This is a genomic window from Pseudomonas sp. D5(2026), assembly GCF_057766845.1.
Genome location: NZ_CM173421.1, coordinates 1,879,989 through 1,936,245 on the forward strand (window position 1 = coordinate 1,879,989; position 56,257 = coordinate 1,936,245).

Genomic DNA, 56,257 nt, shown 5'->3' on the forward strand with positions numbered 1-56,257 from the left:
TGCCTTCGTAGTGGATGCTGCCGTTGGGGTGGCGGGCCAGGGGGTAGGGCAGCAGGCGCAAAATCGAGTGTGCGGTGACCGATTTACCCGAGCCACTTTCGCCCACCAGAGCCAGTGTCTCGCCTTTGCGAATATCGAAGCTGACGCCGCCCACCACCCGGTTGACCTGGTCCCCGGTCACGAACTCCACGGCCAGGTCCCGCACTTCGATCAGGTTCTGTTCACTCATGTCACTTCCTCGGGTCGAAGGCATCGCGGGCGGATTCGCCGATGAACACCAGCAGGCTCAGCATCAGCGCCAGCACGGCAAAGGCGCTGATACCCAGCCACGGGGCCTGCAGGTTGGACTTGCCCTGCGCCACCAGCTCGCCCAAGGAAGGCGAACCGGCAGGCAGGCCGAAGCCGAGGAAGTCCAGGGCGGTGAGGGTGCCGATGGCGCCGGTGAGAATGAACGGCATGAAGGTCATGGTCGAGATCATGGCATTAGGCAGGATGTGCCGGTACATGATCGCCCCGTTGCGCATGCCCAGCGCGCGAGCGGCGCGCACGTATTCCAGGTTGCGTCCGCGCAGGAACTCGGCGCGTACCACGTCCACCAGGCTCATCCACGAGAACAGCAACATGATGCCCAGCAGCCACCAGAAGTTGGGCTGCACGAAGCTGGCCAGGATGATCAGCAGGTACAGCACAGGCAGGCCGGACCAGATTTCCAGAAAGCGTTGCCCGGTCAGGTCGACCCAGCCACCGTAGAACCCCTGCAAGGCGCCGGCGATGACGCCGATAATGGAGCTGGCCACGGTCAAGGTGAGAGCAAACAGAACCGAAATGCGGAAGCCGTAGATCACCCGTGCCAGCACGTCGCGGCCCTGGTCGTCGGTGCCCAGCCAGTTGTCCGCCGAAGGTGGGGCAGGGGCGGGGACACGCAGGTCATAGTTGATGCTCTGGTAGCTGAACGGGATGGGCGCCCACAGCACGAAGCTGTCTTTCTTCGCCAGCAGTTCGCGGATGTAGGGGCTCTTGTAGTTGGCTTCCAGCGGGAATTCGCCGCCGAAGGTGGTTTCTGGGTAGCGCTTGAACGCCGGGAAGTACCATTCGCCGTCGTAACGGACGGCGATCGGTTTGTCGTTGGCGATCAGCTCGGCGCCCAGGCTCAGCCCGAACAGAATCAGGAACAGCCACAGTGACCACCAGCCACGGCGGTTGGCCTTGAAACGCTCGAAGCGCCGGCGGTTGAGGGGGGACAAGGCCATGTCAGTGCTCCCGGCTGGCAAAGTCGATGCGTGGATCGACCAGGGTGTAGGTCAGGTCGCCGATCAGTTTCACCACCAGCCCTAACAGGGTGAAGATGAACAGGGTACCGAAGACCACCGGGTAGTCGCGGTTGATGGCCGCTTCAAAACTCATCAGGCCCAGGCCGTCGAGGCTGAAGATCACCTCGATCAGCAAGGAGCCGGTGAAGAAGATGCCGATGAACGCCGAAGGGAAGCCGGCGATCACCAGCAGCATGGCGTTGCGGAACACGTGGCCGTACAGCACCCGTGATCGGCTCAGGCCCTTGGCCTTGGCGGTGACCACGTACTGTTTGTTGATCTCGTCGAGGAAGCTGTTCTTGGTCAGCAGGGTCATGGTGGCGAAGTTACCGATGACCAGTGCGGTGATCGGCAGTACCAGGTGCCAGAAGTAGTCCAGCACCTTGCCGGTGGTGCTCAGTTCGTCGAAGTTGTTGGAGGTGAGGCCACGCAGGGGGAACCAGTCGAAGTAGCTGCCACCGGCGAACAGCACGATCAGCAGGATGGCGAACAGGAACGCCGGGATGGCGTAGCCGACGATGATCGCCGAGCTGGTCCACACGTCGAAGTGGCTGCCGTGGCGCACGGCCTTGGCGATCCCCAGCGGGATCGACACCAGGTACATGATCAGCGTGCTCCACAGCCCCAGCGAGATCGAAACCGGCATCTTCTCGGCGATCAGGTCGATCACCTTGGCATCGCGGAAGAAACTGTCGCCGAAGTCCAGCCGGGCGTAGTTCTTGATCATGATCCACAAGCGTTCGGGTGGCGACTTGTCGAAGCCGTACATGCGCTCGATTTCAGCGATCAGCGCCGGGTCCAGGCCCTGGGCGCCGCGGTAGTTGGAGCCGGCTACGGAAACCTCGGCGCCGCCACCTGCAATGCGGCTGGTGGCGCCTTCGAAGCCTTCGAGCTTGGCGATCATCTGCTCGACCGGGCCACCGGGGGCGGCCTGGACGATGATGAAGTTGATGATGAGGATGCCGAACAGGGTCGGAATGATCAGCAGCAGGCGGCGCAGGATGTAGGCCAGCATCTCAGTTGGCCTCGTCCACAGGGTCTTCGCTGACCGCCGGAGTTACCTCGGGCTTGATCCACCAGGTGTCGATGCCGATGTCGTACTTGGGCGACACGTTCGGGTGGCCGATGTGGTTCCAGTAGGCCACACGCCAGGTCTTGATGTGCCAGTTGGGGATCACGTAGTAGCCCCACAGCAACACGCGGTCGAGGGCGCGGCAGTGGTCGACCAGGCTCTGGCGCGAGTCGGCGTTGATCAGCTGTTCCACCAACTGGTCAATGGCCGGGTCGCGCAGGCCGATGAAGTTGCGGCTGCCGGGGTTGTCGGCGGCGGCACTGGACCAGAACTCGCGCTGTTCGTTGCCCGGCGAGTTGGACTGCGGATAACCGCCGACGATCATGTCGTAGTCCCGAGAACGCAGGCGGGTGATGTATTGCGAAACGTCGACCCGGCGGATGTTCAGCTCGATACCGAGGTCGGCAAGGTTGCGTTTGAAGGGCAGCAGGATGCGCTCGAACTCGGTCTGCGCCAGCAGGAATTCGATGCTTACCGGCTTGCCTTGGGCGTCGACCATCTTGTCGTCGACGATTTTCCAGCCCGCGTCCTGCAACAACTTGTAGGCCTGGCGCTGTTGCTCGCGGATCATGCCGCTGCCGTCACTGACCGGGTTGTGGAAGACCTCGGTAAACACTTGCTCGGGCACTTTGCCGCGCAGTGGTTCGAGGATTTTGAGCTCGTTGGGGCTGGGCAGTCCGTGGGCGGCCATTTCCGAGTTGTCGAAGTAGCTGCTGGTGCGGGTATAGGCGCCGTTGAACAGCTGTTTGTTGGTCCACTCGTAGTCCAGCAGCAGGCTCAGTGCCTGGCGCACGCGAACATCCTGGAACACCGGGCGGCGGATGTTGAAGATGAAACCCTGCATGCCGGTGGGGTTGCCGTTGGGCAGCTCCTCCTTGATCAGGCGACCCTCGCGCACGGCGGGCACGTCGTAGGCGGTGGCCCAGTTCTTTGCGCTGACTTCCAGGGCATAGTCGAACGCCCCGGCCTTGAGTGCTTGAAGGGCGACGGTGGTGTCGCGGTAGGAGTCGAAGGTCATGACATCGAAGTTGTAGAAGCCCCGGTTGATCGGCAGGTCCTTGGCCCAGTAGTCCTTGACCCGCTCGTAGCGCACCGAGCGCCCGGCCTTGACCTTGGCGACCTTGTACGGGCCGCTGCCCAGCGGGATCTCCAGGTTGCCGCGGTTGAATTCGCGGTTTTCGTACCAGTGCTTGGGCAATACCGGCAACTGGCCGAGAATCAGCGGCAGTTCGCGGTTGTTGGTGTGCTTGAACTTGAACAGCACCTTCAGCGGGTCTTCGGCAACCACTTCGGCAACGTCGGCGTAGTACTGGCGGTACAGCGGGGCGCCGTCCTTGATCAGGGCGTTGAACGTGAACACCACGTCGTCGGCGCGCATGGGGTGGCCGTCATGAAAACGCGCTTCAGGGCGCAGGTAGAAGCGCACCCAGCTGTTGTCCGGGGCCTTTTCGATCTTGCCGGCCACCAGGCCATATTCGGTGAACGGTTCATCCTGGCTCTGGCGCATCAGGGTGTCGTAGATAATGCCGATGTTCTCGGCCGCCACGCCTTTGTTGATGAACGGGTTGAGGCTGTCGAAGCCGCCGAAGCTGGACTGGCGGAAGGTGCCCCCCTTGGGCGCATCCGGGTTGACGTAGTCGAAGTGCTTGAAGTCGGCGGGGTACTTGGGTGGCTCATCGTAAAGGGTGAGCGCGTGCTGCGGTGCGGCCAGCGCGGGAAGGCTCAGGCAGGCGAGCAACAGGCTGCCTGCCAGCCGGCGCAGACGGTGCGTTGGCGTCATTGGGCTTTCTCCGAAGTCTTGATCCACCAGCTGTTCAGCCCAAGGGTGTAGGGCGGCGTGGTGACGAAGGCGAACCGGTTGCGGTAGGCCAGGCGATGGTTGTCGAGGTACCAGTTGGGGATCATGTAGTAGTGCCATGAAAGCACGCGGTCCAGGGCGCGGGCAGCGGCGACCTGGTCATCGCGGGTACGGGCGGCGAGCAGGGTGTCGAGCAGGTGGTCGACTACCGGGTCCTTGACCCCAGCATAGTTCTTGCTGCCCTTTGTCGTGGCTTGGCTGGAATGGAAGTACAGCCACTGTTCGAGGCCGGGGCTCAGGGTCTGGTTCAGTGTCATCAGAATCATGTCGAAATCGAACTGGTCCAGGCGTTGTTTGTACTGGGCGCGGTCCACGGTACGCAAGCGCGCATCGATGCCGATGCTGGACAGGTTTTCGACATAAGGTTGCAGGATGCGTTCAAGGTTGGGGTTTACCAGCAGTAGTTCCATGCGTAATTGCTGGCCCTTGCTGTTGACCAGGCGCTGGCCGTGCAGTTTCCAGCCGGCCTCGGCGAGCAGGCCCAGGGCCTGGCGCAGGGTCTGGCGGCTGATACCCCGGCCATCGGTGTGGCTGACCTTGTAGGGTTCGCTGAACAGCTTGGCGGGCAACTGGTCACGGAACGGCGCCAGCAGCAGCCACTCCTTGCCGGTGGGCAGGCCGCTGGCGGCGAACTCGCTGTTGGGGTAGTAGCTGGTCGAGCGGCGGTAGGCGCTGCTGAACAGCGCGCGGTTGGTCCACTCGAAGTCCAGCATCAGCCCCAGTGCCTGGCGTACCCGCGGGTCGCTGAACGCGGCCCGGCGGCTGTTCATGAACAGGCCCTGTGTTTGCGTGGGGATACTGTGCGGGATTTGTGCCTTGATCACTTCACCCCGGCGCACGGCAGGGAAGTTGTAACCGTTGGCCCAGTTTTTTGCCTGGTGCTCGATATAGATGTCGAACTCGCCGGCCTTGAATGCTTCGAAGGCCACCGTGGCGTCGCGATAGAACTCGTATTCCACCCGATTGAAATTGTACTTGCCACGGTTGACCGCCAGGTCTTTGCCCCAGTAGTTCTTCACCCGTTCGAACACCAGGCGTCGCCCGGGTTGTACCTGGGTGATGCGGTAGGGGCCGCTGCCCAACGGGGGCTCGAAGGTGGTGGCCTTGAAGTCGCGCTTCTGCCAGTAGTGTTTAGGCAGCACAGGCATTTCGCCCAGACGCAGAATCAGCAGCGGGTTGCCGGCGCGTTTGAACACGAAGCGGATGCGTAGCGGGCCGAGGATATCTACCCGCTGCACTTCCTGCAGGTTGGTGCGGTAGATCGGGTGGCCATCCTTGAGCAGCGTGCGGTAGGAGAAGGCCACGTCAGCCGAGGTGATCGGCTGGCCGTCATGCCAGCGGGCCTCCGGGCGCAGGTTGAACACCACCCAGCTGCGGTCCTCGCTGTATTCCACCGAGCGGGCGATCAGGCCGTAGCTGGAGGTCGGCTCGTCACCAGACGGGTCGTATTGGCCGGTGCCTACCATCAGTGGCTCGTTCAGCTCGCTGATGCCGTACTGCTGGAAGTTGGGCGTGGTAATCGGGCTCGACCCCTTGAAGGTGTAGGGGTTGAGTGTGTCGAAGGTGCCAAAAGCCATGGCCCGCAATGTGCCGCCCTTGGGCGCTTGCGGGTTGACCCAGTCGAAGTGGGTGAAGGTGGCTGGGTACTTGAGCGTGCCGAACTGCGCGTATCCGTGGCTTTCGCTCACCATCGCGGCTGCGGGAAAGCTCAAGGCCAGGCTGAGTGACAGCAGGAGGGGACGTATCAAGTCGGCATCCGATCCAGAGGCGTTGGGCTTTGATCGAGTACAGTAACAGCTTGGTGGGATTGGAAAAAGAGAGGGGCTGGGGTTTTCCAGTGGCTGGGTTTTCAGGCCCATTCGCGGGCACGCCCGCTCCCACAGGTACGGCACTGGCTTTCAGGGCTGTGAAAAACCTGTGGGAGCGGGCGTGCCCGCGAATGGCTGCAAAGCAGCCCCTGTAACGACTCAATGCCCGACGTAGACGGTCAGTGTCTGGCCTGGCTTGAGGGCGTGGCCGCTGCGTGGGTTCCAGCGCTTGAGGTGCTTCATTTCCACATTGAAGCGCTTGGCCACCAGGTACAGGGAGTCGCCCTTGCGCACCTTGTATTTGGTGGAGCGCTTTCCGGATGCTGCGACCCGGTTGCCGGCGGCGCTCGGAGCACTGCCACCACGCAGGGCCAGAACCTGGCCAGCGCGCAGACTGTTGCCGGACAAGCGGTTCCAGCGCTTGATGTCCTTGACCGATACGCGGTTGGCCCTGGCGATGACGCTCAGGTTATCGCCACGCTTGACCCGGTAGCTGCGTGCCGCCACCGGTGCCTTGGCTTCAGCCACAGCTCGGGCAAACGCTGCTTTCGGTGGTTGCAGGCTGACCAGCTGCTCGGGGTTGAGGTTGGACAGGCTGGCACTGAGCAACTGCGCCTTGGCGGTGGGCACCAGCAGCTGTTTCGGGCCATCGACAGTCATGCGCTTCTTGAATGCCGGGTTGAGCTGGATCAGCTCGTCCTCGTCGATGTTGGCGAAGGCCGCGACCCGGGTAAGGTCCAGGCGATCTTTGATCGCCACCGCTTCGAAGTACGGTTCGTTGGCGATCGGGGTGAGATTGATGCCATAGGCTTCTGGCGTGGACACCACCTGCGACAGCGCCAGCAACTTGGGCACGTAGTCGCGGGTTTCCTGTGGCAGCGGCAGGTTCCAGTAGTCGGTCGGCAGGCCGAGCTTTTCGTTGCGCTCGATGGCTCGGCTGACGGTGCCTTCGCCGGCATTGTAGGCCGCCAGGGCCAACAGCCAGTCGCCGTTGAACATGTCGTGCAGGCGGGTCAGGTAATCCAGCGCGGCGTTGGTCGACGCGGTGACATCGCGGCGGCCGTCATAGAAATTGGTCTGGCGCAGGTTGAAGTGACGACCGGTAGCCGGCATGAACTGCCACATGCCGGCAGCGCTGGCGCGTGAGTAGGCCATGGGGTTGTAGGCGCTTTCGATGGCGGGCAGCAGTGCCAGCTCCAGCGGCATGTCGCGTTCTTCAAGGCGCTCGACAATGTAGTGCAGGTAGAGGCTGCCACGTTCCCCGGCGCTTTCTATGAAGGACGGGTTGCTGGCGAACCACAAACGCTGCTGCTCGATGCGTGGGTTGACATCGATGCTGTCCTGCAGGGCGAAGCCCTGGCGCATGCGCTCCCAGACATCCTGCGGTGCCTGCTCGGCCGGTTTGACCAGCAGCGGGGAAGGTTTGTGTTTGATCCGCGCCTGGTAGTTGTGCGCGCGAACGCTATCGGATTCGTCGAGCTGACGGGTGCTCTGGCAGCCCACCAGCGTGGCTGCCAAGGCCAGCGCACTGATTTGGGCCAGGCGCGTCAGGGCGACGGAATGAGAGGTTCTGCGGCTACGGGAAGACATCGGCTGACACAGGTATCCGGGCGAAAAATTTCGGCGATTCTAGAAACCGCTCCGGCCCCGGTCAACCTTTGACCCTCCCTTGCGATATATCTTGCGGTTATCAGAAGCTGTCCTTCCAAGACCTCAAGGCAGCAAAAACAGCGACATGCGAGGTGTTTGAATGTCCCTTCCATTCGTCTGCTTTTTGTTTAACTAATGTTTCAGAGGTGCGCAGAAAGGGGTTGGTCAGGCGCTCCAGGCCAATCGTTGAGGGCAGGCTGATGCGATTTTCGGCGCGTAAACGGGTAACGTCCGCAAACCGTTGCTGAACGTGCGGATTGCTCGGCTCTACAGCTTTGGCGAAGCGCAGGTTGCTGAGGGTGTATTCGTGGGCGCAGTACACTTCTGTCTGCGCTGGCAGGGCCGCCAGGCGGGCGAGGGCGGGCTGCATCTGTTCGGGTGTACCCTCGAACATGCGTCCGCAACCGGCGGCGAACAGGGTGTCGCCACTGAACAGGACGGGCGTTGCTGGCTGGTCGCTGAAGAAGGCGATATGCCCCAGGGTGTGGCCGGGTACTGCCAGGACCTGGAATGTCACACCCAGCACGTCGACCCTGTCGCCTTCGTCCAGTGCCAGGTCGCGGCCGGGAATGCGCTCGTTGGCCGGGCCACAGACCCGTGCACCGGTCAATTGCCTGAGCCGTTCCACCCCGCCGACGTGATCATTGTGGTGGTGGGTGACGAGGATGTCGCTCAGCACCCACTCGGGGTTGGCAGCCAGCCAGCGCTCCACCGGGCCGGCATCGCCCGGGTCGACCACCGCACAACGGCGTTTGGCAGTATCCTGTAACAACCAGATGTAGTTGTCGGAGAAAGCGGGGAGAGCATCGATCTGTATCATGGTGCGGATCCGATTCGCCTAGCGTGGCACATGAGGGCATCTTAGCCGCGATGGCGCGGTGGGAGAACCTTCGAGGGAGAGCGCAATGACCGACCAAGCCTTTGCTCAGGCCGACCCGGACTGGGTCGAGCTGATCAGCCTGGCCCGTGAGTGGTTCAATGGCCCACTCGGCCAACTGATGCTCATGGAGGAGGACAAACTGCTGGAAGAAGAGCTCGGGCGCTTCTTTGGCGGTTATCTCGTACATTACGGGCCTTGCGCCGAGCCACCGCCCAGAGCCCCCCAGGTGCAGCGTAACGTGCGCCTTGGTGCGCCGTTGCCGGGGGTGGAGATTGTCTGCGAAGAGCAGGCCTGGCCGTTGAGCGAGCACGCTGCCGATGTGGTGGTGCTGCAGCATGGGCTGGACTTCTGTCTGTCGCCCCATGGCCTGCTGCGCGAGGCCGCCAGTGCCGTGCGCCCGGGCGGGCACCTGCTGATCGTGGGGATCAACCCGTGGAGCAGCTGGGGCATGCGCCATTTCTTCAGTCACGATGCTCTGCGCAAGGCGCGCTGCATCTCGCCGTCACGGGTGGGCGACTGGCTCAACCTGCTGGGCTTCGCGCTGGAGAAACGCCGCTTCGGGTGCTATCGTCCGCCGCTTGCCTCACCGGCCTGGCAGCAACGCCTTGAAGGCTGGGAACGACTGGCCGGCGGCTGGCAGGGCTTCGGTGGCGGGGTGTACCTGCTGGTGGCGCGCAAGATGGTGGTGGGCCTGCGGCCATTGCGGCCGGAACGCCGCGAGCCAATGGGCAAGCTGCTGCCGCTGCCACTGGCGAAAGTCAACCGCACCGCAGCCAACCCCGAAACTGACAAGCACTGAATTCAAGAGTGGTACATGAGCGATAGCGTCGAGATGTTTACTGATGGTGCCTGCAAGGGCAACCCTGGCCCGGGTGGCTGGGGCGTGCTGATGATCTACAAGGGCGTCGAGAAGGAACTATGGGGCGGCGAGCGTGAGACCACCAACAACCGCATGGAGCTGATGGCCGCGATCCAGGGCCTGATGTCGCTCAAGCGTGAATGCGAGGTGGTACTGACCACCGACTCGCAGTACGTGATGAAGGGCATCAACGAGTGGATGGTCAACTGGAAGAAGCGCGGCTGGAAGACGGCGGCCAAAGAGCCGGTGAAGAATGCCGACCTGTGGCAGCAGCTCGATGAGCAGGTCAACCGCCACAAGGTGACCTGGAAGTGGGTGCGCGGCCATATCGGCCACCCCGGCAACGAACGCGCCGACCAGCTGGCCAACCGTGGGGTCGATGAGGTGCGCGCCCAGCGTTGAGCTGGGGTACAATCGCGGCCTTTGTAACGGATGCAAGTTGGAGCGCCCGCGTGGAGCAGCAGCAAGATAAACGGTTCGTCATTCTCGATACCGAAACCACGGGTATGCCGGTTGGCGAAGGCCACCGGATCATCGAGATCGGCTGTGTCGAGGTCATCGGCCGGCGCCTGACCGGGCGGCACTTCCACGTCTACCTGCAGCCCGACCGCGAGAGTGACGAGGGCGCGATCAACGTTCACGGCATCACGGATGCCTTCCTGGTTGGCAAGCCACGCTTTGGCGATGTTGCCGAAGAGTTCTTCGACTTCATCCAGGGCGCCACGCTGGTCATCCACAACGCGGCGTTCGACGTTGGCTTCATCAACAACGAATTCGCCTTGCTGGGCCAGCAGGACCGCGCTGACATTTCGCAGCACTGCACTATTCTGGATACCCTGCTGCTGGCACGTTCGCGCCACCCAGGGCAGCGCAACAGCCTGGATGCGCTGTGCAAACGCTACGACATCGATAACTCGGGCCGTGAGCTGCACGGCGCACTGCTCGACTCGGAACTGCTGGCAGACGTTTACCTGGCCATGACCGGTGGCCAGACCAGTTTGTCGCTGGCAGGCCATGGCGCAGATGCCGATGATGACGGGCAGGGGGCTGGCGGCAGCGAGATTCGCCGGATTGTCGGGCGTACCCCGGGGCGGGTGATCATGGCCAGCGCCGAGGAGCTGGAGGCGCATGCCGAGCGTCTGGCAGCGGTTGCCAAATCGGCAGGTGGGCCTTCGCTGTGGCAGGCCCTGACCGAGATACCTGCGGGTTGAGGCGCTGGGCTTGCCGTGGGTTGTGGGGTGTTGCTGAGATCGAGCGCCGCCCGCGCGGCGCATCGCGAGCTGCGCTCGCTCCTACGTTTGTTTCGGGCCAGTAACGCCTGTGACAGGCGCGCGCGACCGCCTTGCTCGTACGACGCGATATCGAGCCATGCACCAGGGCGTTCGCGCGAATATCCCATAGGAATAATTGGCCAGAAACGCCTGTGACAGGCGTGCGCGACCGCCTTGCTCGTACGACGCGATATCGAGCCATGCACCAGGGCGTTCGCGCGAATATCCAATAGGAATAATTGGCCAGAAACGCCAGTGACAGGCGCGCGCGACCGCCTTGCTCGTACGACGCGATATCGAGCCATGCACCAGGGCGTTCGCGCGAATATCCCATAGGAATAATTGGCCAGTAACGCCTGTGCAGGCGCGCGCGACCGCCTTGCTCGTACGACGCGATATCGAGCCATGCACCAGGGCGTTCGCGCGAATATCCCATAGGAATAATTGGCCAGTAACGCCTGTGACAGGCGCGCGCGACCGCCTTGCTCGTACGACGCGATATCGAGCCATGCACCAGGGCGTTCGCGCGCAAATCCCCCAGGAATAATTGGCCCGAAACAAACGTAGGAGCGAGCGCAGCTCGCGATGCGCCGCGCGGGCGGCGCTCGATCTCAGCAACACCCAACACTCAAGGCAGGCACGTCAACTACCCTGAAATGGACGCCATGTCCTTCGGAGGTAGCCGCCTGATGTACAAGGACCTCAAGTTCCCGATCCTCATCGTCCACCGCGCCATCAAGGCCGACAGTGTTGCCGGCGAGCGCGTGCGGGGTATCGCCGAGGAACTGCGCCAGGATGGCTTTGCCATTCTCGCCGCAGCTGACCACGCCGAAGCACGCCTGGTCGCCGCCACCCACCACGGCCTGGCCTGCATGCTGATTGCTGCCGAGGGCGTTGGCGAGAACACCCATTTGTTGCAGAACATGGCCGAGCTGATCCGCCTGGCCCGTCTGCGCGCCCCCAACCTGCCGATCTTTGCCCTGGGCGAGCAGGTGACCTTGGAAAATGCCCCCGCCGAAGCCATGAGCGAACTCAACCAGTTGCGTGGCATCCTTTACCTGTTCGAAGACACCGTGCCGTTTCTCGCCCGCCAGGTGGCGCGTGCTGCACACACCTACCTCGATGGCCTGCTACCGCCGTTCTTCAAGGCACTGGTGCAGCACACCGCGCAGTCCAACTATTCCTGGCACACCCCGGGCCATGGTGGCGGTGTGGCCTATCATAAAAGCCCGGTAGGCCAAGCCTTTCACCAGTTCTTCGGGGAAAACACCCTGCGCTCGGACCTGTCCGTTTCCGTACCGGAGCTGGGTTCGCTGCTCGACCACACAGGCCCACTGGCCGAAGCCGAGGCCAGGGCGGCGCGCAACTTCGGTGCCGACCATACCTTCTTCGTCATCAATGGCACCTCCACGGCCAACAAGATTGTCTGGCACGCCATGGTCGGCCGTGACGACCTGGTACTGGTGGATCGCAATTGTCACAAGTCGGTAGTGCACGCGATCATCATGACGGGGGCCATCCCGCTGTACCTGTGCCCGGAGCGCAACGAACTGGGCATCATCGGGCCGATCCCGCTCAGCGAGTTCAGCCCCGAGGCGATCGCTGCGAAGATCCAGGCCAACCCCCTTGCCCGTGATCGTGGGCAGCGCATCAAGCTGGCGGTCGTGACCAACTCCACCTACGACGGGCTGTGTTACCACGCCGGGCTGATCAAGCAGGCCCTGGGTACCAGTGTCGAGGTGCTGCACTTCGACGAGGCCTGGTTTGCCTATGCCGCATTCCACGACTTCTTCACCGGGCGCTACGCCATGGGCACCGCGTGCGCGGCAGACAGCCCGCTGGTGTTCAGCACCCATTCCACCCACAAGCTGCTGGCGGCGTTCAGCCAGGCCTCGATGATTCATGTGCAGGACGGCGCCAGGCGGCAGCTGGACCGGGACCGTTTCAACGAAGCGTTCATGATGCACATCTCTACCTCGCCGCAATACAGCATTCTCGCCTCGCTGGATGTGGCTTCGACCATGATGGAAGGGCCGGCCGGACGCTCGCTGCTGCAGGAGATGTTCGACGAAGCGTTGAGTTTTCGTCGTGCCCTGGCCAACCTGCGTGAGCACATTGCCGCAGAGGACTGGTGGTTCAGCATCTGGCAGCCGCCAAGCGCCGAGGGCATCCCCCGTCTGGCTGCGCAGGACTGGTTGCTGCAGCCCGGCGCGCAATGGCATGGGTTTGCTGAAGTGGCGGCCGATTATGTGCTGCTCGACCCGTTGAAAGTGACCTTGGTAATGCCGGGGCTGAGCGCAGACGGTGTGCTGGGCGCGCGCGGCATCCCGGCGGCGGTAGTCAGCAAGTTTCTCTGGGAACGCGGGCTGGTGGTGGAAAAAACGGGCCTGTACAGTTTCCTGGTACTGTTTTCCATGGGCATCACCAAGGGCAAGTGGAGCACCCTGCTCACCGAGCTGCTGGAGTTCAAGCGCCACTATGACGGCAACACCCCGCTCAGCAGTTGCCTGCCGAGCGTGGGGGCTGCCGACGCCTTACGCTACCAGGGCATGGGCCTGCGCGACCTGTGCGACCAGTTACATGACTGCTATCGCGCCAATGCCACGGCCAAACAGCTGAAGCGGCTGTTCACCCATTTGCCGGAAGTGGCGGTAAGCCCGGCCCAGGCCTATGACAAAATGGTGCGTGGGGAGGTAGAGGCGGTGCCGATCGAGGCACTGCTGGGGCGTGTGGCAGCGGTAATGCTGGTGCCGTACCCGCCTGGCATCCCGCTGATTATGCCGGGTGAGCGGTTCACCGAGGCGACCCGCTCGATCCTTGACTACCTGGCATTCGCCCGAGCATTCAACCAAGGCTTTCCCGGGTTTGTCGCCGATGTGCACGGCCTGCAGCACGAAGGGGGCCGCTACACCGTGGATTGCATCACGGAATGCGCGTGATCTCGACGCCGGAGCGTGCCAGTTCGAAACGGTTATCACCCAGGTGGTTGACCTTGTCGCCGATGGCCAGGCGATAGGTGGTGATGGGGGCGCCCAGCGTGCTGCCGTCGAGTTGCAGGGTGGACTCCTGAAACTCGTGCACGGGGTAGATGCGGCCTTCGGCGTCACGGGCGTGGAATTGGCCGACCATTACTGCTGCCATTTGGGTGGAAACCTCTGAATTACGTAGGAAATGTATGAAGGCATAGACCGTGAAACAGCCTCGGAAGTTTTCGCCCTGCGGAAAAAAACTTAGGCGCCGGAGAACGGTCATCTATAACTACAACGTCTCTTTACCCCGCAAAGGTTGGAATTGCCATGAGCCAAGTGTATTCGGTAGCAGTTGTCGTCGGTAGCTTGCGCAAGGAGTCCTACAACCGCAAGGTCGCCCGCGCACTTTCGGAGCTGGCGCCGTCCAGCCTTGCCCTGAGAATTGTCGAGATTGGCGACTTGCCGCTGTACAACGAAGATATCGAAGCCGAGGCGCCACCGGAGACCTGGAAGCGTTTTCGCGATGAGATCCGCCGCAGTGATGCGGTGCTGTTCGTCACCCCGGAATACAACCGCTCGGTGCCGGGCTGCCTGAAAAATGCCATTGATGTGGGCTCGCGTCCTTACGGGCAAAGTGCCTGGAGCGGCAAGCCGACGGCGGTGGTGAGTGTGTCGCCGGGGGCTATTGGGGGCTTTGGCGCCAACCATGCGGTGCGCCAGTCGCTGGTGTTTCTCGACATGCCCTGCATGCAGATGCCCGAGGCTTACATTGGCGGCGCGGCGAGCCTGTTCGAGGATTCGGGCAAGCTCAACGACAAGACGCGACCGTTCTTGCAGGCGTTTGTCGATAGGTTTGCTTCATGGGTGAAGTTGAACAGGGCGGTCTGAGCCCCTAATCATGCTGTGCAGCGCCCCTGTGTAGGCGCGGGTTTACCCGCGAATGCGTCATTGAATTTGCCGACGCATTCGCAGGTAAATCCGCGCCTACCCGTCAGCGGAAGCTGTAGGAAACCCCGGCATATACGCCAAATCCTTCGCCCGGTGTCGAACGGGCATTGTCCTGGCCGGCGTCGTTGTAGGCCGGCGTCACGGTCGCTGCATAGCGCTGGTTGGTCAGGTTGCGCAGGTCCAGCCAGGTCTGCCAGTCCTGTTTCGGTGAGTCCCAGCCAACGCGTGCGCCGAGCAAGGCATATTCATCGGCGTGGTAGCTATTGGCGTAGTCCACCTGCACCTTCGAAGCCATTTGTGTGTTGACCCCGGCATAGAAGCCGCTCGGCCAGTCATAGCGCAGCTCGGCCTGGTAGTAGTGCATGGGGATGCCGGGCAGACGGTTGTCGCCAAACGTGTCGTCATCACGGTAGTGGAAGTCGCTGAAGGTGTAGGCCTGGCGCAAGCTCAGCTTGCCAGTGCCCGCGCGTTCCCACAGGGTGCTGTCGAGTCCGGCTTCCACGCCTTGGTGCACGGTAGCGCTGGCGTTGAATTCCTTGGCCGGGGCGCCTTGCACGATTTCCACCGCCAGCAATTCATGGCGAACCTGCGAGTAGTACCACGCTAGGTCCCAATGCCCCAATGCCGATTCGCCGCGTGTGCCCAATTCCAGTGTGGTGGCGGTCTGGTTTTGCATTTCGATCGGTTGGTTCGCTGTGGGCGCACTCCAGATCAGGGCCCAGGGATGGGGCGGCTCTACCGAGCGGCTCAGGTTGCCGTACACCTGCAAGTCCGGGCGGATGTCGTAGCGCAGCCCCAGGCGGGGTGCATAGTCCCAGTCATGCATGCTCACCTTGCCGCCTTCAGCGGGGTAGGTCACGTCACTTTCGCGGCGTGTGTAGATCATGGCCAGGCCGGTGCTCAGCCACAGGTTGGGGACCAGTTCCAGATCGTTGCCAACATGCAGCACGGTGTCCGAGCCCTGGTAGGTGAAGTCACGGGTGCGCTCGCCGAACACATCGCCATTGCGGGTAAATTGCGAAGCGCCGCTGTTGGGCAGGTGCTTGGTGGTACGCCAGCCGACGGTGGTCTTGCTCTCACGGCCGAACAGGGTGTCGCGGCGGAAATAGTTCAGTGTGCCGCTGACATCGGTGTAGGCGACCTTAAGGCGCATGGGGCCCTCGCGCAGGTCCATCGGGTAGTCGTGATAGACCAGGCCGGCTTCCAGGCGCGCCTCGTCGTCGAGGTAGAAGGTGGTCTTGTTGCCCACCCAGGTGCTGCCTGGCTGCGGGCGGCTGTCGTCGCGGGCCAGATAAGAGGGGTTGGCCGCGCGCGGGTGGTGCTTGATCTGGTCTTTGGTGAGGCGCCCGGGCAGTTCGTTTTCAGTTTCCCGGTAGCGCAGGTAGAAGCGGGTTTCCAGGTCGGGGTTGAAGCGGTAACCGACATTGGCGGCAATGCCCTTGGCGCTGCCACTGCTGTGCGCCTGGTAGCCGTCGTATTCCGAATCGGTCAGTGCCACGTAATAGTCGAGATCGCCCAGCACCTGGCCCGAACTGATGTGCCGGTGCTGGTAGCCGCGGCTGCCGACCTCGTAGCGCACTTGCAGTGCAGGCGCGTCGTAGCCGGTGTGGGTGACATAGTTGATCGCGCCGCCCAGGGCCAGGGCGCCTTGGTCAAAGCCATTGGCGCCACGCAGCACTTCGGCACGGCTCAGCCACAGCGGTTCGAACAACTCGTAAGGCGTGCCGCCCGGGCCGGTCAGCGGCAGGCCGTCGAACATCGTGTATACGCCAGAACCGTGCGCCCCCGGTGCACGGTTGATGCCCGAGCCGCGTATCGACAACTTGATGCCATCGTTGCCTGCCGATTGGGCGAACACCCCAGGTTGGTAGGCCAGCACGTCCTGGTTGCTGGCCACGCGACCTTGCCCCACGCGCTGCATGTCTACCAGGTTGCTGGCTCCCGGTACTTCACGCAGGCGCTCGCCGGCAGCCGTCAGCTCGTTCTGCTCCTCATCGGTTATCAGCACCCGGCCCAATTCGACCGCGGATGCCCCCAGCGCGGGCTGGGTGGCAGTCAGGGCCGCCAGCAGAGCGAGGCGGGATGAGAGGGGTAAATCGGAACGCATTGTACGACTCCAGGCGAAAGGCGAATGGACAACGGCGTTGAGACGAGCGAAATGCGGCTTGGAGCACGCAGAAAGTCGGCAAATCGTGCGCATCCTTCGTCACGCGGTCTTGTATGAAAGTTCTTTACAAACCCCGGCGGTGGAGGAGGGTGGCCTGCGCTTCGTAAGGTGACTGCAGGTAGGCAGTGATGCCCCGCTCAATCACCCGTGGAGTTCAAACATGACTGACAACGCTCGACACTTGCAGCAACCCTTGGCGGACGCCCCGGTTCGTCTAACGCCACGTGAACAGCAAGTGCTGTTGTGGTGTGCTTATGGCAAGAGCTCTTGGGAGATCGGCCAGATCCTTGAATGCAAGGAGTCGACGGTGAATTTTCACGTGTCCAACATCCTGCGCAAATTTGAAGTGCCTACCCGGGTGGCCGCTGTGATCAAGGCCATTCGCTACGGCATGCTGGCCGAGCAGTAAGGGGGTAGCGCATGAGCAACGATCCTCGGCTACCGCGCTTTGCCGATTGCCATGACCCGTTCTGGCCGCGGGTGGATTTGTGCCGGTTGCGGGAGCACCTGCAACTGCCGCGGTCTGTCAGTGAAGCTGCTTTGGAAGTGGCCGCGCGCTGCGCTGCTATCGAGGCAGCACGCGAATTCGCCCGCTGGCGGTCAGTACTGCGAGAGCGGGGTTACAAGCGCCTCGATGATGTAGCCGGGCATGATCATGGGCGTGCCTTGCGGGTGTGCTACATCCGTTTTGTCGAAGCGGCGGTCATGTATAGCCTGGGTTCAACCACCTGCCTGCCTGTTCCGCGCGGAGGGCAGGCCCATGCCTGAGGTATCTGTTTTCGACAGCCTGGCCCCTGCATTGGTGGCGTTCCTGGGTGTGGATGGCGATGTGCTGTTCGCCGCGCTACTGGGAGCATTGTTGGTGAGCGCGGCACGCGATCGATTGATCACGAGTGAGGCCAGGCGCCTGACACTGGCCAAGAAACTGCTGCTGCTATTCGTGACCGTGGGCGTGGGCCATTTGTTCGAGCCACTGGTTTCGTCATTGGTGCCTTTGCTGAGCCGGGGCATGGCGGCATTCGTGGCCGCTGTGGTGGTGATCCCCATCAGCCTCAAGGTCATGGTCTGGCTGGATACACTCGACCCACGCGAACTTATCCAGCGCTGGCGCCGTCGAGGTTAGGCTCTGGCTGCGCCGCCGAGCTCACTCAGTTGCTGTTCCAACTGCTGGATGCGCTGCTTGTCCTTGATAAGCAGCAGGATGGCCTGACGATCGCTGGGCGAGAGCGTGCGTAGCCGTTCGAGCATGTCGCACTCCCAGCCCGCATCACTTGGGGCGGCGGCGTTGTGCTCGGCTTGGCCCAGCAATAGCCAGTCCAGTGAGCATGCATACTTTTTGGCAATGTCTATGCAAAGTGAGTAAGGAATGCTTTCGCGAACCTTCCAGCTGCTCAGCGTTTGCGGGCTGACCGACAGTGCACGTGACAACTCGGCATCAGTTTGTGCATCAGTGAGAAGCTTAAGGCGCGTGAGCACCGCAGCAAGTCCGTGAGTACTCATAACAAATATCCATGACTGGTTTAATGATATTCCATGGGCTTAAACTACTCGTTATGAATACAGCCCTGCGTTTTAAGGAGCACTTCTGCAGTGAGAACCACCAAATTGAAGAATACACCCATAGTTGCAGCCAATACTGACACACAGGCTAGCCTGAGCAATGCTAGCAGGTACTTGCCGTGAGTACTTACAAGCTGGTTTGCCCGCATTGCCACAGCCGGATGCGTATACGTACTAGCGAAGGGCGCCATATTTTCCTGCGAATCGCTTATTTGCAATGCACCACCGAGGCGTGTGGATGGTCAGTACGCGCTGAATTCGAAATGACCCATGAACTTTCTCCCAGCGGCATGCCCAACCCGGAAGTGTACCTGCCTTCGGCCAATGGTGATTTGCGCAAGGCCGCTTTGCCGGGTGCAGGCCAAGGCAGCCCGAGTGAGTGAGGCACCATTGGGAGCAGGTAACAAAAGGTGCAGATAAAAAAACACCCCGCCTAGGCGGGGTGTTTTCTGTTACTGGGGCTGCCGGGGTGATCAACCGATCAGTTGCAGGCCCGCTTGCTGAACCAGGTCCAGCAGGGGCTGCGGGTACACGCCAAGTACGAAAGCGAGAATGGCGATAGCCAGCAGCATGACGCCGCCGGTGCGTTGTTCCCACTTCAGCGGGGCGTCGTGACGGCGCAGGTTCGGCTCGACCAGGTACAGGGTAACCATGACGCGCAGGTAGTAGTACACGCCGATGGCGCTACCGATCACCAGCGCACCGACCAACCACCACAGGTGCGATTCGACGCCGGTAGCGATGATGTAGAACTTGCCGATGAAGCCGGCGGTCAGCGGGATACCCGCCAGCGACAGCATCATCACGGTCAGTACCGCGGTCAGGTACGGGCGGCGCCAGAACAGGCCACGGTACTCGTACAGTGCATCGGCGTCGCGGCCGCCGTATGGCGAGGACATCAGGGTGATGACGCCGAAGGCGCCCAGGCTGGTGATCACGTAGGTGACCAGGTACACGCCCATGGCTTCCAGGGCCAGGCCCTTGCTGGCGACCAACGCGATGACCAGGTAACCGAAGTGGGCGATGGACGAGTAACCCAGCAGACGCTTGAGGTTGCTCTGGGTCAGCGCCAGCAGGTTGCCAATCAGGATCGAGGCTACGGCAATCACCGCCAGTACGGTGCTGAGCACGCCGCTGCTGGCAGCAGGGGAGAGCATGAACAGGCGTACGACAACGGCGAATACTGCCACCTTGCTGGCGGTTGCCAGGAACGCGGCGACCGGCGCCGGAGCGCCTTCGTACACGTCCGGGGTCCACAGATGGAACGGTACCAGCGACAGCTTGAAGGCCAGGCCGACCAGCATCATGCCCAGGCCCAGCTGGGCCACCAGGCTTGGCATGCTGGTGGTAGCCAGGGCCTTGCCGATCTGGTCGAAGCTCAGGCTGCCGGCGTCGGCGTACAGCAGGGCCATGCCGAACAGCAGGAAAGCCGAGCCTGCGGCCGACAGCACCATGTACTTGATACCGGCTTCCAGCGATCGCTTGTTGAAGAAGGCATACGCCACCAGGCCGTAAACCGGTACCGACAGCAGCTCCAGGCCGATGAACAGGCCCGCCAGGTGGTTGGCGCTGACCAGCACCAGGCCACCGAGGGCCGACATCAGCAGCAACAGGTACAGTTCTTCACGGTTGCCCGGGAAACCCTTGGAGCCTTCGCCGAGGTAGGCGTGGGCGAGGGTGACGCAGGCCAGCGTCGCTATAAGGATGATCGCCATGTACAGGCAGGCGAACTTGTCGATGGTGATCAGCGAGGTGACCGCCAGCGGCGCGACCTTCAGCGCCGGCAAGATCGACAGCAGGGCCAGGTTCAGCCCCACGGTGGACAGCAGGAAGGTCTGCGAGTGGTTGCGCTTCCAGGCGATCGCCAGCATCACCACCACCGTGGTGATGGTGGTGATCAGCATCGGCGCCAATGCGATGAAGTGTTGAGTGGTGAATTCCATAGCGCTCTTACCGGGCCGAAGCGAGTTGAGTGAAAGCGGATCCGAGCCACTGCTGCACACCACTCATGGTGGCGGCAGAGGTGTCGAGGAACGGCTGCGGATACACGCCCAGCAGGATCAGCAATACCGCCAGACCCAGAACCATGATCAGTTCGCGACCGTCCATGCCGGCCAGCACGGTGTCGGCCTTGGCCGGGCCAAAGTAGGCGCGGTGGATCATGATCAGCGAGTACACCGAACCGAACACCAGGCCGGTGGTGGCAATCACGGTGATCCATGGTACGTGCACGAAGCTGCCGATCAGGATCAGGAACTCGCCGACGAAGTTGCCGGTGCCTGGCAGGCCCAGCGATGCCGCTGCGAAGAACAGGCTGATGGCCGGCAGGTAAGCGATGCGGTGCCACAGGCCACCCATCTGACGCATGTCACGGGTGTGCAGGCGCTCGTACAGCTGACCGGACAGGATGAACAGCGCCGCAGCCGACAGGCCGTGGGCCAGCATCTGGATCACTGCACCTTGCAGGGCCTGCTGGCTGCCGGAGTAGATACCGATCAGCACGAAGCCCATGTGCGAGACGCTGGAGAAGGCGATCAGGCGCTTGATGTCGGTTTGTGCGAAGGCCAGGAAGGCACCGTAGAAGATACCGATCAGGCCCAGGGTCATGGCGATCGGCGCGAACTCGGCCGAGGCGTTCGGGAACAGCGGCAGGGCGAAGCGCAGCAGGCCGTAGGCTGCAGTCTTCAGCAAGATACCCGCCAGGTCCACCGAACCTGCGGTCGGCGCCTGGGCGTGAGCGTCAGGCAGCCAGGAGTGGAACGGCACCACCGGCAGCTTCACCGCGAAGGCGATGAAGAAGCCCAGCATCAGCAGGTACTCGATACCGGGTGGCAGCTCGGCCTTGAGCAGGTCGCTGTAGTTGAAGGTGAGCACGCCAGTGGTGTTGTAGTTGACCAGCACCAGGCCCAGGATCGCTACCAGCATGATCAGGCCGCTGGCCTGGGTGAAGATGAAGAACTTGGTCGCCGCGTAGATCCGGGTCTTCTTGCCGTCTGCCGAGCTGTGACCCCAGAGCGCGATGAGGAAGTACATCGGCACCAGCATCATTTCCCAGAAGAAGAAGAACAGGAACAGGTCCAGGGCCAGGAACACACCGACCACGCCGCCGAGGATCCACATCAGGTTGAGGTGGAAGAAGCCGACGTGGCGCTGGATCTCTTTCCAGGAACACAGTACCGACAGCACACCGAGCAGGCCGGTGAGCAGGATCATCAGCAGCGACAGGCCGTCAAGGGCCAGGTGGATGCTGATGCCGAAGCGCTGGATCCACTGGACTTTGTATTCCAGGGCCCAGGCCGGTTCGGCGCCCGGGGCGGGCGCAAGGGTGTAGTCGCCGGTACCCCACAGCCACAGGCCGATGCCAAGCAGCAGGGACATGGTCAGCAGCGCGATCCAGCGCGGCAGGGTGGCGCCGAAGCGCTCACCCAGCCAGCACAGGAAGCCGCCGATGAAGGGGATCAGGATCAGCCAAGGCAAAATCATGACGGGTTGGTTTCCTTTGGCAAAGTCGCAAGATTCATAGTCATACCGCAGCCACTACCACAGCACCGAGCACCAGCACGGCACCCACGGCGATAGAGGCGGTGTACCAGCGCAGTTGGCCAGTCTCGGTCTTGCTCATGGCAACGTGGCCGCCACGGGCCATCCGAGGAATCAGGCCGATGGTGCGGTCAACCGGGTCCTTGCGCAGGATGTGGCTGATCAGCAGGTACGGTTTGACGAAAAGCTTGTCGTAGATCCAGTCGAAGCCCCAGGCAGCGAACCACCAGGCCGACAGGACGCGACCGATGCCACTGTTGGCGACGGCGCTGACGAAGCGGCGCTTGCCCAGGAACAGCAGGGCGGCCAGCAGGATACCGGCGATGGCGATGGCACCCGAGGTGATCTCCAGTGCGTGCTTGGCTTCGCCACCGGCATGGCCGGCGCTTTCCGGCAGCACACCCGCCAGCGGTGGGGTGATCCAGGCGCCAACGAAGGTCGACAGCACGATCAGCACGCCCAGCGGCAGCCAGTGGCTGATGCCGTGGCCCGCGTGGGCTTCGGTCTTGGCTTCGCCGTGGAAGGCGATGAAGATCAGGCGGAAGGTGTACAGCGAGGTCATGAACGCGCCAACCAGGCCGGCATACAGCAGGCCGGTGTTGCCGCTGGCGAAGGCTTCCCAGAGGATCTCGTCCTTGGAGTAGAAGCCCACGGTCACGATCGGCAGGGCCGCCAGGGCAGCGCCACCGACCACGAAGCTGGCGTAGGCCAGCGGCAGTTTCTTCCACAGGCCGCCCATCTTGAAGATGTTCTGCTCGTGGTGGCAGGCAACGATCACCGCGCCGGAGGCAAGGAACAGCAGGGCCTTGAAGAAGGCGTGGGTCATCAGGTGGAAGATTGCCGCGTCCCAGGCACCCACGCCCAGGGCCAGGAACATGTAGCCGATCTGGCTCATGGTCGAGTAGGCGAGGATACGCTTGATGTCGGTCTGTACCAGCGCGGCGAAGCCGGCCAGTACCAGGGTCACGCCACCGACCACACCTACCAGGTGCAGGATGTCTGGCGCCAGCAGGAACAGGCCGTTGGTACGGGCGATCAGGTACACGCCCGCGGTTACCATGGTAGCGGCGTGGATCAGTGCCGAAACCGGGGTCGGGCCCGCCATCGCGTCGGCCAGCCAGGTCTGCAGTGGCAGCTGGGCCGATTTACCCACCGCGCCACCCAGCAGCATCAGTGTTGCCAGAACCATCCAGGTGTCGCCAGCCTGGAACTTCTGCGGTGCCAGCACCAGCAGTTCCTGCACGTTCAGGGTGCCCAGCTGGGCGAACAGGATGAACAGGCCGATGGCCATGAACACGTCGCCGATACGGGTGACGATGAATGCCTTGAGTGCCGCGTTACCGTTGTTGCGGTTGCTGTAGTAGAAACCGATCAACAGGTACGAGCACAGGCCCACGCCTTCCCAGCCGAAGTAGATGAACAGCAGGTTATCGCCGAGGATCAGGAACAGCATGCTGGCGATGAACAGGTTGGTGTACGAGAAGAAGCGCGAGTAGCCGGCTTCGCCACGCATGTACCAGGACGCGAACAGGTGGATCAGGAAACCGACACCGGTCACTACGCCGAGCATGGTGACCGACAGGCCGTCCAGGTACAGGGTGAAGTTCGGCGCGAAGCCATCCACCGACATCCACTGCCACAGCAGCTGGCTGTACGCGCCGCCCTCAGGCGGGGCGACGTTGAACTGCCAGATGACGTAAGCGGCCGTGGCGGCCGACAGGCCTACCGAGCCGACGCCGATCAGGGCGGACAGGTTCTCCGAGAACCGTCCGCGCGAGAACGACAGCAGCAGGAAGCCGATGAGGGGAAAGACGAAAGTCAGGAAGAGAAGGTTCATCCGCGCATCTCACTGGCAGCATCGATGTCGAGAGTGTGGAAGCGGCGATACAGCTGCAGCAGGATGGCCAGGCCAATGCTGGCCTCGGCGGCTGCCAGGCTGATCACCAGAATGAACATCACCTGGCCGTCGGGCTGGACCCAACGGGCACCGGCGACGACGAACGCCAGGGCAGAGGCGTTCATCATGACTTCCAGGCTCATGAGCACGAAGAGGATGTTGCGGCGGACCATCAGGCCAACCAGACCTAAGCAGAACAGGATGCCGGCGACCGCCAGACCATGCTCGAGAGGGATAGCACCCATGATTTACTCCTTCGCCTCGTTGCGGCCCAGGTGGAAGGCGGTGACGGCTGCAGCCAGCAGCAGCATCGACGCCAGTTCGACCACCAGCAGGTAAGGGCCGAACAGGCTGATGCCCACGGCTTTCGGGCCCACGGTGGTACCGCTGATGCCGGCGCCACTCGGGGTGACGAACAGCACGTACAGCAGCTCCGCCAGCAGCAGGGTGCCGAGGATTACCGGCCCGGCCCAGATACCGGGCTTGAGCCAGCCCCGTTCCTGGGCGACCGAAGCCGGCCCGAGGTTGAGCATCATCACCACGAACACGAACAGCACCATGATGGCGCCGGCGTAGGCGATCACTTCCAGGGCGCCGGCAAACGGCGCACCCAGGGCGAAGAAGATCATGGCCACGGAAATCAGCGAAATGATCAGGTAAAGCAAGGCGTGCACGGGGTTGGTGCCAGTAACCACCCGAAGGGTGGAGACCACGGCGATCCCGGCTGCGAAGTAGAAAGCGAATTCCATCTTTCTGTCCTTATGGGAGCAAGCTCTTCACGTTGATCGGCTCGGCTTCGTTCTGTGCAGAGCCCTTCGGCTTGCCAGCGATTGCCATACCCGCAACACGGTAGAAGTTGTAGTCAGGGTTCTTGCCGGGGCCGGAGATCAGCAGATCTTCTTTCTCGTACACCAGGTCCTGACGCTTGAACTCGGCCATTTCGAAATCCGGAGTCAGCTGGATCGCGGTGGTCGGGCACGCTTCTTCACACAGGCCGCAGAAAATGCAACGCGAGAAGTTGATGCGGAAGAACTCCGGGTACCAGCGGCCGTCCTCTGTCTCGGCCTTCTGCAGCGAAATGCAGCCGACCGGGCAGGCCACCGCGCAGAGGTTGCACGCTACGCAGCGCTCCTCGCCATCGGGGTCGCGGGTGAGGACGATGCGGCCGCGGTAACGCGGCGGCAGGTACACGGGTTCTTCGGGGTACTGCAGGGTGTCGCGCTTACGAAACCCGTGGGAGAACACCATTGCCAGGCTGCGCAGCTGGGTGCCGGTGCCCTTAACGATGTCGCCGATATACTTGAACATGGGTCAAATCCTCACTGGGCCGCGACGGCTGGCGTGTTGTAGAGCACGATCGCAGCGGTCACCAGCAAATTGATCAGGGTCAGCGGCAGGCAGAACTTCCAGCTAAAGTCCATCACCTGGTCATAGCGTGGGCGCGGGATCGAGGCGCGCAGCAGGATGAACAGCATGATGAAGAACGCGGTCTTCAGGGCGAACCACAGGAACGACAGTTGCGGCAGGATGCCGAACGGGCCGTGCCAGCCACCGAAGAACAGGGTTACCAGCAGCGCCGAGATGAGGATGATGCCGATGTACTCACCGACGAAGAACATGCCCCACTTCATGCCGGCATACTCGATGTGGTAGCCGTCGGCCAGTTCCTGTTCTGCTTCCGGCTGGTCGAACGGGTGACGGTGAGTCACGGCGACGCCAGCGATGAAGAAGGTGCAGAAGCCGAAGAACTGCGGAATGATGAACCACAGGTTCTGCGCCTGGTACTCAACGATGTCGCGCATGTTGAACGAGCCCACCTGCACCACCACGCCCATCAGCGCCAGGCCCAGGAACACTTCGTACGACACGGTCTGTGCCGAAGCACGCAAGCTGCCCAGCAAGGCGTACTTGTTGTTCGACGACCAGCCGGCGAACAGCACCGCGTAGACCGACAGGCCGGCCATGGCGAAGAAGAACAGCAGGCCGATGTTCAGGTCGGCAACGCCCCAGGTCGGGGTGATCGGGATGACCACGAAGGCGATCAGCAGGGCGCTCATGGCCACTACCGGTGCCAGGGTGAAGATCACGCGGTCGACGAAGGGTGGGTTCCAGTCTTCCTTGAAGAACATCTTCAGCATGTCGGCAGCGATCTGGAACATGCCGAACGGGCCAACGCGGTTCGGACCGTAACGGTCCTGCCACCAGCCCAGCAGGCGCCGCTCGACGAAGCTGAGCAGCGCGCCGCAGACCACCACCGCCAGCAGGACCACGATGGCCCGCAGCACGGTGAGGATCACATCGATCACTTCGGGGGTGAACCAGCTCATTGTGCTGCCTCCTGCAGACCTTCGACGGATGCACCGAAGATGGCAGGCGGAATGCCAGCCAGGCCTTTCGGCAACGCGACCAGGCCTGCGCCCAGCTCTTCATTGATACGCAGCGGCAGGCGCAGGGCCACACCGGCGACGTTCAGGCTCAGCAGGGCACCCTCGTTGACGCCCAGGCGGTCGGCTTCGGACTTGGCCAGGGCCACGTAGGCAGCCGGGATGCGTTCTTGAACCGGAGCGGCGCGCGAGGAGCTTTCTTCGCTGCCGAACAGGTGGAAGAACGGCACGGCAGTCCAGGTGCCACGGGCCGGGTTGAAGGCACCCGGAATAGCGTTGAACCAGTTCAGGCGGTCGCCTTGCGATTCGATCAGGCGCACGCCCGGGTCACCGGCACGCAGGTGGCCACCGACCTCGTCCTGGAACTTGTTCCAGGCTTGCGGCGAGTTCCAGCCCGGCGACCAGGCGAACGGCACCTGCTGGCGCGGTTCGGCCGAACCCGAGTAGCCTTCCATGGAGAAGGCGAACGCGGTGTCCTTGTCTTGCGGGGTGCGTGGCTCGTGCACGCTGATGTTGGCGCGCATCGCGGTGCGGCCGGAGTAGCGCAGCGGCTCACGGGCCAGCTTCATGCCCTTGATGCGGAACGCAGCGCTTGGCGCGGCGTTGACGATGCCGGCCAGTTGCGGAGCGGCTTCGGCGCAGGCGCTGGTGACGTGGTCCAGCTGGGTCCAGTCGACCGGCTTGTTCAGCAGGGTGGCACGCAGGGCGTGCATCCAGCGCCAGCCTTCGTGGATCTGGATGCTGCTGTCCAGGTACTGCGGGTCGAACACCTGGAAGAAGCGCTGGGCACGGCCTTCCTGGCTGACCAGGGTACCGTCACCCTCGGCGAACGAGGCGGCCGGCAGCACCAGGTGGGCGCGGTCGACGGTGGCAGTTTTGGAGTGGTCGGCAACGATCACCACCTTGGCCGCAGCCAGGGCTGCATCGACCTTGGCGGCCGGTACGCGGGCGTACAGGTCGTTTTCCAGCACCACGATGGCATCGGCCTTGCCGCTGATGACCGCGTCCAGCGCGGCATCGACCGACTCGCCACCGAGCATGGCCAGGCCAAGGCTGTTGGCCTCAGGTACCACCAGGCTCAGCGAGCCGTTTTTCTCGCGCAGCTTCAGGGCCTTGGCGATGTTAGCGGCGGCTTCGATCAGAGCTGGGTCGGCCAGCGACGTACCGGCAACGACCAGTGGGCGCTTGGCGGCGACCAGGGCGTCGGCGATGCGCTGGGCCAGGGCCTTGGCTTCGTCGTCCAGGCCGGCGACGGCAGGGGCGCTCGGGTCGATGGCGTGGGCCACGGCGAAACCGATGCGGGCCAGGTCGGCCGGCGCAGCGTGGACGCATTCTTCGGCGACGTCGTCCAGCTTGGTTTCAGCCAGGGACGCGATGAACAGTGGGTACAGCGCGTGCTGGCCAATGTTCTTCACAGCAGCGTCGAGCCAAGGCTGCACTTTCATCGCTTCGGCCATGGCCTCGGCCTTGCCTTTGGTGGCCTGGCGTACGGCCAGGGCAACGCGGGCAGCGGTCTGGGTCAGGTCTTCACCGAGCACGAACACGGCGTCGTGGTCTTCGATGTCGCGCAGGGTCGGTACTGGCAGCGGACTGTTGTTCAGCACGTTCAGTGCCAGGCGTACGCGGGCCAGTTCGCCAGCTTCCATGCCCGAGTAGAAGTACTCGGCGCCGACCAGCTCACGCAGGCCGTAGTTGCTTTCGAGGCTGGCGCGTGGCGAGCCGATACCGACGATGGTACGGCCGCGCAGCAGGTCGGCGGCCTTGTCCAGGGCGGCGTCCAGGCCCAGCTTGGTGCCGTCGGCCAGTTGTGGCTGGCGCGGGCGGTCCTTGCGGTTGACGTAGCCGTAGCCGAAGCGGCCGCGGTCGCACAGGAAGTACTGGTTGACCGAACCGTTGAAGCGGTTTTCGATACGGCGCAGTTCGCCGTAGCGCTCACCCGGGCTGATGTTGCAGCCACTGGAGCAGCCATGGCAGATGCTTGGGGCGAACTGCATGTCCCACTTGCGGTTGTAGCGCTCGGAGTGGGTCTTGTCGGTGAATACGCCGGTCGGGCAGACCTCGGTCAGGTTGCCGGAGAACTCGCTTTCCAGCACGCCGTCTTCGACGCGGCCGAAGTACACGTTGTCGTGGGCGCCGTAGACGCCCAGGTCGGTACCACCGGCGTAGTCCTTGTAGTAGCGCACGCAGCGGTAGCAGGCGATGCAGCGGTTCATCTCATGGGCGATGAACGGGCCGAGGTCCTGGTTCTGGTGGGTACGCTTGGTGAAACGGTAGCGGCGCTCGTTGTGGCCGGTCATTACCGTCATGTCCTGCAGGTGGCAGTGACCGCCTTCCTCGCACACCGGGCAGTCGTGCGGGTGGTTGGTCATCAGCCATTCGACGACGCTGGCGCGGAACGCCTTCGACTCTTCATCGTCGATGGAGATCCAGGTGCCGTCGGAAGCAGGGGTCATGCAGGACATGACGATACGACCACGGGTGTCGTTCTCGTCGGTGTACTGCTTGACTGCGCACTGCCGGCAGGCACCAACGCTACCAAGCGCCGGGTGCCAGCAGAAATAAGGGATGTCGAGGCCGAGCGACAGACATGCCTGTAACAGGTTGTCTGCACCGTTGACTTCGAGCGCTTTGCCGTCTACGTGGATAGTGGCCATTGTTCAAAGTTCTTCGTTGGCCCGCGTGAGCGGGCGTGGCTAATGGAAATCGGTGAGCTTGCGACACGCCTCGATTGCTCGGGCCTGCCGGTAAGCTGGCGAGTGGCACGGACCACCCGCCTAATCATCTTGTTATGCGCCGACCACGATCGGCTTCGCCAGGTCCGGGCGCAGGGTTGCAGCGCTTTCTGGCGCCACACCGGCCTCGAACTCCGAGCGGAAGTATTTGATGGCACTGCCCAGCGGCTCGACGGCACCCGGTGCGTGAGCACAGAAGGTACGGCCTGGGCCGAGGAAGTTGACCAGCCCCAGCAGCGTCTCGATGTCTTCGGCGCGGCCCTGGCCTTTTTCCAGTGCGCGCAGCATCTTCACGCTCCACGGCAGGCCGTCACGGCATGGGGTACACCAGCCGCACGATTCGCGGGCGAAGAACTCTTCCATGTTGCGCAGCAGCGACACCATGTTGATGCTGTCGTCGACCGCCATGGCCAGGCCAGTACCCATACGGGTGCCGACCTTGGCGATGCCACCGGCGTACATTTGCGCGTCGAGGTGCTCGGGCAGCAGGAAGCCGGTACCGGCGCCGCCTGGCTGCCAGCACTTGAGCTTGAAGCCATCGCGCATTCCACCGGCGTAGTCTTCGAACAGTTCGCGCGCGGTAACGCCGAATGGCAGCTCCCACAGGCCTGGGTTCTTCACCTTGCCGGAGAAGCCCATCAGCTTGGTGCCATGGTCTTCGCTGCCTTCGCGGGCCAGCGACTTGTACCAGTCGTTGCCGTTGGCGACGATGGCCGGGACGTTGCACAGGGTTTCGACGTTGTTCACGCAGGTCGGCTTGCCCCACACGCCAACGGCGGCAGGGAAGGGCGGCTTGGAGCGCGGGTTGGCGCGGCGGCCTTCCAGCGAGTTGATCAGCGCGGTTTCTTCACCGCAGATGTAGCGGCCGGCACCGGTGTGCACGAACAGCTCGAAATCGAAACCGCTGCCCAGGATGTTCTTGCCCAGCAGGCCGGCGGCCTTGGCTTCATCGATGGCGCGGTTGAGGTTTTTCGCTGCGGTGGTGTATTCGCCACGCAGGAAGATGTAGCCACGATAGGCCTTCAGTGCGCGGGCGCTGATCAGCATGCCCTCGACCAGCAGATGGGGCTGTTGCTCCATCAGCATGCGGTCCTTCCAGGTGTTCGGCTCCATTTCGTCCGCGTTGCACAGCAGGTAGCGGATGTTCATGGATTCGTCTTTGGGCATCAGGCCCCACTTCACACCAGTGGGGAAGCCTGCACCGCCACGGCCCTTGAGGCCGGAGTCCTTGACGCTTTGCACGATATCGTCGGCGGACATCTGCGCCAGCGCCTTGCGGGCTGCAGCGTAGCCGTTCTTCGATTCGTACTCGGCCAGCCAGACCGGCTCGCCGTCGTCACGCAGGCGCCAGGTCAGCGGGTGGGTTTCGGCCGAGCGCGCGATGCGGTTGGCCGGGCCGAAGGAAGTAATGGTCATACGTAACCCTCCAGCAGTTTGGAAACGCCAGCCGGCTGCACATCGCCAAAGGTGTCATCGTCGATCATCAGGGCCGGTGCCTTGTCGCAGTTGCCCAGGCAGCACACGGGCAGCAGGGTGAAGCGACCGTCGGCGGTGGTCTGGCCGAGGCCGATGCCCAGCTCGCTCTGGATCTGGCTGACCACCGACTCATGGCCGCCGATGTAGCAGACCATGCTGTCGCACACGCGGATGATGTGGCGGCCGACCGGCTGGCGGAAAATCTGGCTGTAGAAGGTGGCGACACCCTCGACGTCGCTGGCCGGAATGCCCAGCACTTCGCCGATGGCGTGGATGGCGCCGTCCGGCACCCAGCCACGCTCCTTCTGGACGATCTTCAGGGCTTCGATGGACGCCGCGCGCGGGTCCTCGTAGTGATGCATTTCGTGCTCGATGGCCGAGCGCTCGGTTTCGCTCAGGGCGAAACGGTCTGTCTGGATAAGCGTGCTGTTCATGCTTAGCGGTCCACGTCAGCCATAACGAAGTCGATACTGCCCAGGTACGCAATGAGGTCGGCGACCATGCTGCCTTTGATCACCGATGGGATCTGCTGCAGGTGCGGGTAGCTCGGGGTACGGATCCGGGTGCGGTAGCTCATGGTGCCGCCATCGCTCGTCAGGTAGTAACTGTTGATGCCCTTGGTCGCCTCGATCATCTGGAACGACTCGTTGGCCGGCATGACCGGGCCCCACGAGACTTGCAGGAAGTGCGTGATCAGGGTTTCGATATGCTGCAGGGTGCGCTCTTTCGGAGGCGGCGTGGTCAGCGGGTGATCCGCCTTGTACGGGCCTTCCGGCATGTTGCGCAGGCACTGATCGATGATGCGGATACTCTGACGCATCTCCTCGACACGGACCATGCAGCGATCATAGGCATCGCCGTTGTGGGCCAGCGGTACTTCGAATTCGAAGTTTTCGTAGCCGGAGTAAGGGCGGGCTTTACGCAGGTCGAAGTTGCAACCGGTGGCGCGCAGGCCGGCACCGGTGGTGCCCCATTCCAGCGCTTCCTTGGTGTTGTACGCGGCAACGCCGATGGTACGGCCCTTGAGGATGCTGTTTTGCAGGGCGGCCTTGGTGTATTCGTCGAGGCGCTTGGGCAGCCACTCGACAAAGTCCTTGACCAGCTTGTCCCAGCCACGTGGCAGGTCGTGGGCGACGCCACCGATGCGGTACCAGGCCGGGTGCAGGCGGAAACCGGTGATCGCTTCGATCACGGTGTAGGCGCGCTGGCGGTCGGTGAAGGTGAAGAACACCGGAGTCATGGCGCCGACGTCCTGGATGTAGGTGCCCAGGAACAGCAGGTGGCTGGTGATGCGGAAGAACTCGGCCAGCATGATGCGAATCACGTCGACCTTCTGCGGCACCTGGATGCCGGCCAGCTTCTCGACCGCAAGCACGTACGGCAGGTTGTTCATCACCCCGCCGAGGTAATCGATACGGTCGGTATAGGGGATGAAGCTGTGCCAGGACTGGCGCTCGGCCATTTTCTCGGCGCCACGGTGGTGGTAGCCGATGTCCGGTACGCAGTCGACGATCTCTTCACCGTCCAGCTGCAGGACGATACGGAACGCACCGTGCGCCGAAGGGTGGTTGGGGCCGAGGTTGAGGAACATGTAGTCCTCGTTGGCGCCCTGACGCTTCATGCCCCAGGCTTCCGGGTTGAAACGTGCCGATTCCTCTTCAAGCTGCTGCTTGGCCAGGGTCAGGCTGTAGGGGTCGAACTCGGTCGCACGGGCAGGGTAGTCCTTGCGCAGCGGGTGACCTTCCCAGGTCGGCGGCATCATGATGCGGCTGAGGTGCGGGTGGCCGGCAAAGTCGATGCCGAACATGTCCCAGACTTCGCGCTCGTACCAGTTGGCGTTTGGCCAGATGCCCGTCACGGTCGGCAGGTTCAGGTCGCCTTCGCTGAGCGACACCTTGATCATCACATCGCTGTTACGCTCGATCGACAACAGGTGGTAGAACACGCTGAAATCGGCGGCTGGCAGGCCACGGCGCTGGGTGCGCAGGCGCTCGTCGACGCCATGCAGGTCGTACAGCATGCTGTAAGGCTTGGCGACGCCGCGCAGGAAACTGAGCACCTCTTTGAGCTGGGCGCGTTTTACCCACAGCACGGGCATGCCGGTGCGGGTCTCCTGGGCGACGAATGCTTCGGCGCCAAAACGGTTGTTCAGTTCGACGACCACATCCTGGTCGTCAGCCTTGTAGGGCGGAATAAAAATAGCGTTGTCCGCTGTCATGGTCTCGGTCGCTTTGGGTCAACGTTAAGAATGAAGCCAGGCCGCCGGCTCCTTCGGGAGCGGGCGGCAGGTCGCTGGATCAGACTTCGTCGGGGCTGCGCAGGTTGGTTACTGCAATGCGCTGCTCACGACGCAGGTCTTTCTGGGCTGGCATCTCGGCACGGTAAATACCTTGATCACCAACAACCCAGGAAAGCGGGCGTCGTTCTTGGCCGATCGACTCCTGCAACAGCATCAAGCCTTGCAGGAAAGCCTCAGGGCGTGGCGGGCAGCCAGGCACATAGACGTCCACGGGGAGGAACTTGTCGACCCCCTGAACGACCGAGTAGATGTCGTACATACCACCGGAGTTGGCGCACGACCCCATGGAAATGACCCACTTCGGCTCGAGCATCTGCTCGTACAGGCGCTGGATGATCGGCGCCATCTTCACGAAGCAGGTACCGGCAATGACCATGAAGTCGGCCTGGCGCGGCGAGGCCCGGATGACTTCGGCGCCGAAGCGGGCGATGTCGTGGGGTGCCGTGAAGGCCGTGGTCATTTCCACGTAGCAGCAGGACAGGCCGAAGTTGTACGGCCAGAGGGAGTTTTTGCGACCCCAATTGACCGCACCACGCAGCACATCTTCAAGTTTACCCATGAAGATGTTCTTGTGGACCTGGTCTTCTAGCAGTTGATCGGTGACGGTTTCCCGTTCACCGACCGGGTACTGCTCGTTGGGCGCATCCGGATCGATTCTGGTGAGATTGTATTGCATGCCAAAGCCTCATTGTTTCAGCTTCGCTTGCCGCTTGCGGCGACCTTCGGGAGCCCAATCAAGTGCCCCGACGCGCCATAGGTAGACAAGACCTGCCAACAGAATTGCTATGAAAACGAGTGCTTCGACGAATCCGGTCCAGCCGCTTTCGCGGACGGACACAGACCATGCAAAGAGAAAGAGGGCTTCGATATCGAAGATCACGAACAGCATCGCGACCAGATAGAATTTGGCGGACAGGCGCAGGCGGGCGCTGCCGACGGGCAGCATGCCGGATTCGAAGGGTTCGTTCTTGGCGCGGCCCCAGGCCTTGCTACCGAGCAGGCTGGACAGGCCGAGCATGAAGGCGCACAGGCCGACGACACCCAGGAGGAAGATGGCAAAGCCCCAGTTGTGGGCGATGAGTCCTGTCGAATCGGACATGCTAGAGATCCTTATACAGAGACCCAGCTCTGCAGTCTGAAATAAGTGTAGAGCGGCGACTTGGCGTCGCACATGCAGTGACCAAATGTCGCAGCCGAATCAATCGCGCTGATTTTATGGGTAAACCTGGTGCAAGTAAAATTTCTGTCGCAAATTTATTCGTAGGATTAAGTACAAAAACCGTTCGTAACTGGCTGAGAGCCTTGAGATTCGGGCATTACGTGCGGTTTTGTTAATTATGTTTCTTGCGGCGGGTAACGAATTGCACGGCCAGTAATGATAATTAATATCATTTGAGCTGCTGCCTTCGAATTTGGCTGTTCTGCGCCTTGTAAAGTTCATCTGGCGATTCCCCCTACTTGCAATTGCAAAAAACCCTTGTTCTAGCAGCTTTCGCTACTGCGCGCACCGCTCTGGGTCAATACTTTATCGGTTGAGCGATGACCGACTGATGAAGCGATGGCCCATTGGCCGAGCCAGTAGGCGAGGATGATCAGGTACGGTACGGCGGCGAACGGGCTGACGAAGCGGTCGATACCGATCAGGCTGTCGGAGAATACGAACAGGCCGGCACCCAGCGCGGCCGGGCCGCTGCAGGCCAGGGCGCGCCAGAGCATCGCACTGATGGCCAAGATGTACAGCGTGACCGGGATCAGCAGCGGGCCGAGGCCATGGCTGGTCAGCACGCCTAGCAGTGTGATGCCAGCGATGGCGCTGAATGCCAGCGCAGGCAAGGCAGGGCGCAGGGTAATGCCGCAATAGGCGCGCAGGTAGGCCAGGTGGGCGCAGAGGAAGGCGACCAGGCCAAACACGAACAGGTCCGCAGGGATGGCCAGCAGGATGTCGCCGAGTACCGAGAAGCCCAGGCCGATCGAGATCCACTTGCGATAAGGCGAGACCGGGGTGTTGTGCAGCCAGGCAATCAAGGCCAGCACCGGGATGGGTTTGGCCATGAGGGCGAGCAGGGTGTTGTCGCTGGCCAGTGCATATATATAGAGGGTAGCGGCGGCCAGGGCGAAAATCATCAGGTGGCTTGGACGAGGCATGGGCGGTCCTTGCTGCTGGGCTGCCCCAAGCATAGACCTGATCTGGGGTTTTGCCGGTGATGCCTTGGGTTGTGTTAGGGCTGCTGTGGGCTTGGCGAAAGGAATGCAGAGGCTGTGAGATCGAGCGCCGCCCGCGCGGCGCATCGCGAGCTGCGCTCGCTCCTACGTTTGTTTCGGGCCAGTCACGCCTGTTGCAGGCGCGCGCGACCGCCTTGTTTGTACGACGTGATAATGCGCCATGCGCCAAGGCGTTCGCGCGCAAATGGCACAGGAATAATTGGCCCGAAACAAACGTAGGAGCGAGCGCAGCTCGCGATGCGCCGCGCGGGCGGCGCTCGATCTGCGCATCACCCCAAAATTCAAACCGATCATTGCGCCGCCCTGACGTAATCGCGCTTAAATCACCTGTCTTGCCTCGATGCATGAGCCGGAGGCGCTACGGACATGGCTTGATTCGGCATTGATTCCGGTGCGGATACTCGCTGAACCTCGGCCTTTGCACCAAGGCTTGAGCGATGCATCGCCTGGGTGGGCCTCTTCGCGGGTAAACCCGCTCCTACAAGCGACTGCGCAAGCTATTCAAAACCTGAGCAAGGCAGTTGCTCCTACAGGTTCTGTGCATTTTCGGTCGGATCGTGTCCCGGGAAGTGGTGTAACTGAACCAGCCGAAGGCGCCCTGCGGGCGAAAGAGGATGGTCATCGTGGTTCTTGGCTAACGTTGAGTTTGCGAAGACCAAACACTCACCAGAGAAACCACGATGACCAAGCCCACTATCGCATTGACCGAGTTGGTTGAGAAAGGGGCAGACGCTGATCTGCTCAAGCAAATGATCCAGTTCGTTGCCCAGCGCATGATGGAGTTCGACGTCGAAGGCCTGTGCGGCGCGGGCTTCGATGTCAAAAGCCCAGACCGGACAAATAGCCGTAATGGCTACCGCGATCGTCTTTGGCAAACCCGCGCAGGCGACGTCGACCTTAAGATTCCCAAGCTGCGCCAAGGCAGCTATTTCCCTGGTTTCCTTGAACCTCGACGCACCGCTGAGAAAGCCATGGCGGCAGTCATCCAGGAGGCCTACATCCAAGGCGTTTCAACACGCTCAGTGGACGAGCTGGTCAAAGCCATGGGCATGACCGGCATCTCCAAAAGCCAGGTCTCACGGCTAGCTGGTGAGATCGATGAGCGCGTTCACGCCTTCCTTGACCGCCCGCTTGAGGGCGACTGGCCCTATCTCTGGATCGATGCCACCTACGTCAAAGTGCGGGAGGCCGGACGCATCGTCTCGGTCGCCGTAATAATCGCCGTGGCCGTGAACACCGACGGTGGCCGCGAAGTCCTGGGCATGCGGGTTGGGCCGTCAGAGGCTGAGCCGTTCTGGACAGACTTCCTGCGCAGCCTCACGCGACGTGGCTTGCGGGGCGTGAAACTGGTCATCTCCGACGCCCACGAAGGGCTCAAGGCGGCTGTTTCCAAGGTCTTCAACGCGACCTGGCAGCGCTGCCGTGTGCATTTCATGCGTAATGCCATGGCCCACGTCGGCAAAGGTCAGCGCACCATGGTGGCGGCCCTACTGCGCACAGTCTTCGCCCAGGACAGCCGTGCCGAATGCCATCAGCAATGGCGTTTGGTCGCTGATCAGCTACGCGAAAAATACCCCAAGATCGCGACACTCATGGACGGCTGCGAGGATGAAGTGCTGGCTCACATGGCGTTTCCAAAAGCGCACCGACAGCAATTACACAGCACCAATCCACTGGAGCGGCTTAACGCGGAGATCAAACGCCGCACCGACGTCGTAGGCATCTTTCCCAACATCCTGCAATCACACGGCTGGTAGGCGCGATGCTGCTGGAGCAGAACGACGAGTGGTGCCTGCAACGGCGTTACATGCAGTTGGAGGCCTTTGAGGCAGTCAGCGATAATCCACAGGCCAAGCTGTCGGCCGTGATCAACTAAACGGCGAACTCAGCGGCCAGAACCATGATGAGTTACACCACTTCCCGGGACACGATCTTCGGTCGGGCCGGTGCAGACGAAAACAAAGGCCCAGGGCTTCACAGCCCCGGGCCTTTGTTCAACCGCAAGCCACTATCAGTGGAACTGCTCTTCCTCGGTCGAACCGGTCAGTGCAGTCACCGACGAAGCGCCACCCTGGATCACGGTGGTCATGTCGTCAAAGTAGCCGGTGCCCACTTCCTGCTGGTGCGCCACGAAGGTGTAGCCCTTGCTGGCGTCAGCGAATTCCTGCTCCTGCAGCTTCACGTAGGCGGTCATGTCGTTGCGGGCGTAGTCGTGCGCCAGGTTGAACATGCCGTGCCACATGTTGTGGATGCCGGCCAGGGTGATGAACTGATGCTTGTAGCCCATGGCCGACAGTTCGCGCTGGAACTTGGCGATGGTGGCGTCGTCCAGGTTTTTCTTCCAGTTGAAGGAAGGCGAGCAGTTGTAGGACAGGATCTGGTCCGGGTACTCCTTCTTGATCGCCTCGGCAAAGCGGCGGGCTTCGTCCAGGTCCGGCTTGGCGGTTTCACACCAGATCAGGTCGGCGTACGGGGCGTAGGCCAGGCCGCGGGCAATGGCCTGATCGAGGCCGGCGCGGACCTTGTAGAAGCCTTCACGGGTGCGCTCGCCAACCACGAACGGCTGGTCGTACGGGTCGCAGTCGCTGGTCAGCAGGTCGGCGGCGTTGGCATCGGTACGGGCCAGGATGATGGTCGGTACGCCCGACACGTCAGCGGCCAGGCGAGCAGCCACCAGCTTCTGTACGGCTTCCTGGGTGGGTACCAGTACCTTGCCACCCATGTGGCCGCATTTTTTTACCGAGGCCAGCTGGTCTTCGAAGTGCACGCCGGCGGCGCCTGCTTCGATCATGTTCTTCATCAGCTCGTAGGCGTTCAGCACGCCACCGAAACCGGCTTCGGCGTCAGCCACGATTGGCGCGAAGTAGTCGATGTAGCCTTCGTCGCCCGGGTTCTTGCCGGCTTTCCACTGGATCTGGTCAGCGCGGCGGAACGCGTTGTTGATGCGCTTGACCACGGTCGGTACCGAGTCGACCGGGTACAGCGACTGGTCAGGGTACATCGATTCGGCCGAGTTGTTGTCGGCGGCAACCTGCCAGCCGGACAGGTAGATGGCCTGGATGCCGGCCTTGACCTGTTGTACAGCCTGGCCGCCAGTCAGGGCGCCCATGCAGTTGACGAAATCTTTGTCGGGGCGGAAGGACGGGTGAGCACCTTCGGTAACCAGCTTCCACAGTTTTTCTGCACCCTGACGGGCAAAGGTGTGCTCAGGTTGCACGGAGCCACGCAGGCGAACGACATCAGCGGCGGTGTAGGTACGGGTCACGCCTTTCCAGCGCGGGTTCTCGGCCCAGTCTTTCTCGAGGGCTGCAATTTGCTGTTCGCGTGTCAGTGCCATGGAAATAAACCTCGTCGCATCGATCTTGGGTTAATTGTGCTGATGCTCTGGGCAGATCAGGTGCCTGGCGGCTGTCCTGTTCGCAGGTTGCGGCGGCGAACGCGAAGGCTCGAAGGGGAAGGTTGGGCAGGCCAGGCGAAGGTGTGCTCCGGGCAGGTCGGCTCGTGGTTGCCTTGCTGCGGTGCTACGCGATTGCCAGTACTGCGGTGATGCGCTTCCGTCCCTCGGGACAACTTCTTCGTTGCAGTCGCAATCCCGTCGAACCGCCTTGTGGGCCGTATAGACACGAGGCGCCTCCAAGGGTGGAAGGAGCGCGCCCCGAAGGCCCTTGCCAGGGCCCCTGATTAGCGGGAGCGAGGCCATCATGCCCTTGGGAAAAAGACCCTGTCAAATGTTTTGTAGTGCTTTTTTGTGGTTACTACATCTTTGGTCTAATGCGACTTGGCAGTCAGTTTGAAGGCCTTTGGTCGAAGCCTTGAATTGCCTGAGATCAGTCAACAAGGTCGACTTTGACACGCAATGTCATGTTTTCACCCCGTTGGGTGCTGTACGTATGGCTTGACGCGCTGCGGTCGGCTTGGCTCTGCTGATTGAATCCCGCCAGGGTGATCCACTCGCCGAGCTTGCCAGTGACTGTCGTGTCGGTGCTTTGTACTTTCACTACATCTGCACGTTCCTGGCTGATGCGGTCATTATTGCTGCTTATTTGCAGACGAACCGTTTCGCCGCTCAGGCTGGGGGTCACGTAGAAGCCTTGGGTCACGTTGCGATATTCGGTGTTGCTTTGAATGCGCCCATAGCCGTCTGTGCTGGTGCTGGTAATGGGGATGCTCTGGCCCACCTGGATCAGTGCCGGTTGCCCTTCGCTGGCTTGTACCTGCTGCATGCCGCCGTCGCGGTTGCTGGTGCCGTAGTGAATGACGCGAGCGTTGCCGCGGTTGTCCTGGAAGTTGCTGTCATTGTTGTCGACGCTGATCAGCAGGCGTTTGGGCGCGGTATCCAGCTGTTGCAGCAGGGCGCGCAGGTCGTCGATGCGCTCGGGGCTGGCGTTGACGATCAGTTTGTTCTCGAAGGCGCTGACCGTGCCGTCCTTGCCGATGAATGCCTGCAGGGCGGGCAGCAATTCGGCGCTGCTACGATGCTGAAGTGGCACCACCTCGGTGGCAGCATGGGCACTGAGGCTGGCGGCCAGCAACAGGGAGGCGAAAAGGGGGCGTAGCGGCATGTCCATGATCTCCGCAGGTGAAACCAACATGATGGCAAACTTGCTGACTTTTTGCCGGATCTGGATCACGCCGGCACTGTTGCAGAGGGTCGTTTTATCCTGATTTATCTTGTAGGCTATAAATTATAGTAGGCAAGATAATTGAGGTTAATTGCATGTCTCCCGTCCGTCCGCTCCTGCGCCGTAATCAGTTGGCCAACGCACTGGCCCAAGACTTGGCCGGCGAGTCTTTGGTCGATTACAGCTCGGGCATGTTCTTGGCCGCGCCGCGGCGTACGGGCAAGAGCACCTTCCTCAACAACGACTTCATACCAGAATGCATACAGCGCGGCTGGCTACCGGTTTACGTCGACCTGTGGTCGGATCGCGACGCCGCCCCTGCGCAGCTCATCAGTGGCGCCATCGGTACAGCACTGGCCAGATTCGAAGGTGCGCTGGCCAGGACTGCGAAAAAGGCCGGTATCGACAAGATCAACCTGCTGCGCACCCTGAGCTGGGATTTCACCCGCCCGCAACTGCCTGCGGGTACTACCCTGGCCCAGGCGCTTGCCGTGTTGCACCAAGTGTCAGGGCAACTGGTAGTGCTGATCATCGACGAGGCTCAGCACGCCCTTAACAGCGAAGATGGCCTCAATGCAATGTTCGCGCTGAAAGCCGCGCGTGACCACCTTAATCGTGGCGACCGTCCGGACGGCTTGCGGCTGGTGTTCACGGGCTCTAGTCGCGACAAGCTGGCCAACCTGGTACTCAAGAGCAAGCAGCCATTCTTTGGTGCCAGCATCACGCCCTTTCCGTTGCTGGGGCGTGAATATGTCGAATTCATCACCGCCTTGTGGAACCGTCGCCTGGCCGACAGTAACCAGTTCAAGGTAGAGGACCTGGCATACGCGTTCGAATTGGTCGGCCGGCGCCCGGAAATGCTCAACAAACTGTTGGCCGAAGTTAGCGTCGGCCTGGGTGAGGCGGGCAACCTGGGTGAACTGCTGCGCAATGGGGCGCTGAATCATCAAGCCGGGGTGTGGAGTGACTACGAAAGCGCTTGGAACGAACTTACGCCGTTGCAGCAGGCAGTGCTGGAGGTCATGGCCGAGCGCACGCTCGGCCGGCAGCCGTTTTCCCCGTTTACCGAGCAAACCCTGGTTGAGGTCAGCCGCAAGCTGGAGCAGGCCCAGGCGGTAGCCAACGTCAACACGGCAAACGTACAGAAGGCCCTTGATGCCCTGCGCGACAAGGAGCTGGTATGGAAGGCCAATCGTGGCGAGTACGCGTTGGAGGATACTTCCATGGCCGAATGGCTCGCCCGCGACCAGGCAGTTGCCAGCCACAGGTGAACCTTTGAGGTGCCCCGTAAGTCGCACTCACAGGGAGCGCGTGGGGTGATTGCATGAAGGGTGTCCTGATCTTGCTGTTATGGCTTTGCAGTCTTGGTGCACAGGCTGCAGCAGACACGCTGCGCATCAAGCAGCTGCAGCGTTGCGGTGACTTGTTCAGCGATAGCCGGCAAAAATGGTGTCTGCGTGCCGAAGGGCTCCGGGCAAATCTGCCAACGGTATGGCTGGGCGGCACGCGGCTGTCAGAAGCCGATATCGAGCGACAAGGTGACCGGCTAACGCTGAAGCTGGCGAGGCCAGCCCAGCGCAGCGCCCCGCTCTGGCTGGTCGATGGCGGCCGCACGAGCAACCCGGTATGGCTGACCCGCCAACGCAGTCATGTGATCGCCGCAGGGCCCGATGAAGTGGCGAAGAACATGGACGGCCTGACCACCTACGTCGACCTGGTCAGCCTGTTGATCGAAGAAAAACACGACGGCCTCGGCGAGGCCCGGCGCATCGCCGGTAAATACGGCGCCCTGGTTGTCGGTGCCATACCGCCGCTGAATGTCTACCAGCTGCGCTTGCCGGTAGATGATCTGGTGCAGCGCGATGCGATGGTCCTGCGCATGGGCAGTGAAGTCAGCGTGGATGCCGTGATTGTCGAAGAGTCCGGCCCTGAGCGCGGGGAGGAGGGCAATGGGCGCGGCAACCGGGCCATCGACCAGGCGGATGAATGGGCCGCCAACCGCTTCATGGACGCGCTGTATTTCTACCGGCGCCGGATTGCCGCATCTGGCTTGCCGGTGAAGCCCGTGCGGGTCGGGGTAATCGAGCGCGAAGTGGACTTCGACGCCCCAGGGTTCAGCCATTATCAGGGGGGCTGCGAAAAAGGCCAGACATGCCTATACGCTCGCGACGGTGATCGCCCGGCAAGCCACGGCAGCCATGTTGCAGGCATTCTCGCTGCGCAGGGTGAGGGCTTTTTGCCGGGGCTGGGTAAGCACAGCCCTGGCTTCGAGGTGGTGGTAGAGCGCAACTCGGATGCCGGTATCACCGCCAACATCGCTGCATCGGTGAACCTGGTCGAAGATGGCGTGCGGGTGTTGAACTGGAGCTGGGGCATTCACCGGGTCGGGGCACGCAATGTGAAGGGTGATGAGGTCGATTCGCTGGTGCGCTCCGGGCTGGCGATGAGCGGCTACGAGGAGTTACTTGAGGAGTTCTTCCTCTGGCTGCGCAAGGAGCACCCTGACGTGGTGGTGGTAAATTCGGCGGGCAATGGTGCGTCCTGGTCGGGGACCGATGAATATCGCCTGCCTTCGTCGTTCATCACCGAACAATTGCTGGTGGTGGGCGGGCATCAGCGCAGTGACAAGGCTACGGCAGTTGAAGCCCACGATCATGTGCGCAAGCGTCACAGCTCCAATATCGACATGCGTGTGGACGTCAGTGCTGCTGCCTGCATACGCCCAGTGTCGGCCGAGGCTGCGCATTGCGGCACGTCGTACGCAACACCTTTGGTGACTGCCACTGTGGCGACGATGCTGTCGATCAACCCGGCACTTACCCCGGAACAGGTGCGCATGCTGTTGCGGCGCAGTGCCTTGACCCTGGGCGTCGAACAGGATTTTGAAGCGATGGATGCCGAAGACCTGACGGCGCCGATCCTGCCCTCAGAGCGTGGTGGCCGCCTGAACGACCCGGATCTTGGCCGTTCGGCGCGCCTGGACATGCAGCGTGCGCTGGACCTGGCCGTGCAGAGCCTGGAACGTGTGCGTTGAGCGGTGGCCGCTGTCCGACAATTTCCGTAACATCCCGCCCCTCGTTTTTAAATCGTCCTCCGGACTGAACCACAGGAAGCCCATGAAGCCCGCCCGACTACGCGCCGACCTGCTCGCCGGCCTCACCACCTCGTTCGCCTTGGTCCCCGAGTGCATCGCCTTTGCCCTGGTGGCCCACCTCAACCCGCTGATGGGCCTGTATGGCGCGTTCATCATTTGTACCCTGACGGCGCTGTTCGGCGGGCGGCCGGGGATGATCTCCGGCGCTGCTGGCTCGATGGCGGTGGTGATCGTCGCGCTGGTGGTGCAGCACGGTGCGCAGTACCTGCTGGCCACGGTGCTGCTGGGTGGCGTGGTAATGATCCTGTTTGGCGTGCTGCGCTTGGGCAAGCTGGTGCGCCTGGTGCCATACCCGGTCATGCTCGGCTTCGTAAACGGCCTGGCCATCGTCATCGCCATGGCCCAGCTGGAGCATTTCAAGGACGGCGAACACTGGCTCACCGGCACGCCGCTGTACCTGATGGTCGGCCTGGTGGCGCTGACCATGGCGGTGGTTTATGTGCTGCCGAAACTGACCCGCGCGGTGCCGCCGGCTCTGGTGGCGATCCTCGGTGTCGGCCTGTTGGTGTACTTGCTCGGGCTGCCGACCCGCACCCTGGGTGACATGGCGCACATCGCTGGTGGCCTGCCTGGGCTGGCCCTGCCGGATGTGCCCTGGAATCTGGAAACCCTGAAGATCATCGCCCCTTATGCGGTGCTGATGGCCATGGTCGGCCTGCTGGAAACCCTGCTCACTCTCAACCTGACCGATGAAATCACCGAGAGCCGTGGCTTCCCGGATCGCGAGTGTGTGGCACTGGGCGCTGCGAACATGGTGTCGGGCCTGTGCGGCGGCATGGGCGGCTGCGCGATGATCGGGCAGACGGTGATCAACCTCAGTTCCAATGGCCGGGGCCGGTTGTCGGGTGTAGTAGCCGGCGTGATGATTCTGCTGTTCGTGCTGTTCCTGTCGCCGCTGATCGAGCGTATTCCACTGGCGGCGCTGGTTGGTGTGATGTTCGTGGTGGCCCAGCAGACCTTTGCCTGGGCGTCGTTGCGGGTGTTGCACAAGGTGCCGGTGAATGATGTGCTGGCGATCATTGCGGTGACCGTGGTCACGGTGTTCACTGACCTGGCCATGGCGGTGCTGTTCGGTATCATCATCGCGGCGCTCAACTTTGCCTGGCAGCATGCACGCGAGCTGTATGCCGACACCCATGAGGACGCGGGGGGCGGCAAGCGTTATCAGTTACATGGCACGCTGTTCTTCGCCTCGACCACCTCGTTCCTCAACCAGTTCGACACGGCCGGGGACCCGGCCCAGGTCACGCTGGATTGCCAGCATTTGAGCTTTGTCGATTATTCGGCGGTTGCGGCGCTGAAAACCCTGCGTGAGCGCTATGCCAAGGCGGGCAAGCATTTGCGCGTGGTGCATTTGTCGGATCGGTGCAAGAAGCTGTTGAAGCGGGCTGGCGAGCAGCACTGAGCTTGATTGTGGCCTGTACCGGCTTCTTCGCGGGCACGCCCGCTCCCACAGAAAGGCCGCAGGCCCAAACATTGTGCGCCCCCGGTGGGAGCGGGCGTGCCCGCGAAGAGGCCGGTACCGGAGAACCGCTTACTCTCCGCGGCTCTTCTTGACGATGCCGTCGGCAATGCTCGCCGGGGCCTCGGCATAGCGGGTGAACTCCATCGAGAAGCTTGCCCGGCCCTGGGTCATCGAGCGCATCGAGGTGGCGTAGCCGAACATTTCGCCCAGCGGAACTTCGGCACGGATCACCTTGCCAGCCGGCGTTTCATCACCGTCCTGGATCATGCCGCGACGTCGGCTCAAGTCGCCGAGGATGTCGCCCTGATACTCCTCCGGCGTCACCACCTCAACCTTCATCACCGGCTCCAGCAACACTGCGCCACCTTTCTGCGACAACTGCTTGGTGGCCATTGATGCGGCGATCTTGTAGGCCATCTCGTTGGAGTCGACATCGTGGTACGAGCCGTCGAACACGGCGGCCTTGAGGTTGATCAGTGGGTAGCCGGCAAGCACGCCGTTCTTCATTTGCTCCTCGATACCCTTCTGGATGGCCGGGATGTACTCGCGCGGTACTACGCCGCCGACAATCTCGTTGATGAACTCCAGGCCTTCTTTGCCTTCATCGCCGGGAGCAAAACGGATCCAGCAATGGCCGTACTGGCCGCGGCCGCCGGATTGGCGAACGAAGCGGCCCTCGATCTCGCAGGTGTTGCGGATCTTCTCGCGGTAGGCCACCTGTGGCTTGCCGATGTTGGCCTCGACGTTGAACTCGCGGCGCATGCGGTCGACGATGATGTCCAGGTGCAGCTCGCCCATGCCCGAGATGATGGTCTGGCCGGTCTCTTCATCGGTACGCACGCGGAATGAGGGGTCTTCCTGGGCCAGCTTGCCCAGTGCGATCCCCATTTTTTCCTGGTCGGCCTTGGTTTTCGGCTCTACTGCTACGGAAATCACCGGGTCGGGGAAGTCCATGCGTTCGAGAATGATCGGCTTGTCCATGTCGCACAGGGTATCGCCGGTGGTCACGTCCTTCATGCCGATCAGTGCGGCGATATCGCCGGCGCACACGTCCTTGATTTCAGCGCGTTGGTTGGCGTGCATTTGCACCATGCGGCCAATGCGCTCTTTTTTGCCCTTGACGGAGTTGAGCACCGCGTTGCCGGAGCTGAGCACACCGGAATACACCCGGGCGAAGGTGAGGGTGCCGACGAACGGGTCGGTGGCGATCTTGAAGGCCAGTGCCGAGAACGGTTCATTGTCGTCGGCGTGGCGTTCCAGGTGCTTTTCTTCGTCGTCGGGGTCGGTGCCCTTGATTGCCGGAATTTCCGACGGGGCGGGCAGGTAGTCGATCACCGCGTCGAGCATCAGCGGCACGCCCTTGTTCTTGAACGATGAGCCGAGGATGGTGGGCACGATTTCGTTGGCAATGGTGCGCTGGCGCAACCCGGCCTTGATCTCTTCGATGCTCAGCTCCTCGCCATCGAGAAACTTCATGGTCAGCTCGTCATTGGCTTCGGCCGCAGCTTCGATCATGTGCGCGCGCCATTCGTCGGCAAGCTCCTGCAGATCGGCTGGAATATCTTCTTCGCGGTAACTGGTGCCCTGGTCGGCATCGTTCCAGTAGATGGCCTTCATCTTCACCAGGTCGATCTGGCCAATGAAGTTCTCTTCGCTGCCGATGGCCAGCTGGATGGGGACCGGGTGGTGCCCCAGGCGCTGATCGATCTGCTTGACCACGCGCAGGAAGTCGGCCCCCTGGCGGTCCATCTTGTTGATGTAGGCCAGGCGCGGCACGTGATACTTGTTGGCCTGGCGCCAGACGGTCTCGGACTGCGGCTCGACGCCGTCCGCGCCGCTGAATACCACGACCGCGCCATCGAGCACGCGCAATGAGCGCTCCACCTCGATGGTGAAATCGACGTGGCCTGGGGTGTCGATGATGTTGAAACGGTACTTGTGGGCGAACTGCTTGGTCGAGCCTTGCCAGAACGCCGTGGTCGCCGCCGAGGTGATGGTGATGCCGCGTTCCTGCTCCTGGGCCATCCAGTCCATGGTCGCCGCGCCATCGTGCACTTCGCCCATCTTGTGGTTGACCCCGGTGTAGAACAGGATTCGCTCGGTGGTCGTGGTCTTGCCGGCATCCACGTGGGCGACGATGCCGATATTGCGGTACAGCTCGATGGGCGTTGTGCGGGCCATGGCGGACTACCTGTGGGTGGGCGGATTCCACCAAGTTAGCAGACCGGTGGAATCCTGCCCTGCCGCCGGGCTGTCAGTCGGTCTGGGCTTGCAGCATCCACTGGCCATCCACTTCGCGGGCCAGGCCGCTGGCCGGCAGCAAGGCCAGCAGGCGCGCGTGCAGGGCGGCCTCGGTAAAGGTCTTGAGGGTGGTCAGGTCCAGCGCACCGACCAGGTTGAGATCAGCCTTGGTGTACGACAGCCAGGCTTTTTTCAACACCTGGGCGACGTCGCTGCCGGCGGTGCTGGCGAACCGGCGGTGCCACTGGCGGCCTTCGAAGGTGAAGTTGTGCGCGTGGCTGTAGGTGCTTTGGTCGGCGCCTTCTACACAACGGTGGCAGTGGCATGGGCCCTCGCCGAAGGCGTTGCGCAGGTAGCTGTTGAAGTCCACGACGGGCTTGAGGGACAGGCGTTTGTCGACTTCGAACAGGTCGGCGATCAGGGGTTCTTCGGCGCTCACTCGGGATCCTCGTGTGGTGTGGCGTGCATCGGCGGGCACCCTAACAGATCGGGGCATTCAGATCACCTGTTGCAGGTGCCCCGCATACCCCAAGCAATATGCGATCCCTGTGGGAGCGGGCGTGCCCGCGAAGAGGCCAGTAGAGACAACAGAGACTGCCTGCCGTACTCTACGCGCCCCTACGCCTATACACCCACCGAGGTAACCCCGTTTGAGCACCAAGTACCCGTACATCGCCACCGTGACCATCAGCGCTGAAGACCGTGGCGGAGATACCGAGGCTTCGGAAAACCCCAGCATGCGCGTGGGTCTGGAAGCGGTGACCGAAACCCTGAAGAAGGTGCATTTCGTCGGTACGCTCGCGGCCCCTGAGAAACCGGCCACGCATATTTGCGTGACCCTGGAGAATGGCCTGACCTATTACGGCCCGATCGTCAACGGCCATGCCGAACTGGAAGGCGGCTGGATCGCCTTCGAGTCCGACATGCTCACCCCGCAAGAGCTGGGCCTGTAAGCCTCAGCTCAGTTCTGCCAGGCACTGCTCGAGGATATCCAGCCCTTCCTCGAGCACCTCGGCCTCGATGGTCAGCGGTGCCAGCAGGCGAATGATGTGCCGCGCCTTGCCGCTGGGCATCAGCAGCAGGCCCTTGGCTCGGGCCGCTTCCATCACCTGGGCCAGTTGTACCGGTGCCGGGCTGCCATCGGCATTGACGAACTCGATCCCTCGCATGGCGCCCACGCCGGTCAGGCGGCCGATGTATGGGCTCAGGCCCGAGGCCTTCCAGCGCTCATGACGGCTGACGATGGCCTGCTCCTGCCGTTCACCCCAGGTTGCAACGTTTTCGTCGGTCATCTGCGCCAGGCTGGCCAAGGCCGCCGCGCAGGCAATCGGGTTGCCTGAATAGGTGCCACCCAGGCCGCCCTTGGGCAGCGCCGCCATCAATTCCTTGCGCCCGACCACTGCACCCAGCGGCATACCGCCAGCAATGCTCTTGGCCAACAACAGCAGGTCGGGTTCGATGCCCAGGCGCGAGAACGCGAAGCGCTGGCCGGTACGGCCGAAGCCCGACTGGATCTCGTCGATGATGATCAGGATGCCGCGCTCGTCGCAGAAGCGGCGCAGGGCTTGGGCGAAGGCCGGGTCCAGGGCAAGGAAGCCGCCTTCGCCCTGTACTGGTTCGAAGATGAACGCCGCGACGTCCTCCACCGCCAGCTCGACGCTGAACAGGCGGTCCATGGCCTTGAGCGCCTGCTCGCAGGTAACCCCGGTATCCGCGCTGGGGTAGGGCAGGTGGTACACCGGCCCGGGCAGTTCACCGACCCGCTGCTTGTAGGGGGCGACCTTGCCATTGAGGTTCAGGGTGGCCAGGGTGCGGCCATGGAAGCCGCCGTCGAATGCGATGATGGCGCGTTTGCCGGTGGCGCCACGGGCCACTTTCAGGGCGTTTTCCGCCGCTTCCGCGCCGCTGTTGGTGAGCATGCCGGCCAGTGGGTAGTTGACCGGGACGAACTGGCTCAGTTGCTCCATCAGTGTCAGATACGGGCCGTGAGGGGCCGCGTTGAAGGCGTAGTGGGTCAGGCGGGTGGCCTGAGCCTGGATGGCCTCGACTACAGCGGGGTTGCAGTGGCCCAGGTTGAGCACGCCGATACCGCCGACAAAGTCGATGTAACGTTTGCCGTCAGTGTCCCAGACTTCGGCATTACGGCCATGGGAAAGTGTGATCGGGTGAACGATGGCAATGGATTGGCTGATACTTTCCTGGTTCATGGGGCACGCGGACCTTGTTCGAGTTTCTTATTATCCAAGCGTGTCGGCAGGTTATTCCGCAAACGAATTATTCGATTGCGGTCATTCCATGGATTCGTGATCTGGCTGGTTTTCTGGTTGGCTGTGCCGGCCTCTTCGCGGGCAAGCCCGCTTCTACCAGAGGCCGGGGCAGGTCAAATCAATCCCCCTCTGCCACCCGCTCCCGGATCCACTGCACAAAGGCCCTGATCTTGGGCACTTCGGCCGCATGCTCGGCATGCGCAATGAAGTGCCTACCGTTGCTTGCCACAGGGTGGTCCCAGGCCACCACCAGCTTGCCTTCGCTCAGCTCTTCGGCCACCAGATAGCGGGGAATCAGGGCTATGCCGCAGCCGGAGATGGCAGCGCGGATGCACAGGTAGAACGTGTCGAAGCGCGGCCCGTGGTAGCTGTTCTGGCTATGCAGCCCAAGCCCCAGGAACCACTCATGCCAGGCCTCCGGCCGCGAAACGCATTGCAACAGCCGGTGCTCAGTCAGCGCCTGGGCGCTGTCGAAACGGTGGCTGGCCAGCAGCTGCGGGCTGCACACGGGCACCACTTCTTCGCTGAACAACTCGATGCAGGTTGCCCCGGGCCAGGTGCCCTGGCCGAAGAAAAAGGCGACGTCAGCCTTGGCCTGAACCAGGTCGAATGGCTCCAGCTCGTTGCGCACATCCAGGTGAATGCGTGGGTAGCGGTCACCAAAACCCTTGAGCCTGGGCACCAGCCAGCGGGCGCCGAAGGTCGGCTGGGTGGCGATGCGCAGCACTTCGGTTTCGTCGCCGTAGCTGAGGATGTAGCGGCTGGATATGTCGATCTGGGTGAGGATCTTGTTCACTTCGGTGAGGTACAGCGCGCCGGCCGGGGTCAGGTGCAGGCGCCGGCGAATGCGCTGGAACAGCGAGTGCGAGAGCATGTCCTCAAGCTGCGCGACCTGCTTGCTGACGGCGCTCTGGGTCAGGTGCAGTTCCTGGGCCGCGCGGGTGAAGCTGAGGTGGCGGGCGGCCGCTTCGAAGCACTGAAGGGCGGTGGTCGAAGGCATCAGGCGTTTGGACATGACGGGCGAATACCGAGCAAAAAAGGAAGGAGTTCATTCCATAAAGGAATTATGTGGTTCGAAAAGGTCGTTTGTTGACCCCGGCCTATAGATTAATACTGACCTGGATCAACGATTACAACCGGTCATGCGAAGAGGAGGTCAATACCCGCTTCCGTCATCTGCAAAACAACAACAACACACATCAGAAATTTATAAGAATTCTGCTCAGACCTTCAGCCGCTTTGCTGCGGCCGACCCATTCGAGGGTTCTTCATGACTTCGCAAGACAACAAGAAACAGCGCTCACTGCAGCACGGCCTGACTTCCCGTCAGGTTTCCATGATCTCCATTGCCGGCATCATCGGCGCCGGGTTGTTCATCGGGTCCTCCAACGCCATTGCCACCGCCGGCCCGGCCATCCTCATCTCCTACGCCATGACTGGCCTGCTGGTCTTGCTGGTGATGCGCATGCTGGGTGAAATGGCCATCGCAAACCCCAACAGCGGCTCATTTTCCACCTACGCCTCGGAAGCCATTGGCCCTTGGGCGGGCTTTACCATCGGCTGGTTGTACTGGTGGTTCTGGGTGTTGATCATTCCGGTGGAAGCCATTGCCGGTGCTGACATCCTGCATGCCTACTTCCCTGGCGTGCCTTCCTGGCTGTTCGCTTTCCTGATCATGCTGGTGCTGTCCTGCACCAACCTGGTCAGCGTGAAGAACTTCGGTGCCTTCGAGTACTGGTTCGCGCTGGTCAAAGTGGTCGCGATCATTGGCTTCATCGTGGTGTGCACCTTGGCGGTGTTCGGCTTCTGGCCGCTGGCGGAGGTGTCCGGGGTCAGCCGGCTGTGGGACAGCGGTGGTTTCATGCCCAATGGCTTCGGGACGGTACTTGGGGGCGTGCTGATCACCATCTTCTCGTTCTTCGGTGCCGAAATCGTCACCATCGCGGCTGACGAAACCGCCAACCCGAAAGACAAGATTCGCCGCGCCACCAACCTGGTGGTGTACCGCATCGCCATCTTCTACCTGGCGTCGATCTTCCTGGTGGTGTCGCTGGTGGCCTGGAACGACCCCGGCCTGAAAGCAGTAGGGTCGTTCCAGCGTGTACTGGAAGTGCTGAACGTGCCGGGCGCCAAGCTGCTGGTTGACCTGGTGGTGCTGGTGGCGGTGACAAGCTGCATGAACTCGGGGCTCTACACCGCGTCGCGCATGCTCTATTCGCTTGGCGCGCGTGGGCAGGCGCTTAGCGTGACCAAGCGCATTTCCGGTTCCGGCGTGCCGACCGTGGCGGTGATCCTCTCCACCCTGGCAGGTTTTGCAGGCTGCTTCGTCAACTACGTGTTCCCGGGCAAGGTGTTTGGCTTCCTGCTGTCGACCACCGGCGCCATCGCCTTGCTGGTGTACCTGGTCATTGCCGTGTCGCAGCTGCGCATGCGTGCCCGTGCCGAGCGTGAAGGGCGCCCGCTGGAGCTGAAGATGTGGCTGTTCCCATGGCTGACCTGGCTGGTGATCGGCACCATCGTCATGGTGCTGGGCTACATGCTGTTCAGCGATGCCTACCGCTACGAAACGCTGATGACCGCAGGTGTGACCGCGTTCATCCTGCTGGTTTCGCTGACCCAGCGGCGTGCCAGGATGGTTGCCCAGACGGCCTGATGTTTCTGCTTTAATGGGGGCGTTGCGCGCCCCCATTCCAACAAGCACAGGAAGCGTATGACTGATCACACACTTTCCCTTCAAGCCCTCGCGGCCCCTGAGGGTACCTGCTACGGCTGCGGCTGTTCCCACCCCAGCGGCCTGCACCTGCAAAGCCACTGGGACGCCGACGGTGTTCACCTGGTGTGCCGTCACTCGCCCGACAGCACCTTCATTGGCTGGCCTGGCTTGGTTTACGGTGGCCTGCTGGCGATGCTGGTCGACTGCCACTCCAACTGGACGGCGATGGCCTACCACTACCGTAACGAAGGCCGAGAACCGGGCAGCCTGCCGCGTATCGACTGCGTTACCGGCACGCTCAACCTGACCTACCTGAAACCTACGCCGATGGGCGTCGAGCTGTTGCTCAAGGCGCGTGTCGAAGGCGAAGTGGGGCGCAAGAGCCGGGTCATCTGCGAAGTCTGGGCAGAGGATGTACTGACTGTGACCGCCGACTCCGTGTTTGTCCGCGTCGATACCGAAAAGCTCAAGCTCAAGGCCCACGGCCAGGCCTGAGCTGCCAATGCTGATGAGTGGTCGGTGATGGTCAGCGGCTGGGGATGTCTCTAGAGTGACAGGTTCATTCCCTTGGCAAGGTTGATCATGACCGAACTCAGTGCTTTCCCCATTACCCGCAAATGGCCCGCCAAACATCCCGAACGCCTGCAGTTGTACTCGTTGCCGACGCCCAATGGGGTGAAGGTATCGATCATGCTCGAAGAGATTGGCTTGGCTTACGAGGCGCACAAGGTTAGCTTCGACAATGACGACCAATTGAGCCCCGAATTCATCTCGCTCAGCGCGAACAACAAGATCCCCGCCATCCTCGACCCGAACGGGCCGGGCGGTCAGCCGCTGGCGCTGTTTGAATCGGGGGCGATCTTGCAGTATCTGGCGGAGAAGAGCGGCCAGCTGCTCAGCCAGGACCCCGCTCACCGCTACCAGACCCTGCAGTGGCTGATGTTCCAGATGGGCGGCATCGGGCCGATGTTCGGCCAGGTCGGGTTCTTCCATTTCTTTGCTGGCAAGGAATATGAAGACAAGCGCCCGCGCGACCGCTATGTCAACGAGTCCAAGCGGCTGCTGGGCGTGCTGGATCGGCATTTGAAAGGTCGGCAGTGGATGGCTGAGGAATACAGCATCGCCGACATCGCCATCTTCCCTTGGGTGCGTAACCTGGTGGAGCGCTACAACGCCCGTGACCTGGTGGGCTTCGACCAATTCAAGGAAGTGCAGCGCGTGCTGGCGAATTTCCTGGAACGGCCAGCCGTGCAGCGTGGCCTGAAAATCCCGGGCTGATCAACCTGTGCAGGGACAGCCTTGCGCAAACTTCGAAACGCCTGCCGGTCGCCCGTAGGAGCGGGTTTACCCGCGAAAGGGCCGGGCCTGCAGGCCAATATCCACCCGCCGTTCACGGTTGCCGCCGCTACCGTATTCGCGGGTAAACCCGCTCCTACACCCGACGGCGTACGGGTTCAGAAGATGTGGTTCAGCAGCCAGTACAGGCTGCCAGCCAACAGCATTGCCGCTGGCAAGGTCAGCACCCAGGCCATCAGCAGATTGAACAACGTGCGCTTCTGAATCCCCGACCCATTGGCCACCATGGCCCCGGCCACCCCCGAACTCAGCACATGCGTGGTCGACACCGGCAGCCCGAACATATCTGCTGCGCCAATGGTGCACATCGCCACCACTTCGGCCGATGCGCCTTGGGCATAGCTGAGGTGGGTCTTGCCGATCTTCTCGCCAACGGTGACCACAATACGTCGCCAGCCAACCATGGTCCCCAGCCCCAGCGCAATGGCTACAGCTACCTTCACCCATAGCGGAATATAGCGGGTGGCGTCGTCCAACTGGGTCTTGAAGCGTTGCACATGGCTGTGGGTGTCGGCATCGAAAGTCACCAGGTGGTTTTTCTCCATGAGGCGGATGGCTTCACTGGTCAGGTACATGTCGTTACGCACGTTGGCCATGGCTTCAGCCGGTATGCGCTTGAGCGAGCCATAGCCTTTGACTTCTTCGCCGATCATACCGGTCAGCGCCGCCAGCGCTGGTACCAGGTGCGGGCTGGCCTTGGGTTCGGCAATGAACAGGGTCAGTACCTGGCGCGGGTCAGCCGGGGCCGCTTGCGGGGCGCTGCGTACCAGTGCCTGGCGGGTTACCTCAGCGACAGCGGAAAACTGCAGAGCCTGCTCGTTGGGCATGGTCTTGTTCAGCGCGTAAGCCATTGGCAGGGTGCCGACCAGAATCAGCATGATCAGCCCCATGCCTTTCTGGCCGTCGTTGGAGCCGTGGGCAAACGATACCCCGGTGCAGGTCAGAATCAGTAGGCTGCGGATCCACCACGGTGGCGGTGTCTGGCCTTCCGGTGCCTGGTACAGGGCCTTGCGTTTGACCAGCGCGCGCAGGGCCAGCAGCAACAGGGCTGCGCAAGCAAAACCGATCAGCGGTGAGAACAGCAGGGCATAACCCACCTTGCTGGCTTGGGCCCAATCCACGCCGCTGGTGCCGTCACGCCCATGCATCAGCGCATTGGCTACGCCCACGCCGATGATCGAGCCAATCAGGGTGTGCGAGGACGATGCCGGCAGGCCCAGCCACCAGGTGCCAAGGTTCCAGATGATCGCCGCCAGCAGCAGGGCGAAAACCATGGCAAAGCCGGCCGAAGAGCCGACCTGCAGAATCAGCTCTACCGGTAGCAGGGCGATGATGCCGAACGCCACCGCGCCACTGGAGAAAAGCACGCCCAGGAAGTTGCACAGCCCAGACCACACCACCGCGACCGGGGCCGGCAACGAATGGGTGTATATCACTGTGGCTACCGCGTTGGCGGTGTCGTGGAAGCCGTTGACGAACTCGAAGCCCAGGGCAATCAGCAGCGCCAGGCCCAGCAGAAGGAACGGTGTGGCCGTGGTAATGACCGTACCGCTTGCGGTCACATCCTGCTTGAGGCTCCAGGCGGTGTAGGCGATACCAGCCAGCAGCAGGCTGAAGAACAACGTTAAGGTGGCACGCCCAGGCTTGTGGGAGAGCTGCGGGCGGGCGTCGTGTTGGGCCAGTAGTGGGCTGCTGGCCACTGACGGGGTTGCCATGGGGGCTCCGGTTGGCGTTGGGCGAAAGTGCCGAAGGCCTTGAGCATAGAAACAATTCGTAACCCGGCCGTGACCTCGATCAATGAATTATCTAGGCTCAAGACGGACGGTAATGGCAGGAGACGCCCATGATTCGCTGCAAGCGTGTCTATGATGCGGTTGAGGATGAAGATGGCCAGCGTGTACTGGTCGACCGCCTGTGGCCGCGCAACAAACGCAAGGAAGACCTCCATGGGCAGTGGTTGCGCGAAGTGGCACCTTCGAATGAATTGCGTAAGGCGTTCCACCAGGGTGAAGTGGATTTCGCCGGTTTTACCCAGCGGTACCAGCAAGCGCTGGCAGCCCACCCCGAGCACTGGTATCCGCTGCTGGACATGGCCAGGAAGGGCACGCTGACGTTGCTTTATGCCGGCAAGGACAGCGAGCACAACAATGCCCGGGTGCTGGCCGATTGGTTGGAAACCGAACTGGACAGGTGTGGCCCTGGCAGTTCGCCGGTGTGTTATGCCCAATGAGTGCGATGCGATGCCCTTACAGTTGATTCCCGCCAAAGACATCCACTGCACCTTCGCCCGCGACCTCACGCGCCGCGCCATGTTGCCCTACTACCGCGAATACGACCTGCTGTGGATCGAAGAAGCCTTCGACGCAGCCTGGGGCTGGCGCGAGCAGTGGCTGGTGATCGAAGACGACACCCTGTTGGGTTTTTGCAGCCTCAGCCAGGACCGCCAGGCACTGTTCATCCGCGAGTTGCACCTGTTGCCTGAACACCGTGGGCGGGGCGTCGGTAGCTGGGTGCTGGAAGAACTGGCGCTATGGGCCAGTCAGCGGCGCCTTCCCTTGTTGCGGCTGATGGTGTTCCGCAGCAACCCGGCCCGCCTGCTGTACCAGCGTCACGGCTTCGTCGAGATGGGTGAAGACGATTGCTTTGTGCGGATGCAGCGGGATATCAACGTAGTAGCTAAATGATGGCTTGTCGCGACCGCAGCGCATGGGCATAGTGGATCCAAACGTTTACGGCTGCCTGCAGGCGGGTAGACCGTGTTGAGGATATTAGGGAAAAGGAGAAGCCTCTATGAACGGAATCGGTCCGCGGCTGCGGGAAGAGCGTGAGCGGCTAGGTATGACCCAGCGTGTATTTGGCGATATCGGTGGGGTCGAGCCCAACGCTCAGGGCAAGTACGAAAGCGGTGAACGCACACCGCGGGTCGATTACCTGGCGGCATTGGCGGCCAGGGGGGTGGATGCGCAGTACGTACTCAGCGGCCTGCGCACCCCGACAGCGCTCGAAGGTTTGAGCGCGGATGAGTCCGGTTTGCTGGGGGCTTTTCGGGAATTACCGTTGGACGATCAGGCGGCGCTCTTGCACCTTTTGGGGCGGTTGGCCAACGACGCCAAGCCCCGGCAAATCGTGAGGCCTCTCACCGTCGAACGTCAGTTGTTTCTGAAGGATGCAATGCGTTAGGCCCACCGTGAAAAATTTTGTTAAGGTGGCGGGATCCAATCGCCCTGCTGACGAGGTGTGTGCTTGATTAGGGTCTTAGTGGTCGATGATCACGATCTGGTACGAACCGGTATTACACGGATGTTGGCCGACATCGACGGCCTGCAGGTGGTGGGTGAGGGAGACTCGGGCGAGTCGGCACTGAAACTGGCCCGGGAGCTGAAGCCGGACGTTGTGCTGATGGATGTAAAAATGCCCGGCATCGGCGGCTTGGAGGCCACCCGAAAACTGCTGCGCAGCCACCCTGACATCAAGGTAGTGGCGGTGACTGTGTGCGAGGAAGACCCGTTCCCCACACGCTTGTTGCAGGCCGGCGC

At 62.1% G+C, this 56,257-nt stretch carries 51 protein-coding genes and 1 pseudogene (2 of these 52 only partly in view); 21 read left to right on the forward strand and 31 right to left on the reverse strand.

From position 1 onward, the window contains the following. From AC3B5Q_RS08570 to gloB, 7 genes are all read right to left on the reverse strand, one after another. A protein-coding gene (locus AC3B5Q_RS08570; protein WP_488392982.1) for an ABC transporter ATP-binding protein crosses the window boundary here: on the reverse strand, positions 1 to 229 show its start. It extends 1,379 nt beyond the left edge of the window; 229 of the gene's 1,608 nt are visible here — the first part of the coding sequence; it begins with the start codon at positions 227 to 229; the stop codon falls past the left edge of the window. Between the two features lies 1 nt (position 230). Further along, positions 231 to 1,250 (reverse strand): ABC transporter permease, encoded by a 1,020-nt coding sequence (locus AC3B5Q_RS08575; protein WP_021783281.1) that lies wholly within the window; start codon positions 1,248 to 1,250, stop codon positions 231 to 233. Position 1,251: 1 nt separating this feature from the next. Then, positions 1,252 to 2,325 carry a microcin C ABC transporter permease YejB gene (locus tag AC3B5Q_RS08580; RefSeq protein ID WP_021783280.1) on the reverse strand — a complete coding sequence of 358 codons (1,074 nt, stop codon included), beginning with the start codon at positions 2,323 to 2,325 and terminating at the stop codon, positions 1,252 to 1,254. Between the two features lies 1 nt (position 2,326). Further along, positions 2,327 to 4,162, reverse strand: coding sequence for an extracellular solute-binding protein (locus AC3B5Q_RS08585; RefSeq protein WP_488392983.1), 1,836 nt, complete (start codon positions 4,160 to 4,162; stop codon positions 2,327 to 2,329). Beyond that, the gene (locus AC3B5Q_RS08590; RefSeq protein WP_198554906.1) at positions 4,159 to 5,988 is read right to left on the reverse strand and encodes an extracellular solute-binding protein; all 1,830 of its coding nucleotides are present in this window, start codon (positions 5,986 to 5,988) and stop codon (positions 4,159 to 4,161) included. Before AC3B5Q_RS08590 ends, AC3B5Q_RS08585 begins: the two co-directional genes overlap by 4 nt. A gap of 219 nt (positions 5,989 to 6,207) precedes the next feature. Further along, on the reverse strand, positions 6,208 to 7,638 hold the full coding sequence (locus AC3B5Q_RS08595) for a lytic transglycosylase domain-containing protein (protein WP_021783277.1): 1,431 nt from the start codon (positions 7,636 to 7,638) through the stop codon (positions 6,208 to 6,210). Positions 7,639 to 7,738: 100 nt separating this feature from the next. After that, complete coding sequence (gene gloB / locus AC3B5Q_RS08600) at positions 7,739 to 8,518, reverse strand: hydroxyacylglutathione hydrolase (RefSeq protein ID WP_021783276.1); 780 nt, start codon at positions 8,516 to 8,518, stop codon at positions 7,739 to 7,741. 85 nt (positions 8,519 to 8,603) lie between these two features. On the opposite strand from gloB, the gene AC3B5Q_RS08605 reads away from it, so the two are divergent. The 4 genes from AC3B5Q_RS08605 to ldcA all read left to right on the forward strand — a co-directional run bounded on the left by AC3B5Q_RS08605 (position 8,604) and on the right by ldcA (position 13,647). Beyond that, a complete protein-coding gene (locus AC3B5Q_RS08605) occupies positions 8,604 to 9,377 on the forward strand; it encodes a class I SAM-dependent methyltransferase (protein WP_021783275.1) in 774 nt (257 codons plus the stop codon). Between the two features lie 15 nt (positions 9,378 to 9,392). Beyond that, positions 9,393 to 9,839 carry a ribonuclease HI gene (gene rnhA / locus AC3B5Q_RS08610; RefSeq protein WP_003251460.1) on the forward strand — a complete coding sequence of 149 codons (447 nt, stop codon included), beginning with the start codon at positions 9,393 to 9,395 and terminating at the stop codon, positions 9,837 to 9,839. Between the two features lie 50 nt (positions 9,840 to 9,889). Beyond that, positions 9,890 to 10,648 (forward strand): DNA polymerase III subunit epsilon, encoded by a 759-nt coding sequence (gene dnaQ, locus AC3B5Q_RS08615; protein ID WP_028698389.1) that lies wholly within the window; start codon positions 9,890 to 9,892, stop codon positions 10,646 to 10,648. Positions 10,649 to 11,397: 749 nt separating this feature from the next. After that, entirely contained in the window at positions 11,398 to 13,647 is a 2,250-nt protein-coding gene (gene ldcA, locus AC3B5Q_RS08620) for a lysine-specific pyridoxal 5'-phosphate-dependent carboxylase LdcA (protein ID WP_103444852.1), read from the forward strand. Here the strand turns inward: ldcA and AC3B5Q_RS08625 are convergent. Further along, entirely contained in the window at positions 13,631 to 13,849 is a 219-nt protein-coding gene (locus AC3B5Q_RS08625) for a hypothetical protein (protein ID WP_003251457.1), read from the reverse strand. The two genes, ldcA and AC3B5Q_RS08625, sit on opposite strands and share 17 nt — an antisense overlap. A gap of 155 nt (positions 13,850 to 14,004) precedes the next feature. On the opposite strand from AC3B5Q_RS08625, the gene chrR reads away from it, so the two are divergent. Next, complete coding sequence (gene chrR / locus AC3B5Q_RS08630; protein WP_275967136.1) at positions 14,005 to 14,565, forward strand: class I chromate reductase ChrR; 561 nt, start codon at positions 14,005 to 14,007, stop codon at positions 14,563 to 14,565. Positions 14,566 to 14,668: 103 nt separating this feature from the next. On the opposite strand, the gene AC3B5Q_RS08635 is transcribed toward chrR, so the two are convergent. Next, entirely contained in the window at positions 14,669 to 16,732 is a 2,064-nt protein-coding gene (locus AC3B5Q_RS08635; protein ID WP_488392984.1) for a TonB-dependent receptor family protein, read from the reverse strand. A 220-nt stretch (positions 16,733 to 16,952) separates the two neighbouring features. On the opposite strand from AC3B5Q_RS08635, the gene AC3B5Q_RS08640 reads away from it, so the two are divergent. Genes AC3B5Q_RS08640 through AC3B5Q_RS08650 form a run of 3 tightly spaced genes read left to right on the forward strand, consistent with a single transcriptional unit; the run spans position 16,953 to position 17,915 of the window. After that, positions 16,953 to 17,201, forward strand: a complete 249-nt coding sequence (locus tag AC3B5Q_RS08640) for a helix-turn-helix domain-containing protein (RefSeq protein WP_103469853.1) — start codon at positions 16,953 to 16,955, stop codon at positions 17,199 to 17,201. An 11-nt stretch (positions 17,202 to 17,212) separates the two neighbouring features. Then, positions 17,213 to 17,560 carry a head completion/stabilization protein gene (locus tag AC3B5Q_RS08645; protein WP_021783229.1) on the forward strand — a complete coding sequence of 116 codons (348 nt, stop codon included), beginning with the start codon at positions 17,213 to 17,215 and terminating at the stop codon, positions 17,558 to 17,560. Then, on the forward strand, positions 17,553 to 17,915 hold the full coding sequence (locus AC3B5Q_RS08650) for a hypothetical protein (RefSeq protein ID WP_021783228.1): 363 nt from the start codon (positions 17,553 to 17,555) through the stop codon (positions 17,913 to 17,915). The genes AC3B5Q_RS08645 and AC3B5Q_RS08650 overlap by 8 nt, the downstream gene beginning before the upstream one ends. Here AC3B5Q_RS08650 and AC3B5Q_RS08655 read toward each other — a convergent pair. After that, positions 17,912 to 18,292, reverse strand: a complete 381-nt coding sequence (locus AC3B5Q_RS08655; protein ID WP_101196318.1) for a helix-turn-helix domain-containing protein — start codon at positions 18,290 to 18,292, stop codon at positions 17,912 to 17,914. The genes AC3B5Q_RS08650 and AC3B5Q_RS08655 overlap by 4 nt on opposite strands. 179 nt (positions 18,293 to 18,471) lie before the next feature. Here AC3B5Q_RS08655 and AC3B5Q_RS08660 point away from each other — a divergent pair, with 179 nt between their 5' ends. Beyond that, positions 18,472 to 18,735, forward strand: a complete 264-nt coding sequence (locus AC3B5Q_RS08660; protein WP_010954906.1) for an Ogr/Delta-like zinc finger protein — start codon at positions 18,472 to 18,474, stop codon at positions 18,733 to 18,735. A 90-nt stretch (positions 18,736 to 18,825) separates the two neighbouring features. On the opposite strand, the gene nuoN is transcribed toward AC3B5Q_RS08660, so the two are convergent. From nuoN to AC3B5Q_RS08730, 14 genes are all read right to left on the reverse strand, one after another. Beyond that, positions 18,826 to 20,295: an NADH-quinone oxidoreductase subunit NuoN gene (nuoN, locus tag AC3B5Q_RS08665; protein ID WP_021783225.1), complete on the reverse strand. Its 1,470-nt coding sequence runs from the start codon at positions 20,293 to 20,295 to the stop codon at positions 18,826 to 18,828. Between the two features lie 7 nt (positions 20,296 to 20,302). Next, positions 20,303 to 21,835 (reverse strand): NADH-quinone oxidoreductase subunit M, encoded by a 1,533-nt coding sequence (gene nuoM, locus AC3B5Q_RS08670; RefSeq protein WP_021783224.1) that lies wholly within the window; start codon positions 21,833 to 21,835, stop codon positions 20,303 to 20,305. 40 nt (positions 21,836 to 21,875) lie between these two features. Then, positions 21,876 to 23,729, reverse strand: coding sequence for an NADH-quinone oxidoreductase subunit L (nuoL, locus tag AC3B5Q_RS08675; protein WP_003251447.1), 1,854 nt, complete (start codon positions 23,727 to 23,729; stop codon positions 21,876 to 21,878). Next, entirely contained in the window at positions 23,726 to 24,034 is a 309-nt protein-coding gene (nuoK, locus tag AC3B5Q_RS08680) for an NADH-quinone oxidoreductase subunit NuoK (protein WP_003251446.1), read from the reverse strand. The genes nuoL and nuoK overlap by 4 nt, the downstream gene beginning before the upstream one ends. 3 nt (positions 24,035 to 24,037) lie before the next feature. Then, complete coding sequence (gene nuoJ, locus AC3B5Q_RS08685) at positions 24,038 to 24,538, reverse strand: NADH-quinone oxidoreductase subunit J (protein WP_103462286.1); 501 nt, start codon at positions 24,536 to 24,538, stop codon at positions 24,038 to 24,040. Between the two features lie 10 nt (positions 24,539 to 24,548). Then, complete coding sequence (gene nuoI, locus AC3B5Q_RS08690) at positions 24,549 to 25,097, reverse strand: NADH-quinone oxidoreductase subunit NuoI (RefSeq protein WP_003251442.1); 549 nt, start codon at positions 25,095 to 25,097, stop codon at positions 24,549 to 24,551. An 11-nt stretch (positions 25,098 to 25,108) separates the two neighbouring features. Next, positions 25,109 to 26,116, reverse strand: a complete 1,008-nt coding sequence (nuoH, locus tag AC3B5Q_RS08695) for an NADH-quinone oxidoreductase subunit NuoH (protein ID WP_003251440.1) — start codon at positions 26,114 to 26,116, stop codon at positions 25,109 to 25,111. Further along, positions 26,113 to 28,827, reverse strand: a complete 2,715-nt coding sequence (nuoG, locus tag AC3B5Q_RS08700; RefSeq protein ID WP_012051769.1) for an NADH-quinone oxidoreductase subunit NuoG — start codon at positions 28,825 to 28,827, stop codon at positions 26,113 to 26,115. Before nuoG ends, nuoH begins: the two co-directional genes overlap by 4 nt. Positions 28,828 to 28,959: 132 nt before the next feature. Continuing rightward, positions 28,960 to 30,321 (reverse strand): NADH-quinone oxidoreductase subunit NuoF, encoded by a 1,362-nt coding sequence (nuoF, locus tag AC3B5Q_RS08705; protein ID WP_021783222.1) that lies wholly within the window; start codon positions 30,319 to 30,321, stop codon positions 28,960 to 28,962. Continuing rightward, on the reverse strand, positions 30,318 to 30,815 hold the full coding sequence (nuoE, locus tag AC3B5Q_RS08710; protein WP_003251433.1) for an NADH-quinone oxidoreductase subunit NuoE: 498 nt from the start codon (positions 30,813 to 30,815) through the stop codon (positions 30,318 to 30,320). The genes nuoF and nuoE overlap by 4 nt, the downstream gene beginning before the upstream one ends. Before the next feature lie 2 nt (positions 30,816 to 30,817). Then, positions 30,818 to 32,599, reverse strand: coding sequence for an NADH-quinone oxidoreductase subunit C/D (nuoC, locus tag AC3B5Q_RS08715; protein ID WP_021783221.1), 1,782 nt, complete (start codon positions 32,597 to 32,599; stop codon positions 30,818 to 30,820). 79 nt (positions 32,600 to 32,678) lie between these two features. Next, a complete protein-coding gene (locus tag AC3B5Q_RS08720; protein ID WP_003251429.1) occupies positions 32,679 to 33,356 on the reverse strand; it encodes a NuoB/complex I 20 kDa subunit family protein in 678 nt (225 codons plus the stop codon). Positions 33,357 to 33,365: 9 nt separating this feature from the next. Then, on the reverse strand, positions 33,366 to 33,779 hold the full coding sequence (locus AC3B5Q_RS08725; protein ID WP_021783220.1) for an NADH-quinone oxidoreductase subunit A: 414 nt from the start codon (positions 33,777 to 33,779) through the stop codon (positions 33,366 to 33,368). 383 nt (positions 33,780 to 34,162) lie between these two features. Further along, a complete protein-coding gene (locus AC3B5Q_RS08730; protein WP_488392985.1) occupies positions 34,163 to 34,825 on the reverse strand; it encodes a lysoplasmalogenase in 663 nt (220 codons plus the stop codon). Between the two features lie 758 nt (positions 34,826 to 35,583). On the opposite strand from AC3B5Q_RS08730, the pseudogene AC3B5Q_RS08735 reads away from it, so the two are divergent. Further along, positions 35,584 to 36,779 (forward strand): annotated as a pseudogene (locus AC3B5Q_RS08735) (IS256 family transposase). Positions 36,780 to 36,914: 135 nt separating this feature from the next. Here the strand turns inward: AC3B5Q_RS08735 and aceA are convergent. Next, positions 36,915 to 38,240: an isocitrate lyase gene (gene aceA / locus AC3B5Q_RS08740; RefSeq protein WP_014861668.1), complete on the reverse strand. Its 1,326-nt coding sequence runs from the start codon at positions 38,238 to 38,240 to the stop codon at positions 36,915 to 36,917. 490 nt (positions 38,241 to 38,730) lie between these two features. Beyond that, positions 38,731 to 39,495 (reverse strand): secretin N-terminal domain-containing protein, encoded by a 765-nt coding sequence (locus AC3B5Q_RS08745; RefSeq protein ID WP_172402879.1) that lies wholly within the window; start codon positions 39,493 to 39,495, stop codon positions 38,731 to 38,733. Positions 39,496 to 39,620: 125 nt separating this feature from the next. Between AC3B5Q_RS08745 and AC3B5Q_RS08750 the strand changes: the two genes are divergently transcribed. From AC3B5Q_RS08750 to AC3B5Q_RS08760, 3 genes are all read left to right on the forward strand, one after another. Further along, the gene (locus AC3B5Q_RS08750) at positions 39,621 to 40,796 is read left to right on the forward strand and encodes an ATP-binding protein (protein ID WP_021783218.1); all 1,176 of its coding nucleotides are present in this window, start codon (positions 39,621 to 39,623) and stop codon (positions 40,794 to 40,796) included. Positions 40,797 to 40,849: 53 nt separating this feature from the next. Continuing rightward, positions 40,850 to 42,559 carry a S8/S53 family peptidase gene (locus AC3B5Q_RS08755; RefSeq protein ID WP_021783217.1) on the forward strand — a complete coding sequence of 570 codons (1,710 nt, stop codon included), beginning with the start codon at positions 40,850 to 40,852 and terminating at the stop codon, positions 42,557 to 42,559. A gap of 82 nt (positions 42,560 to 42,641) precedes the next feature. Next, a complete protein-coding gene (locus AC3B5Q_RS08760; RefSeq protein ID WP_021783216.1) occupies positions 42,642 to 44,084 on the forward strand; it encodes a SulP family inorganic anion transporter in 1,443 nt (480 codons plus the stop codon). Positions 44,085 to 44,213: 129 nt separating this feature from the next. On the opposite strand, the gene fusA is transcribed toward AC3B5Q_RS08760, so the two are convergent. Together fusA and AC3B5Q_RS08770 are read right to left on the reverse strand one after the other, a co-directional pair. Continuing rightward, complete coding sequence (fusA, locus tag AC3B5Q_RS08765) at positions 44,214 to 46,325, reverse strand: elongation factor G (protein ID WP_021783215.1); 2,112 nt, start codon at positions 46,323 to 46,325, stop codon at positions 44,214 to 44,216. A gap of 73 nt (positions 46,326 to 46,398) precedes the next feature. After that, complete coding sequence (locus tag AC3B5Q_RS08770; protein WP_103444694.1) at positions 46,399 to 46,824, reverse strand: hypothetical protein; 426 nt, start codon at positions 46,822 to 46,824, stop codon at positions 46,399 to 46,401. Positions 46,825 to 47,035: 211 nt separating this feature from the next. Here AC3B5Q_RS08770 and AC3B5Q_RS08775 point away from each other — a divergent pair, with 211 nt between their 5' ends. Beyond that, positions 47,036 to 47,338, forward strand: a complete 303-nt coding sequence (locus tag AC3B5Q_RS08775) for a hypothetical protein (RefSeq protein WP_021783213.1) — start codon at positions 47,036 to 47,038, stop codon at positions 47,336 to 47,338. Between the two features lie 3 nt (positions 47,339 to 47,341). Here AC3B5Q_RS08775 and AC3B5Q_RS08780 read toward each other — a convergent pair whose 3' ends face one another. Both AC3B5Q_RS08780 and gcvA read right to left on the reverse strand, forming a co-directional pair. Next, entirely contained in the window at positions 47,342 to 48,592 is a 1,251-nt protein-coding gene (locus tag AC3B5Q_RS08780) for a 2-aminoadipate transaminase (protein WP_021783212.1), read from the reverse strand. A 178-nt stretch (positions 48,593 to 48,770) separates the two neighbouring features. Further along, positions 48,771 to 49,667, reverse strand: coding sequence for a transcriptional regulator GcvA (gene gcvA, locus AC3B5Q_RS08785; protein ID WP_003251398.1), 897 nt, complete (start codon positions 49,665 to 49,667; stop codon positions 48,771 to 48,773). Positions 49,668 to 49,922: 255 nt separating this feature from the next. Here gcvA and AC3B5Q_RS08790 point away from each other — a divergent pair, with 255 nt between their 5' ends. The 3 genes from AC3B5Q_RS08790 to AC3B5Q_RS08800 all read left to right on the forward strand — a co-directional run bounded on the left by AC3B5Q_RS08790 (position 49,923) and on the right by AC3B5Q_RS08800 (position 52,643). Beyond that, positions 49,923 to 51,305: an amino acid permease gene (locus AC3B5Q_RS08790; RefSeq protein WP_021783211.1), complete on the forward strand. Its 1,383-nt coding sequence runs from the start codon at positions 49,923 to 49,925 to the stop codon at positions 51,303 to 51,305. A gap of 57 nt (positions 51,306 to 51,362) precedes the next feature. Then, the gene (locus AC3B5Q_RS08795) at positions 51,363 to 51,860 is read left to right on the forward strand and encodes a PaaI family thioesterase (RefSeq protein WP_003251394.1); all 498 of its coding nucleotides are present in this window, start codon (positions 51,363 to 51,365) and stop codon (positions 51,858 to 51,860) included. A gap of 87 nt (positions 51,861 to 51,947) precedes the next feature. Further along, on the forward strand, positions 51,948 to 52,643 hold the full coding sequence (locus AC3B5Q_RS08800; protein WP_021783210.1) for a glutathione S-transferase N-terminal domain-containing protein: 696 nt from the start codon (positions 51,948 to 51,950) through the stop codon (positions 52,641 to 52,643). A 176-nt stretch (positions 52,644 to 52,819) separates the two neighbouring features. Here the strand turns inward: AC3B5Q_RS08800 and AC3B5Q_RS08805 are convergent, their stop codons facing one another. After that, the gene (locus AC3B5Q_RS08805; RefSeq protein ID WP_021783209.1) at positions 52,820 to 54,436 is read right to left on the reverse strand and encodes an inorganic phosphate transporter; all 1,617 of its coding nucleotides are present in this window, start codon (positions 54,434 to 54,436) and stop codon (positions 52,820 to 52,822) included. Between the two features lie 128 nt (positions 54,437 to 54,564). Here AC3B5Q_RS08805 and AC3B5Q_RS08810 point away from each other — a divergent pair, with 128 nt between their 5' ends. The 4 genes from AC3B5Q_RS08810 to gacA all read left to right on the forward strand — a co-directional run. Further along, positions 54,565 to 54,951, forward strand: a complete 387-nt coding sequence (locus AC3B5Q_RS08810) for a DUF488 domain-containing protein (protein WP_021783208.1) — start codon at positions 54,565 to 54,567, stop codon at positions 54,949 to 54,951. Between the two features lie 10 nt (positions 54,952 to 54,961). After that, positions 54,962 to 55,405 carry a GNAT family N-acetyltransferase gene (locus AC3B5Q_RS08815; RefSeq protein WP_021783207.1) on the forward strand — a complete coding sequence of 148 codons (444 nt, stop codon included), beginning with the start codon at positions 54,962 to 54,964 and terminating at the stop codon, positions 55,403 to 55,405. 106 nt (positions 55,406 to 55,511) lie between these two features. Beyond that, positions 55,512 to 55,901, forward strand: a complete 390-nt coding sequence (locus AC3B5Q_RS08820) for a helix-turn-helix domain-containing protein (protein ID WP_103462287.1) — start codon at positions 55,512 to 55,514, stop codon at positions 55,899 to 55,901. Positions 55,902 to 55,964: 63 nt separating this feature from the next. After that, positions 55,965 to 56,257, forward strand: partial view of a response regulator transcription factor GacA gene (gene gacA, locus AC3B5Q_RS08825; protein WP_003251380.1) — the 5' end (the start) only. Its footprint extends 346 nt past the window's final position; only the first 293 of its 639 coding nucleotides appear in the window; its start codon is at positions 55,965 to 55,967; its stop codon lies off the right edge, out of view.

Bases quoted from the DNA above. Each gene is read 5' to 3' on its own strand.
- nuoL (WP_003251447.1), bottom strand. From the start codon at position 23,729: ATGAACCTTCTCTTCCTGACTTTCGTCTTTCCCCTCATCGGCTTCCTG.
- AC3B5Q_RS08595 (WP_021783277.1), bottom strand. From the start codon at position 7,638: ATGTCTTCCCGTAGCCGCAGAACCTCTCATTCCGTCGCCCTGACGCGC.
- AC3B5Q_RS08800 (WP_021783210.1), top strand. From the start codon at position 51,948: ATGACCGAACTCAGTGCTTTCCCCATTACCCGCAAATGGCCCGCCAAA.
- nuoC (WP_021783221.1), bottom strand. From the start codon at position 32,599: ATGACAGCGGACAACGCTATTTTTATTCCGCCCTACAAGGCTGACGAC.
- AC3B5Q_RS08730 (WP_488392985.1), bottom strand. From the start codon at position 34,825: ATGCCTCGTCCAAGCCACCTGATGATTTTCGCCCTGGCCGCCGCTACC.
- fusA (WP_021783215.1), bottom strand. From the start codon at position 46,325: ATGGCCCGCACAACGCCCATCGAGCTGTACCGCAATATCGGCATCGTC.
- nuoJ (WP_103462286.1), bottom strand. From the start codon at position 24,538: ATGGAATTCGCTTTCTACTTCGCAGCCGGGATCGCCGTGGTCTCCACC.
- AC3B5Q_RS08585 (WP_488392983.1), bottom strand. From the start codon at position 4,162: ATGACGCCAACGCACCGTCTGCGCCGGCTGGCAGGCAGCCTGTTGCTC.
- nuoN (WP_021783225.1), bottom strand. From the start codon at position 20,295: ATGGAATTCACCACTCAACACTTCATCGCATTGGCGCCGATGCTGATC.
- AC3B5Q_RS08625 (WP_003251457.1), bottom strand. From the start codon at position 13,849: ATGGCAGCAGTAATGGTCGGCCAATTCCACGCCCGTGACGCCGAAGGC.
- gcvA (WP_003251398.1), bottom strand. From the start codon at position 49,667: ATGTCCAAACGCCTGATGCCTTCGACCACCGCCCTTCAGTGCTTCGAA.
- AC3B5Q_RS08805 (WP_021783209.1), bottom strand. From the start codon at position 54,436: ATGGCAACCCCGTCAGTGGCCAGCAGCCCACTACTGGCCCAACACGAC.
- nuoK (WP_003251446.1), bottom strand. From the start codon at position 24,034: ATGGGTGCTATCCCTCTCGAGCATGGTCTGGCGGTCGCCGGCATCCTG.
- gloB (WP_021783276.1), bottom strand. From the start codon at position 8,518: ATGATACAGATCGATGCTCTCCCCGCTTTCTCCGACAACTACATCTGG.
- AC3B5Q_RS08780 (WP_021783212.1), bottom strand. From the start codon at position 48,592: ATGAACCAGGAAAGTATCAGCCAATCCATTGCCATCGTTCACCCGATC.
- AC3B5Q_RS08760 (WP_021783216.1), top strand. From the start codon at position 42,642: ATGAAGCCCGCCCGACTACGCGCCGACCTGCTCGCCGGCCTCACCACC.
- aceA (WP_014861668.1), bottom strand. From the start codon at position 38,240: ATGGCACTGACACGCGAACAGCAAATTGCAGCCCTCGAGAAAGACTGG.
- nuoG (WP_012051769.1), bottom strand. From the start codon at position 28,827: ATGGCCACTATCCACGTAGACGGCAAAGCGCTCGAAGTCAACGGTGCA.
- ldcA (WP_103444852.1), top strand. From the start codon at position 11,398: ATGTACAAGGACCTCAAGTTCCCGATCCTCATCGTCCACCGCGCCATC.
- AC3B5Q_RS08650 (WP_021783228.1), top strand. From the start codon at position 17,553: ATGCCTGAGGTATCTGTTTTCGACAGCCTGGCCCCTGCATTGGTGGCG.
- nuoI (WP_003251442.1), bottom strand. From the start codon at position 25,097: ATGTTCAAGTATATCGGCGACATCGTTAAGGGCACCGGCACCCAGCTG.
- AC3B5Q_RS08820 (WP_103462287.1), top strand. From the start codon at position 55,512: ATGAACGGAATCGGTCCGCGGCTGCGGGAAGAGCGTGAGCGGCTAGGT.
- AC3B5Q_RS08815 (WP_021783207.1), top strand. From the start codon at position 54,962: ATGCCCTTACAGTTGATTCCCGCCAAAGACATCCACTGCACCTTCGCC.
- AC3B5Q_RS08725 (WP_021783220.1), bottom strand. From the start codon at position 33,779: ATGTCCGATTCGACAGGACTCATCGCCCACAACTGGGGCTTTGCCATC.
- chrR (WP_275967136.1), top strand. From the start codon at position 14,005: ATGAGCCAAGTGTATTCGGTAGCAGTTGTCGTCGGTAGCTTGCGCAAG.
- AC3B5Q_RS08790 (WP_021783211.1), top strand. From the start codon at position 49,923: ATGACTTCGCAAGACAACAAGAAACAGCGCTCACTGCAGCACGGCCTG.
- nuoE (WP_003251433.1), bottom strand. From the start codon at position 30,815: ATGAACAGCACGCTTATCCAGACAGACCGTTTCGCCCTGAGCGAAACC.
- nuoF (WP_021783222.1), bottom strand. From the start codon at position 30,321: ATGACCATTACTTCCTTCGGCCCGGCCAACCGCATCGCGCGCTCGGCC.
- AC3B5Q_RS08795 (WP_003251394.1), top strand. From the start codon at position 51,363: ATGACTGATCACACACTTTCCCTTCAAGCCCTCGCGGCCCCTGAGGGT.
- AC3B5Q_RS08655 (WP_101196318.1), bottom strand. From the start codon at position 18,292: ATGAGTACTCACGGACTTGCTGCGGTGCTCACGCGCCTTAAGCTTCTC.
- AC3B5Q_RS08575 (WP_021783281.1), bottom strand. From the start codon at position 1,250: ATGGCCTTGTCCCCCCTCAACCGCCGGCGCTTCGAGCGTTTCAAGGCC.
- AC3B5Q_RS08635 (WP_488392984.1), bottom strand. From the start codon at position 16,732: ATGCGTTCCGATTTACCCCTCTCATCCCGCCTCGCTCTGCTGGCGGCC.
- nuoH (WP_003251440.1), bottom strand. From the start codon at position 26,116: ATGAGCTGGTTCACCCCCGAAGTGATCGATGTGATCCTCACCGTGCTG.
- AC3B5Q_RS08745 (WP_172402879.1), bottom strand. From the start codon at position 39,495: ATGTTGGTTTCACCTGCGGAGATCATGGACATGCCGCTACGCCCCCTT.
- AC3B5Q_RS08755 (WP_021783217.1), top strand. From the start codon at position 40,850: ATGAAGGGTGTCCTGATCTTGCTGTTATGGCTTTGCAGTCTTGGTGCA.
- rnhA (WP_003251460.1), top strand. From the start codon at position 9,393: ATGAGCGATAGCGTCGAGATGTTTACTGATGGTGCCTGCAAGGGCAAC.
- AC3B5Q_RS08810 (WP_021783208.1), top strand. From the start codon at position 54,565: ATGATTCGCTGCAAGCGTGTCTATGATGCGGTTGAGGATGAAGATGGC.
- AC3B5Q_RS08640 (WP_103469853.1), top strand. From the start codon at position 16,953: ATGACTGACAACGCTCGACACTTGCAGCAACCCTTGGCGGACGCCCCG.
- AC3B5Q_RS08605 (WP_021783275.1), top strand. From the start codon at position 8,604: ATGACCGACCAAGCCTTTGCTCAGGCCGACCCGGACTGGGTCGAGCTG.
- AC3B5Q_RS08750 (WP_021783218.1), top strand. From the start codon at position 39,621: ATGTCTCCCGTCCGTCCGCTCCTGCGCCGTAATCAGTTGGCCAACGCA.
- nuoM (WP_021783224.1), bottom strand. From the start codon at position 21,835: ATGATTTTGCCTTGGCTGATCCTGATCCCCTTCATCGGCGGCTTCCTG.
- AC3B5Q_RS08645 (WP_021783229.1), top strand. From the start codon at position 17,213: ATGAGCAACGATCCTCGGCTACCGCGCTTTGCCGATTGCCATGACCCG.
- AC3B5Q_RS08580 (WP_021783280.1), bottom strand. From the start codon at position 2,325: ATGCTGGCCTACATCCTGCGCCGCCTGCTGCTGATCATTCCGACCCTG.
- AC3B5Q_RS08720 (WP_003251429.1), bottom strand. From the start codon at position 33,356: ATGCAATACAATCTCACCAGAATCGATCCGGATGCGCCCAACGAGCAG.